This is a genomic window from Paraburkholderia sp. BL25I1N1 (assembly GCF_003002025.1).
In the GTDB taxonomy this organism is placed as follows: Bacteria; Pseudomonadota; Gammaproteobacteria; order Burkholderiales; family Burkholderiaceae; genus Paraburkholderia.
The window spans coordinates 113,192-170,862 of sequence record NZ_PVZB01000004.1; the positions used below are offsets into that span (position 1 = coordinate 113,192).

General features: G+C 63.5%; 45 protein-coding genes and 2 tRNA genes (2 of these 47 running past the window's edge). 31 read left to right on the forward strand and 16 right to left on the reverse strand.

Features of this window, described 5'->3' with window-relative positions; genetic code table 11:
* Both B0G73_RS07310 and B0G73_RS07315 read right to left on the reverse strand, forming a co-directional pair.
* Nucleotides 1-502: the beginning of an ABC transporter substrate-binding protein gene (locus tag B0G73_RS07310; protein WP_106279352.1), read on the reverse strand. The gene continues 587 nt to the left of window position 1, outside the view; 502 of the gene's 1,089 nt are visible here — the first part of the coding sequence; it begins with the start codon at nt 500-502; the stop codon falls past the left edge of the window.
* Nucleotides 503-654: 152 nt separating this feature from the next.
* Nucleotides 655-1,725 carry a LacI family DNA-binding transcriptional regulator gene (locus tag B0G73_RS07315; RefSeq protein ID WP_106279354.1) on the reverse strand — a complete coding sequence of 357 codons (1,071 nt, stop codon included), beginning with the start codon at nt 1,723-1,725 and terminating at the stop codon, nt 655-657.
* 183 nt (nt 1,726-1,908) lie between these two features.
* Between B0G73_RS07315 and B0G73_RS07320 the strand changes: the two genes are divergently transcribed.
* From B0G73_RS07320 to B0G73_RS07325, 3 genes are all read left to right on the forward strand, one after another.
* A tRNA-Leu gene (locus B0G73_RS07320) sits at nt 1,909-1,993 on the forward strand.
* A 277-nt stretch (nt 1,994-2,270) separates the two neighbouring features.
* Nucleotides 2,271-2,405: a hypothetical protein gene (locus tag B0G73_RS41135; RefSeq protein WP_258193215.1), complete on the forward strand. Its 135-nt coding sequence runs from the start codon at nt 2,271-2,273 to the stop codon at nt 2,403-2,405.
* Between the two features lie 330 nt (nt 2,406-2,735).
* Nucleotides 2,736-3,464: a DUF3800 domain-containing protein gene (locus B0G73_RS07325; RefSeq protein WP_181196507.1), complete on the forward strand. Its 729-nt coding sequence runs from the start codon at nt 2,736-2,738 to the stop codon at nt 3,462-3,464.
* Nucleotides 3,465-3,729: 265 nt separating this feature from the next.
* Here the strand turns inward: B0G73_RS07325 and B0G73_RS07330 are convergent, their stop codons facing one another.
* Together B0G73_RS07330 and B0G73_RS07340 are read right to left on the reverse strand one after the other, a co-directional pair.
* Nucleotides 3,730-4,002 (reverse strand): hypothetical protein, encoded by a 273-nt coding sequence (locus B0G73_RS07330; protein ID WP_106279356.1) that lies wholly within the window; start codon nt 4,000-4,002, stop codon nt 3,730-3,732.
* A 305-nt stretch (nt 4,003-4,307) separates the two neighbouring features.
* Entirely contained in the window at nt 4,308-7,907 is a 3,600-nt protein-coding gene (locus B0G73_RS07340; RefSeq protein ID WP_106279358.1) for an indolepyruvate ferredoxin oxidoreductase family protein, read from the reverse strand.
* Nucleotides 7,908-8,004: 97 nt separating this feature from the next.
* Between B0G73_RS07340 and B0G73_RS07345 the strand changes: the two genes are divergently transcribed.
* The 4 genes from B0G73_RS07345 (at nt 8,005) to B0G73_RS07360 (ending at nt 10,997) form a co-directional block, all read left to right on the forward strand.
* On the forward strand, nt 8,005-8,910 hold the full coding sequence (locus tag B0G73_RS07345) for a LysR family transcriptional regulator (protein ID WP_106279359.1): 906 nt from the start codon (nt 8,005-8,007) through the stop codon (nt 8,908-8,910).
* A gap of 431 nt (nt 8,911-9,341) precedes the next feature.
* On the forward strand, nt 9,342-9,650 hold the full coding sequence (locus tag B0G73_RS07350) for a hypothetical protein (protein ID WP_106279757.1): 309 nt from the start codon (nt 9,342-9,344) through the stop codon (nt 9,648-9,650).
* Between the two features lie 191 nt (nt 9,651-9,841).
* Nucleotides 9,842-10,474: a hypothetical protein gene (locus B0G73_RS07355; RefSeq protein WP_106279361.1), complete on the forward strand. Its 633-nt coding sequence runs from the start codon at nt 9,842-9,844 to the stop codon at nt 10,472-10,474.
* Nucleotides 10,475-10,493: 19 nt separating this feature from the next.
* Nucleotides 10,494-10,997 (forward strand): M48 family metallopeptidase, encoded by a 504-nt coding sequence (locus B0G73_RS07360; protein ID WP_106279363.1) that lies wholly within the window; start codon nt 10,494-10,496, stop codon nt 10,995-10,997.
* A gap of 3 nt (nt 10,998-11,000) precedes the next feature.
* On the opposite strand, the gene B0G73_RS07365 is transcribed toward B0G73_RS07360, so the two are convergent.
* Nucleotides 11,001-13,316 (reverse strand): FdhF/YdeP family oxidoreductase, encoded by a 2,316-nt coding sequence (locus B0G73_RS07365; protein ID WP_106279364.1) that lies wholly within the window; start codon nt 13,314-13,316, stop codon nt 11,001-11,003.
* Nucleotides 13,317-13,485: 169 nt separating this feature from the next.
* On the opposite strand from B0G73_RS07365, the gene B0G73_RS07370 reads away from it, so the two are divergent.
* Entirely contained in the window at nt 13,486-14,928 is a 1,443-nt protein-coding gene (locus B0G73_RS07370) for a PLP-dependent aminotransferase family protein (RefSeq protein ID WP_106279366.1), read from the forward strand.
* A gap of 19 nt (nt 14,929-14,947) precedes the next feature.
* Entirely contained in the window at nt 14,948-15,268 is a 321-nt protein-coding gene (locus B0G73_RS07375) for a helix-turn-helix domain-containing protein (RefSeq protein WP_106279368.1), read from the forward strand.
* A gap of 50 nt (nt 15,269-15,318) precedes the next feature.
* On the opposite strand, the gene B0G73_RS07380 is transcribed toward B0G73_RS07375, so the two are convergent.
* The gene (locus tag B0G73_RS07380; RefSeq protein WP_106279370.1) at nt 15,319-16,068 is read right to left on the reverse strand and encodes an SDR family oxidoreductase; all 750 of its coding nucleotides are present in this window, start codon (nt 16,066-16,068) and stop codon (nt 15,319-15,321) included.
* A 266-nt stretch (nt 16,069-16,334) separates the two neighbouring features.
* Between B0G73_RS07380 and B0G73_RS07385 the strand changes: the two genes are divergently transcribed.
* Together B0G73_RS07385 and B0G73_RS07390 are read left to right on the forward strand one after the other, a co-directional pair.
* Entirely contained in the window at nt 16,335-17,465 is a 1,131-nt protein-coding gene (locus B0G73_RS07385) for a BMP family ABC transporter substrate-binding protein (protein WP_106279372.1), read from the forward strand.
* Nucleotides 17,466-17,508: 43 nt separating this feature from the next.
* The gene (locus B0G73_RS07390) at nt 17,509-18,051 is read left to right on the forward strand and encodes a nucleoside deaminase (protein ID WP_181196508.1); all 543 of its coding nucleotides are present in this window, start codon (nt 17,509-17,511) and stop codon (nt 18,049-18,051) included.
* A 91-nt stretch (nt 18,052-18,142) separates the two neighbouring features.
* Here B0G73_RS07390 and B0G73_RS07395 read toward each other — a convergent pair whose 3' ends face one another.
* Nucleotides 18,143-18,721, reverse strand: a complete 579-nt coding sequence (locus B0G73_RS07395; RefSeq protein WP_106279374.1) for a lysozyme inhibitor LprI family protein — start codon at nt 18,719-18,721, stop codon at nt 18,143-18,145.
* A gap of 561 nt (nt 18,722-19,282) precedes the next feature.
* On the opposite strand from B0G73_RS07395, the gene B0G73_RS07400 reads away from it, so the two are divergent.
* The 7 genes from B0G73_RS07400 to B0G73_RS07430 all read left to right on the forward strand — a co-directional run bounded on the left by B0G73_RS07400 (nt 19,283) and on the right by B0G73_RS07430 (nt 26,117).
* Nucleotides 19,283-21,589: a bifunctional diguanylate cyclase/phosphodiesterase gene (locus B0G73_RS07400; protein WP_106279376.1), complete on the forward strand. Its 2,307-nt coding sequence runs from the start codon at nt 19,283-19,285 to the stop codon at nt 21,587-21,589.
* A gap of 222 nt (nt 21,590-21,811) precedes the next feature.
* Nucleotides 21,812-22,000 carry a hypothetical protein gene (locus B0G73_RS07405; protein ID WP_106279765.1) on the forward strand — a complete coding sequence of 63 codons (189 nt, stop codon included), beginning with the start codon at nt 21,812-21,814 and terminating at the stop codon, nt 21,998-22,000.
* A gap of 126 nt (nt 22,001-22,126) precedes the next feature.
* Nucleotides 22,127-23,527, forward strand: a complete 1,401-nt coding sequence (locus tag B0G73_RS07410) for an FAD-containing oxidoreductase (protein WP_106279378.1) — start codon at nt 22,127-22,129, stop codon at nt 23,525-23,527.
* A 27-nt stretch (nt 23,528-23,554) separates the two neighbouring features.
* Nucleotides 23,555-23,905, forward strand: coding sequence for a cupin domain-containing protein (locus tag B0G73_RS07415; RefSeq protein ID WP_106279380.1), 351 nt, complete (start codon nt 23,555-23,557; stop codon nt 23,903-23,905).
* Between the two features lie 136 nt (nt 23,906-24,041).
* Nucleotides 24,042-24,617: a TMEM175 family protein gene (locus tag B0G73_RS07420; RefSeq protein ID WP_106279382.1), complete on the forward strand. Its 576-nt coding sequence runs from the start codon at nt 24,042-24,044 to the stop codon at nt 24,615-24,617.
* Nucleotides 24,618-24,622: 5 nt separating this feature from the next.
* A complete protein-coding gene (locus B0G73_RS07425; RefSeq protein ID WP_106279767.1) occupies nt 24,623-25,429 on the forward strand; it encodes a hypothetical protein in 807 nt (268 codons plus the stop codon).
* A 199-nt stretch (nt 25,430-25,628) separates the two neighbouring features.
* Nucleotides 25,629-26,117, forward strand: coding sequence for a metallophosphoesterase family protein (locus B0G73_RS07430; protein ID WP_106279769.1), 489 nt, complete (start codon nt 25,629-25,631; stop codon nt 26,115-26,117).
* An 80-nt stretch (nt 26,118-26,197) separates the two neighbouring features.
* Here B0G73_RS07430 and proP read toward each other — a convergent pair whose 3' ends face one another.
* From proP to B0G73_RS41140, 4 genes are all read right to left on the reverse strand, one after another.
* A complete protein-coding gene (gene proP / locus B0G73_RS07435) occupies nt 26,198-27,700 on the reverse strand; it encodes a glycine betaine/L-proline transporter ProP (protein ID WP_258193235.1) in 1,503 nt (500 codons plus the stop codon).
* A gap of 702 nt (nt 27,701-28,402) precedes the next feature.
* The gene (locus B0G73_RS07440; protein WP_106279384.1) at nt 28,403-28,678 is read right to left on the reverse strand and encodes an oxidative damage protection protein; all 276 of its coding nucleotides are present in this window, start codon (nt 28,676-28,678) and stop codon (nt 28,403-28,405) included.
* 56 nt (nt 28,679-28,734) lie between these two features.
* Nucleotides 28,735-30,123, reverse strand: a complete 1,389-nt coding sequence (argA, locus tag B0G73_RS07445) for an amino-acid N-acetyltransferase (RefSeq protein ID WP_106279386.1) — start codon at nt 30,121-30,123, stop codon at nt 28,735-28,737.
* Between the two features lie 8 nt (nt 30,124-30,131).
* Nucleotides 30,132-30,770 carry a hypothetical protein gene (locus B0G73_RS41140; RefSeq protein WP_258193216.1) on the reverse strand — a complete coding sequence of 213 codons (639 nt, stop codon included), beginning with the start codon at nt 30,768-30,770 and terminating at the stop codon, nt 30,132-30,134.
* Nucleotides 30,771-30,818: 48 nt separating this feature from the next.
* Here B0G73_RS41140 and hrpA point away from each other — a divergent pair, with 48 nt between their 5' ends.
* Nucleotides 30,819-34,880 (forward strand): ATP-dependent RNA helicase HrpA, encoded by a 4,062-nt coding sequence (gene hrpA, locus B0G73_RS07450; RefSeq protein ID WP_258193217.1) that lies wholly within the window; start codon nt 30,819-30,821, stop codon nt 34,878-34,880.
* Nucleotides 34,881-35,116: 236 nt separating this feature from the next.
* Here hrpA and B0G73_RS07455 read toward each other — a convergent pair whose 3' ends face one another.
* Nucleotides 35,117-38,440 (reverse strand): YadA-like family protein, encoded by a 3,324-nt coding sequence (locus B0G73_RS07455; RefSeq protein ID WP_374957000.1) that lies wholly within the window; start codon nt 38,438-38,440, stop codon nt 35,117-35,119.
* Nucleotides 38,441-39,138: 698 nt separating this feature from the next.
* On the opposite strand from B0G73_RS07455, the gene B0G73_RS07460 reads away from it, so the two are divergent.
* From B0G73_RS07460 to B0G73_RS07475, 4 genes are all read left to right on the forward strand, one after another.
* Nucleotides 39,139-40,158, forward strand: a complete 1,020-nt coding sequence (locus B0G73_RS07460; RefSeq protein WP_106279391.1) for a beta-propeller fold lactonase family protein — start codon at nt 39,139-39,141, stop codon at nt 40,156-40,158.
* Between the two features lie 60 nt (nt 40,159-40,218).
* Complete coding sequence (locus B0G73_RS07465) at nt 40,219-41,217, forward strand: sterol desaturase family protein (protein WP_106279393.1); 999 nt, start codon at nt 40,219-40,221, stop codon at nt 41,215-41,217.
* A 147-nt stretch (nt 41,218-41,364) separates the two neighbouring features.
* Nucleotides 41,365-42,198 carry an EI24 domain-containing protein gene (locus B0G73_RS07470; RefSeq protein ID WP_106279395.1) on the forward strand — a complete coding sequence of 278 codons (834 nt, stop codon included), beginning with the start codon at nt 41,365-41,367 and terminating at the stop codon, nt 42,196-42,198.
* 32 nt (nt 42,199-42,230) lie between these two features.
* Nucleotides 42,231-43,067 (forward strand): molybdopterin-binding protein, encoded by an 837-nt coding sequence (locus B0G73_RS07475; RefSeq protein ID WP_106279397.1) that lies wholly within the window; start codon nt 42,231-42,233, stop codon nt 43,065-43,067.
* Nucleotides 43,068-43,365: 298 nt separating this feature from the next.
* Here the strand turns inward: B0G73_RS07475 and B0G73_RS07480 are convergent, their stop codons facing one another.
* A complete protein-coding gene (locus tag B0G73_RS07480) occupies nt 43,366-43,830 on the reverse strand; it encodes a rhodanese-like domain-containing protein (RefSeq protein ID WP_106279399.1) in 465 nt (154 codons plus the stop codon).
* Between the two features lie 439 nt (nt 43,831-44,269).
* On the opposite strand from B0G73_RS07480, the gene glnA reads away from it, so the two are divergent.
* The 4 genes from glnA to B0G73_RS07500 all read left to right on the forward strand — a co-directional run bounded on the left by glnA (nt 44,270) and on the right by B0G73_RS07500 (nt 50,808).
* Nucleotides 44,270-45,685: a type I glutamate--ammonia ligase gene (glnA, locus tag B0G73_RS07485; RefSeq protein ID WP_073427532.1), complete on the forward strand. Its 1,416-nt coding sequence runs from the start codon at nt 44,270-44,272 to the stop codon at nt 45,683-45,685.
* A 199-nt stretch (nt 45,686-45,884) separates the two neighbouring features.
* Nucleotides 45,885-47,027 (forward strand): nitrogen regulation protein NR(II), encoded by a 1,143-nt coding sequence (gene glnL / locus B0G73_RS07490; protein WP_106279401.1) that lies wholly within the window; start codon nt 45,885-45,887, stop codon nt 47,025-47,027.
* Between the two features lie 44 nt (nt 47,028-47,071).
* Nucleotides 47,072-48,589 carry a nitrogen regulation protein NR(I) gene (gene ntrC / locus B0G73_RS07495; RefSeq protein ID WP_106279403.1) on the forward strand — a complete coding sequence of 506 codons (1,518 nt, stop codon included), beginning with the start codon at nt 47,072-47,074 and terminating at the stop codon, nt 48,587-48,589.
* A 113-nt stretch (nt 48,590-48,702) separates the two neighbouring features.
* On the forward strand, nt 48,703-50,808 hold the full coding sequence (locus tag B0G73_RS07500) for a prolyl oligopeptidase family protein (protein WP_106279404.1): 2,106 nt from the start codon (nt 48,703-48,705) through the stop codon (nt 50,806-50,808).
* A gap of 15 nt (nt 50,809-50,823) precedes the next feature.
* On the opposite strand, the gene xth is transcribed toward B0G73_RS07500, so the two are convergent.
* Nucleotides 50,824-51,600 carry an exodeoxyribonuclease III gene (gene xth, locus B0G73_RS07505; protein WP_106279406.1) on the reverse strand — a complete coding sequence of 259 codons (777 nt, stop codon included), beginning with the start codon at nt 51,598-51,600 and terminating at the stop codon, nt 50,824-50,826.
* A gap of 170 nt (nt 51,601-51,770) precedes the next feature.
* Between xth and B0G73_RS07510 the strand changes: the two genes are divergently transcribed.
* The gene (locus tag B0G73_RS07510; RefSeq protein WP_106279408.1) at nt 51,771-52,058 is read left to right on the forward strand and encodes a hypothetical protein; all 288 of its coding nucleotides are present in this window, start codon (nt 51,771-51,773) and stop codon (nt 52,056-52,058) included.
* A gap of 89 nt (nt 52,059-52,147) precedes the next feature.
* Nucleotides 52,148-52,221: transfer RNA gene (locus B0G73_RS07515), tRNA-Met, on the forward strand.
* Nucleotides 52,222-52,321: 100 nt separating this feature from the next.
* Here the strand turns inward: B0G73_RS07515 and B0G73_RS07520 are convergent.
* A complete protein-coding gene (locus tag B0G73_RS07520; protein WP_106279409.1) occupies nt 52,322-53,020 on the reverse strand; it encodes an aspartate/glutamate racemase family protein in 699 nt (232 codons plus the stop codon).
* A gap of 216 nt (nt 53,021-53,236) precedes the next feature.
* On the opposite strand from B0G73_RS07520, the gene B0G73_RS07525 reads away from it, so the two are divergent.
* Nucleotides 53,237-54,529, forward strand: coding sequence for an amidohydrolase family protein (locus B0G73_RS07525; protein ID WP_106279411.1), 1,293 nt, complete (start codon nt 53,237-53,239; stop codon nt 54,527-54,529).
* A gap of 110 nt (nt 54,530-54,639) precedes the next feature.
* On the opposite strand, the gene B0G73_RS07530 is transcribed toward B0G73_RS07525, so the two are convergent.
* Complete coding sequence (locus B0G73_RS07530; RefSeq protein WP_106279413.1) at nt 54,640-56,748, reverse strand: M3 family metallopeptidase; 2,109 nt, start codon at nt 56,746-56,748, stop codon at nt 54,640-54,642.
* Between the two features lie 324 nt (nt 56,749-57,072).
* On the opposite strand from B0G73_RS07530, the gene B0G73_RS07535 reads away from it, so the two are divergent.
* A protein-coding gene (locus B0G73_RS07535; RefSeq protein WP_106279415.1) for an acyltransferase crosses the window boundary here: on the forward strand, nt 57,073-57,671 show its 5' portion. 517 nt of this gene lie beyond the right edge of the window; 599 of the gene's 1,116 nt are visible here — the first part of the coding sequence; the start codon lies at nt 57,073-57,075; the stop codon falls past the right edge of the window.

Genomic DNA, 57,671 nt, shown 5'->3' on the forward strand with positions numbered 1-57,671 from the left:
GCACCGGCTTGCCTTCAAGTGCGTCCTTGTTGACGAAAAAGCCCAGCGTGCCCGAGTGAATCGAGAACCAGTAGCCCTGCGGGTCTTTCTGATTGGCGGGAATGTCGTCCCAATGCGCGGGCTTGTATGGCTGGATCAAGCCCTTGTCCTTCGCCTGGAAGGCCGACGAAACGCCTAGATACACAACGTCGGCGACCGGACTCTTCTGCTCGGCCATGAGTTGCGCGATCGACTGGCCGGAGTTCTTGTTGTCGAACGGCACGCGAATGCCGGTCTTTTGCTGGATCGCCTTGATCTGACTCGCCCAGTCGGCCCATTCAGGCGGGCAGTTGTAGCAGATGGCGGTTTCGTCGGCGTGCGCTGCTTGCGGTGCGAGCGCGACGAGCGCGGCGGCGACCACCGTGCCGGCCGACAGCACGGCGGCTATGCGGCGCGTGAGGCCGCGCCAGAGCGGTCTGAGCGGTTTGATGGGCGAAGCGAAATGGCTGGCAGAGCGGATCACTGCGGGTCTCCTGGAGAAGAAGGGAGCGGGTGGTTCGGGTTTTGGGGTGGATGACTCAAAGTCGTGTTGCAGGACAGCGGGTTAAACGTTTTCATACCGGCACGTGTGGATGCATTTCACGCGCGTTAGCCAATGGCGCTTTGCCTGGTGCTTCAGGCGATCGGTCGCTCGGCGGATAGGGATGTACGCGCAGGCGTTACGTCGTCACGGCTCGAAATCGCCGCGATCGTGGCGCCTTGGCGCAAGCTGTGCGGCAAGGTCAACCTGAGCGAGGTTTCGCTCAACGCTTTGTGAGTGCCGGTGACGCGCGCCAGCAAACGCCGCCAGGCCGCGCAGCCGATTTCGCGATTCGGCGCGCAGATGCTGGCGAGCGCGGGCGACAGCAGCTCGCCCATTGCGAGGCCGTCGAAGCCGAGAATCGACATGTCGTGCGGAATCTGCAGACGCGCGCGGCGCAGGCCGCGCATGACCACCATCGCCAGCAGATCGTTACTGCAGAAGAGGGCGCTCGGGCGGTTCGGGCCGCTCGTCAGATGGGCGAGCACCGAGGGCGCCAGTTCTTCCGCGTTGAAGTCGACTTCGAGCGCGGGCGCCGGCGTGAGGCCGGCTTGCTGCATGGCCTGCGAGTAGCCGAGATGCCGCTGACGGGCGCGATCCGAGGCGGCCAGCGTGCCGGCGAGCATGAGGATGCGGCGATGGCCGTGCGCGATCAGCATGCGCACGCCGTCGTAGGCGGCCAGACGATTGTCGACCGAGACCGACGGACGACGCACCGTGTCGTTATGCATCAGCACATAGAGCAGCCCCGCGCGGTCGAGTTCGTCGAGCAGCGGGTGCGTGTCGGCGTCGGCGACTGTCAGGATCAGGCCTTCGACGCGGTGTTCGCGCAGTGTTTCGATGGCGTGGCGTTCGCGGTCGGCGTCGTACTGCGTGGTCATCAGCATGAGCCGGTAGCCTTGCGCCGACGCCAGTTCGTCGATGCCTTGCAGGCACTCGGCGAACACGGGATTGGCGAGCGTCGGCAGGACCACGCCGATCAGGCGCGTGCGTTCGCCGCGCAATTGCCGGCCGAGCGGGCTCGGGCGGAAGTTCAGGGCGTCGATGGACCGGCGCACCTTGTCCAGCGTGACCGGGTTGACGGTGTGCGGCGCGTTGATCGCGCGCGACACGGTGGCGATGGAGAAGCCGGCGTGCGCAGCGACATCTTTGATCGTCGGGATCATGGGTTTCCGCTCGGGATGTAAACGTTTTCGTGAGCGGATTATCGGGAAGATTTGTGACTTGAGAATGACGCCGGTATTCGCGGTTGCGGCGTGTGGAACTTGAGACGGGCGAAGCGTCGGCGGGCGGTTTGGTACGCCCGGCGGGCAATGGTAGAATTCGCGTCCACACGCGTTTCGACGCCCGCCGGGGTGATGAAATTGGTAAACATAGCGGACTTAAAATCCGCCGCCTCACGGCTTGTCGGTTCGAGTCCGATCCCCGGCACCAAGTCATATCCCAAGACATCCTGAGGACTATCGAAAAACCCGTTGAGTCATGGGTTTGCGGGAAGTATCGAGGGATTCGCTTGCGCGCGCGGCACACCAGCGCGCCCAGTCAAAACGGGCACTATGTTGCGCGAAATGATTTTCTGCCGGAACGTCTTCACAATCGCGCGCAAGGAGTGGAAGTGGATCGACACGAACCCCTTCACGGATGTCTGCGAGCCACCGGACGGTTCTCCGCGTGAGCGGCGCCGGATCCTCGGAAAGAAACGCGACGAATCATGCGCTGGCTCGTCTATCGGACCGGGCGGGAGCCGGAAACCAAAAATCGGGAGGTCTCGCGCCTATATGGCGGCGTTGCGCGGCGGTACACGGCCAAGGAACTGCTTGGCTTGGGCAAAGAGACGCTCAATTGAAGACCGGTTTCGGCCAAGTCTATGTCTACTCTGTTCGGCAACGCGAAGATCGGTCTCGGTAATGCCGATCTGACTTGCTGCGATTGGAGCATGATCTCGACGTTGTTACTAACAATCAATGACTTATGGAGTATTTTTAGGACGCAAGTTTATCTTGCAACCGGTAGTTGTAGACCCCATAATTGCTTTGTAGCGGCGTTGCGGTTTAAATAGCTCCGCCCGGATCAACCTGCGACAAATCAGCGCCGACAATCGTAAGCGTACTTGTAAGTACGTCAGGCCCGGGTACCGCACTATTCCATAGCCTCCCAATTGGGAGGCTATTTTTATATGGCGAAAACAATTTATCTGGATGAGAGTGGGTGTTTGGGCTGGAAGCTGGAGGAAGCGTATGGGCGCGGAGGATCCAGCAGGCACTTCACGCTCGCCGCAGCGGTGCTTCCCGAGGGGGAGGATGCAGTCTTAAATCGCGTTGTCCGCGGCATTTATAAGCGTCGCGGCCGTCCCATCAAGAACGAAATAAAATCCGTTTCACTCTCGCCTGCTGAGCGTGACAATTTTGCGCGACAGTTGGCCGCCATCAAGCGGGACCGGGCCGGTTTTCAATTCGCAACCATAACGGTGAGGAAAGAGAACGTTTCGGCCGGTTTCCGGCGTCATCCGAATGGGCTCTACAACTACATGGTTGGGCTTCTGTTGCTCGAGATGATGGCGCAAGAGCAGTCCGTTGCTTTCATCCCGGACGCACGTAGCGTCCGCATCGAACTCAAGCATGCCATGCACGATTATCTGTGCACGAAGCTATCCGCATTGGGTGCTGATACCTTCCTTGAGACGACGCCTTGGGAGAGCAAGGACTCGCTGGGCCTTCAGTTCGTCGACATCTTGGCGGGCGTCGTTTGGGGAAACCATGAATTCAGGACCGGCAATGCCTACAGGATCGTCTCTCCTCATGTCAGGCAGAAGCGATTGTTCTTCGATCCGCCCCAAAAGGCAACTCTGATTGATGCCGAGCGGGCGACCTATCAAGCGCTCGACTTCGACCCAAACGTCGCCTGATTTAAAAGCCTAGCCCCGCGCTGGGCTTTTTTGCATCTGGGCAGTTGGCCAACATTCCGGGTGAGCGTTGCATCAGTACCGTGATTGACAGCAGTGCCCGTCCGCAGACGTGTCAGACTGACGCCGGATGAAGCGAAGCGGCGACGCGCCATCGCGACAAGCTCGGCGACGACGAGATAACAAGCAGCTTTTGCTTCCATAACGCTGACCGAGCTGAGCGTTCCGCATGCAAGTCATACAGACGCCTCACGCAGTCGAAGGCAGGTCAGACGCACGAAAATGTCAGCTCCGCCTCCTGAGGCGTCCAGCCACGGACGCCATGCGTCTGCATGTCCACCGAGTGCATTTGCTTGCCTTGCCGGCTGCAGTACTCGTCGGCACGTTTCAGGCTTGACGCCTTTACTTCGCCCCATGGTGTCATGCCGCCGCGGACTTGGGTCGTGACGGTGTAGTTACCGTCGCCGGCCGGTGTCACGTCAGTTATGGTTGTGCATGCGGCGAGCATGGTCAGTGCCGCCAAGGTTGCTTGCGTTTTCATGTGATTCCCGTTGTTTGCGGGATTGTGAGGCTATTGGGCTGGCGACCGCAAGCGGCGCGTCGCGAATCGTTTCAAAGCCGAAGGGCACGTTCATCTCGAAGATCTTTGCGGAATTGAAAAGTCTTTTCGTGCGTCGTCGAGCCGCATGATCCCGGGAAGAGCCGCGGTCCCGCATGTCCTGGCGGCTTCAACTACCGTCATACCATAGTGAAGCGAGTGGGTCAGGAAGTGAAACTATTCGTCGCGCCAGTCCACCAGTTCGCCATCCAGCCAGATCACGCCGTCACGGTCATGCACTGAAATTTTCATAGCGCCTGTTCGAAAAGTCGAGAAGACGAAACAGGCCGCGAGTCGCCCCCATCGGCCCGGTATTCCGCAAGCCACCGCTCGCGCTTCGCTGCCGCGGCAAGCACGTTGCGCTCCTTCACATGACCGAAGCCGCGAATCTCCTCGGGCAGATTGGCGAGTTTCATTGCCGTATCGAATCGGGCGGTATCGAGCGTTGCGCAGAGTTCGTCGATCAACGCGAAATACTGCACGATCAGCTCACGCTCATTGCGCCGTTCTGCCGTCTTGCCGAATACGTCGAACGTCGTGCCGCGCAGGAGCCTGAATTTTTCGAGCACGCGGAACAACGTGAGGGTCCATTGCCCGAAGCGTCGCTTCCTCAGGTGGCCGTGCTCGTCGCGTCTGGCGAGCAATGGCGGCGCGAGATGAAACGCGAGCTTGTAATCGCGGCCCGGCTCGCCTTCGAACTGGGCCCGCAGCTTGTCAATGTAAGCCGGATCCGCATAGAGACGGGCCACTTCGTACTCGTCCTTATAGGTCATCAGTTTCGCCAGATTGCGCGCCACCATCGGCGTAAGGCGAGGTTTTGCCGCGCCCATAACCGCCGTTTCCTTCGCGCGCAGCCGCTCGACCGCTTCGACATAACGAGCCGCATACCGAGGGTTCTGGTAGGCGCTCAACCGCTCGACGCTGCGCTCGATCAACCGGTCCAGCGACTCCGGCATCTGCACGACAATGGCCTGTTGTCTGGCGGGCTGCGGCGTAAAAGCATCCGCGGCGGCTTCACCGTGCTGCGCGACATAGCGGCCCCATTCGAACGCCAGGCGATTCTTTTCGACGGCCACGCCGTTCAGTTCGATCGCGCGATCGAGACTGTCGTAACCGAGCGGCAGCCAGCCGCGTTGCCAGACAAAGCCGAGCAGCATCGGGTTGGCATAGAGCGTGTCGCCCAGCAGAGCGAGCGCGAGACGATTGGCGTCAATGAAGTCGCAGTCGTCGCCGATGCTCGCGCGCAGATCCTGTTGCGTCTGAACGGCCGGGAAACTCCATTGGGGGTCTCGCACGAACTGCGCGGTCGGCGTGGCGCCGCTGTTGATCGCCGCTTTCGTGATGCCGCGTTGCGTGCGCGCCAGCACTTCAGCGGAAGCGGAGACGATCGCATCGCAGCCGAGAATCAGCCGCGCTTCACCGGCCGCAATCCGCGTGGCGTGCAGTTGCTCGGGTGCCGCCGCGATCTGCACATGACTGAGCACGGCGCCGCCTTTCTGTGCGAGCCCGGCCATGTCGAGCACGGTGACGCCTTTGTTTTCCAAGTGAGCCGCCATGCCCAGCAAGCCGCCGATCGTCACGACGCCGGTCCCGCCGACGCCTGTCACGAGCACGCCGTACGGCTTCGCGAGTGAAGCAATCGCGGGCCGGGGCAACGCCGCGAAGTCGGGCAACGCAGCCGTGGATGCGGGTTTGGCGGGCTTCTTCACCTGTGCGCCTTCCGCCGTGACGAAACTTGGGCAGAAGCCCTTCACGCACGAAAAATCCTTATTGCACGACGACTGGTTGATCTTGCGCTTGGTGCCGAGCGGCGTTTGCAGCGGCTCGACCGACAGACAGTTCGATTGCACCGAACAGTCGCCGCAACCTTCGCATACCGCATCGTTGATAAAGGCGCGCTTCGCGGGATCAGGATACGTGCCGCGTTTGCGGCGCCGGCGTTTTTCGGTTGCGCAGGTCTGGTCGTAGATCAGAATCGAGGTGCCCGTCATCTCGCGCAATTCGCGCTGCAAGCGGTCGAGTTCGTCCCGGTGATGGACCTTCACGCCGTCTGGAAGGCGAATGCTCGCGTCGTATTTTTCCGGCTCGTCGGTCACGATCAGCACGTGCTTCGCGCCTTCCGCAACGACCTGAAACGCGATCTGCGGGACGGTGAGCACGCCATCCACCGGCTGGCCGCCGGTCATCGCGACCGCGTCGTTGTAAAGCACCTTATAGGTGACGTTCGCGCCGGCCGCAATCGAAGCGCGGATCGCGAGCAGACCCGAATGGAAATAGGTGCCGTCGCCCAGATTGACGAACACGTGACGCTCATTCGTGAAGTGCATCTGGCCGGTCCACGCGACGCCTTCGCCGCCCATCTGACTGAAGGTCTCCGTGTTGCGGTCCATCCACATCGACATGTAGTGGCAGCCGATGCCGGCCAGTGCGCGCGAGCCTTCCGGCACACGTGTCGAGGTGTTGTGCGGACAGCCCGAACAGAACCACGGTTGGCGCTCCGTCACGGAACGCGGCGTGGCCGCCTCGCGTTCCTTGGCCTCGATCACCGCAACGCGCGCTTCGATGCGCGCCCGCAGTTCGGCGGGCAGATCGGCTTTGGCGAGGCGCCGGGCGATCGCTTTCGCGATCAGGGCGGGCGATAGTTCGTAGTGCGCGGGCAGCAGCGTCTGCCCACGCGGCACGGACCATTCACCGCCTTCGTCGTCGCGCTGACCGAACTTGCCGAATACCTTGGGACGCACGTCGTCGCGCCAGTTATACAGTTCCTCCTTGAGCGCATATTCGAGAATCTGGCGCTTTTCTTCCACCACCAGAATCTCGTCGAGCCCGGTTGCGAAGTCGCGCGCGTTCTGCGCATCGAGCGGCCATACGCAACCTACTTTCAGCACGCGGATGCCGATGCGGGCGCAGGTTTCGTCGTCGAGCGAGAGGTCGGCGAGCGCCTGCCGCACGTCGAGATAGGCCTTGCCCGCGGTCATGATGCCAAGGCGTGGGTTGGGGCTGTCGATCACCACGCGGTTCAGCCTGTTCGCGCGAATGTAGGCGAGCGCCGCGTACCACTTGTAATTCAGCAGACGCGCTTCCTGCGCGAGCGGCGGGTCGGGCCAGCGGATATTGAGGCCGCCTTCGGGCATGTCGAAATCTTCCGGCAGGACGATATGCAAACGGTCCGGATCGATGTCGATCGACGCGCTCGATTCGACCACGTCGGTGACGCATTTCATCGCCACCCACAAACCCGCGTAGCGGCTCATGGCCCAGCCGTGCAGACCATAGTCGAGATACTCCTGCACGCTTGCCGGATATAGCACGGGAATGCCGCTTGCCACGAACATATGCTCCGACTGATGCGCGACCGACGACGACTTCGCCGCATGGTCGTCGCCCGCCAGCACCAGCACGCCGCCGTTCGGATCGGTGCCGGCCGCATTCGCGTGCTTGAAGACGTCGCCGGTGCGATCGACGCCCGGCCCCTTGCCGTACCACATGCCGAATACACCGTCGACCTGCGCGCCCGGCCAGAGATTGAGCTGCTGCGTGCCCCACACCGCAGTCGCGGCGAGATCCTCGTTAACCCCTGGTTGGAACACGACATCATGTTCCTTCAGATGCTGCTTCGCTTTCCAGAGACCCTGATCGAGCGCGCCGAGCGGCGAGCCGCGATAGCCGGACACGTAGCCCGCGGTGTTGAGGCCGGCGCGGCGGTCGCGCGCCTTCTGCAGCATCGGCAGCCGCACCAGCGCCTGAGTGCCGCTCATATAGACGCGGCCCTTTTCCAGCGTGTATTTGTCGTCGAGCGATACGGAGGCAAGCGCGTCACGTAGCGGGGGCGTCAGCGGGGCGTTCATGGGGAAGTCTCCGGGGGCTTTTATTAGAGGCGGAGTATAGGAAGCGGAATTTCCAACGTAAAATCACGAATACCGAATCCTGCTATTCGAAAAACACATGTCAAAAGACGTTACCTTGCGGCAGATGCGCTACTTCGTGGCGGCAGCCCAGAACGGGCAGTTTTCGATGGCGGCGACGGCCGAGCATGTGTCGCAATCGGCGATTACGAATGCCGTGCTCGCACTGGAGGAAACCCTGGGTACGCGCCTCTTCGAACGCCTGCCTCAGGGCGTCACGTTGACGCCGGACGGGCATGATTTTCTGAATCACGCGAGACACATACTCGATTCGGTGCGCGACGCGGTCTACAAGGCGCCGTTTCGCTCGCACGATCTGAAGGGGACCGTGCGCATTGCGGCGTCGTATACGGTGCTGGGCTATTTTCTGCCCGAGTTGATGGCGCGTTTTCGCGCGACGTATCCCGACATCGCGATTGATCTGCACGACCTGGATCGCGAATCGATCGAACAGGCCGTACTCGCCGGCGACATCGATCTTGGTATCGTTCTGCTCTCCAACGTCGAAAATCTCAGGCGTTTCCGGCACCATGTGCTGATCCGCTCGCGCCGGCAGTTGTGGACCTCGCCCACGCATCCTCTCGCGCAACTCAATGCGCCTTCGCTCGCGGATATCGCGAGTTATCCGTACATTTTGATTACCGTGGACGAAGGCGAGCAGTCGACGCTGCGCTACTGGAAGCAGAACGACGTCGAGCCGAATATCGCGTTTCGCACGAGTTCGATGGAAGCGTTGCGCGGTCTGGTCGCGCATGGTTTCGGCGTGACGATTCTGTCCGATATGGTGTTTCGCCCGTGGTCGCTGGAAGGCAAGCGGATCGACGCGCGGCCCATTCTCAACGCGATTCCGCAGATGGACGCGGGCATGTTGTGGCGCAAAGGCGCAACGCTGGATACGGCTGCAATTGCGTTTCAGCAGTTCCTCATTCATGCATGCGGGAGTTGAAAGCAGGGCGTGAGTGGGTCGGCGAGACTGACACTGCATTGCGGGAATTGAAGCTGGCGGGTGACGCGTATCTGTTTTTCGCATAGCCTCACCATTGTTTTCTTCCTGCACGATTGACTGTCGGTTCACGCCCAACACCGCGCCTGCATTGGCCTGAGCCAGGCCCCGATGCATCGATTCATTGAGAATCGATCGACGACCTTTTTTGCCTGCCGTCATGCCCAAAGAGAGGGCCAGCAAACCCGTCCAGTCTGCGTCGCGCAGCCGCAAATCTCCGCGGGGCTCGCCCGCCGTGCAGGACGTGGGGCGTCTTGCGAATGTGGCGGTCGGCTCCAACGCGGTGTGCGTGTCTGGGCCACGTCAACCTGATCGCCCGCAGATTAAGCGGCGCATAATGCTGGAATCCATTTATCAGGATGACGGAGGTCGACGTGACTACCTTTGCTATTGACGCCGTTCGCATCAACCCGACGAGCGACCGGATCACGCACGTGCGTTGGGCTCCCGTCGACCCGTCGACGCGTGACTGGCTGTCCCCCACGGCGATTGTCGAAGTGCCCGAAGTCGTCGCCGCGATCCGTCGCGGAGATGCTGTTTGGTCCCTTTTTACGCTCGGCGGCACACGCTTTCTGGGGCCCAAAATCGTCTCTGTCTCGCACACGGACGGCCACGACGGGATTGACACCGACGTCCCCGGCGCCCACGTCGAAAAATGCATTGACGACCTGCCGCGCGTTTGATCGCTCCGCCTCGGCGCCATCGACGATCGTCCGCTGGAAAAACTACAATAGCGGTTTCTGCATGGCTTGAACCCAAGGCGCCGATTCGGCATCTCGGGTTCAAGCCGTCGGCTCGGCTCAAGCAATCTGCATGTCGATCTGCATAACAAGTGTTTCCCACCAGGCCAACCCAGCCCCAACCGAGAAAATCAATGGCCAACGAAAAATCAAAGCGCGCACGCCGCGCTGCCGAAAGCCTCTTCGGGGATTTGCCGACCAGCAGCAACACCACCGCCAGCCGGCCCTCGAATCCTTTCGACAACGACCCATTCGCCAGTCCCGCCAGCGTGACGCCGAGCGGGGACGAACTTGTCGTCCTGCCGGGCCAATTCGAACTACCGCCCGGCTATGCGGACGCGGCGGCCATGCGCGATGCGCTCGCGCGCACCTGGCGCATGGACTGGATCAAGGTAGGCAAAGGCGAATGCGTGGTCAGGCTGCCGGTTGGATGGCGCGCGGACAAATCGGTGGATGGTGTTTTGCGAATCGAATCCGCCGGCGTCGTTCGGGCGCAAGGCCGCATCGTGGAGGGCGCCGCATTGCAGATCCTTCCGCGCTACTACCTGAAGGCGGAATTCCATGAATCGAACGACCATTGCCGGATCGTCGTGCGGGATCGCGGCCGTAACAACAGCGTCCTGAAGGATTCGTTCTGGGACACGCGCAGCGGCCCGAACCATCCGCAATGGAAAATTCTGTCCGACTGGCTGGACAAGGAATATCCCGATCACCGCGATCCGCTTCGGTACTGGGACGATTGCGAAGACAATCGCCGCGGCGTTTGAGCGAGTGCCGAGCGGAACCATGTCCCACCTGAAATACCTGACCGGCTACTCGCCCACGCTTCAAGACAAAGTCAAACAGCTGATCGCCGACGACCAACTCGGCCAGTACCTCGCCACGCGCTATCCGAACACCCACGACGTGCAAACGGACCGGGCGCTGTACGCCTACTGCGCCGACCTGAAGCGCGAACACTTGCGCAGCGCGGACCAGATCGACAAGGTCGCCTACGACAGCAAACTCGACGTCGTGCGTCACGCACTCGGTCTGCACACCAGCATTTCCCGAGTGCAAGGCGGCAAGCTCAAGGCGAAGAAAGAAATCCGCATCGCGTCGCTGTTCAAAGCGGCCGCGCCGGAATTTCTGAAGATGATCGTGGTGCACGAACTCGCTCATCTGAAGGAAAGCGACCACAACAAGGCGTTTTACCGCCTCTGCGAGTTCATGCAACCGGGTTATCACCAGATCGAGTTCGATCTGCGTCTCTATCTGACGCAGCGTGAGTTGGCAAAAAAGCCCGTCTAACGATCAAGCCGCGATCGCCTCGACTTCGGAAGCTTTCAACAAAACCGGAATCGACTTCGACGTCGGCGTTCCCGCGCCGTCGGCAACAGACGACAGCGGCACGAGCGGATTCGTCTCCGGATAATAAGCGCCGAGACAGCCGCGCGGAATGTCGTACTCCACCAGCAGAAAACCATCCGCGTGACGCTCGATACCGTCGGCCCACACGCTCGTGATGTCCACGCGTTGTCCCGCCGCAAAACCGAGCATCGCGAGATCGTCCTTGTTGGCGAACAGCACGCGGCGCTGTCCGTACACGCCGCGATAACGGTCGTCGAGACCGTAAATCGTCGTGTTGTACTGATCGTGCGAGCGGGTCGTCATCAACGTCATTAGCCGCTCGCCATGCTCCTTGCGCGCCTGGTGGATCGGCGTCGCCATATCGATCGCGTGCACCAGAAACTGCGCCTTGCCGCTCGGTGTCTTCCAGATCCGTTCGCGCGACGCCACGCCGAGGTGGAAGCCGCCAGGATTTTTCAAGCGCTCGTTGTAGTCGGTGAATCCTTCGATCACTTGCGCGATGCCGTCGCGGATCAGCGAGTAGTCCGCGGCCTGCGCGAGCCAATCCACTTTCCCGCTGCCGAGCGTCGCATGCGCCATGCGCGCGACGATCGCGATTTCCGACAACAGATTCTCCGAGGCCGGTTTGTTCATGCCGTACGAGATATGCACCATGCTCATCGAGTCCTCGACGCTCACGCCTTGCGCCACACCGTTCTGCATGTCGATTTCGGTGCGGCCGAGCGTCGGCAGAATCAGCGCGTCGCGCCCATGCACGAGGTGGCTGCGGTTCAGCTTGGTCGTGATGTGCACGGTGAGATCGCACGAACGCATCGCTTCCCACGTGCGCGGCGTGTCGGGCGTCGCGATCGAGAAATTGCCGCCCAGACCAATGAACACCTTCACCTTGCCGTCGAGCATCGCCTGAATCGTATTGACGACGTCGAGTCCGTGCTCGCGCGGCGGCTCGAAATCGTAGACCTCGCCGAGGCGGTCGAGAAACGCCTCAGTCGGTCTTTCCTCGATGCCGACCGTGCGGTCGCCTTGCACGTTCGAATGGCCGCGCACCGGGCACAGGCCCGCGCCGCGCCGGCCGATATTGCCGCGCATCATCATCAGGTTCGACAGGATCTGCACCGTCGGCACTGAGTTCTTGTGCTGCGTAAGGCCCATGCCCCACGTCGAAATCACGGCGCGACCCTTCACGTAGATGTCGGCGAGTTGCAGCACGTCTTCGAACGGCACGCCGGCTTCAGCGACGATCGTGTCCCAGTTCTCGGCGCGCAAGTCATCGGCGAACGCGTCGAAGCCGACGGTATGTTCGGCGATGAACGCGACATCCAGAACGCGCTCCAGGCCCGACGCCAAGGCTTCGTCGTCGAGTTCGATCACGCGCTTGGCGACGCCCTTGATCAGCGCGAAATCGCCACCGACTTTCGGGCGAATGAACACGGAGCTGATCTTCGTGCTGCCCATCGTCAGCATTTCCACCGGATGCTGCGGGCTCGCAAAGCGTTCGAGCCCGCGCTCCTTCAGCGGATTGATCGACACGATGGTCGCGCCGCGCTTGGCGCACTCGCGCAGTTCGCCGAGCATCCGCGGATGGTTGGTGGCCGGATTCTGGCCGAAGATCAGCAGCGTGTCGGCGTGTTCGAAGTCGTCGAGCGTGACTGTGCCTTTGCCGATGCCGACCGTGTGCGGCAAGCCGCGGCTGGTCGCCTCGTGGCACATGTTCGAGCAGTCGGGGAAGTTGTTGGTGCCGTACATGCGCACGAACAACTGGTACAGGAACGCGGCTTCGTTGCTCGCGCGGCCCGAGGTGTAGAAGGCGGCGCGGTCCGGATTGTCAAGGCGCTTCAGGTGGTCGGCGATCAGGTCGAACGCTTCGTCCCAGCCGATCGGCACGTAGCGGTCGCTCACGGCGTCGTAGACGAGCGGGTCGGTCAGGCGGCCGTGCTGTTCGAGTTCGAAGTCCGACTGCGTCATCAATTCGGCGATCGTATGTTTTTCGAAGAACGCCGGCGTCACGCGTTTGCTGGTTGCCTCGGCGGCCACGGCCTTCACGCCGTTTTCGCAGAACTCGAAGGTGGACGCATGCTCGCGATCCGGCCACGCGCAGCCGGGGCAGTCGAAGCCGTCCGGTTGATTCTGCTTGAACAGCATGCGGTAGTCGCCGCCCGTCACCTTCTCCTTGATCAGGTTGATGGCGACGTATTTGAGCGCGCCCCAGCCAGCGGCGGGGTGCGTATAGGGTTCGATGCGAGCTTCGGGTTTCTTCATGATGGTGCCGCCGGATCGGGCTTGGACGTGGCTGTTGAGCCGATAAGTGCAAGCCTACTGTGTTCCAAAAATGGTGCAGCATACAGAAAATTGGAAAGGAAAGGGATACAGTTGACGGGTTTTGTCATAGACTGGCGCTTCAGCTTAGGCTCCCGTGTGACTCAAGTCCTTGAAACTTTACGAAAAACTCGCCGATGAAATGACCGAAGCCGTGCGCCGTGGTGTGTTCGCGGCGGGCGAGCGGATTCCGTCGGTGCGGCAGGCGAGCCAGCAACACGGCGTAAGTATCAAGACGGTGTTGCACGCGTACGCGTTGCTGGAAAGCCGTGGGATTGTCGAAACGCGCCCGCAGTCGGGCTATTTCGTGCGCGATGCGGCGGCGCGGGCGCTCGCACTCGACGAGTTGCGGCCCGGCCGTCCGCATATCCCGCATATGCCGCCAACGCCGCCGGTGGCTGCCGCCGTGGACGTGAGCCGCCTCGTGCTGTCGACTTTGCGCAGCATCCGCGCTCACGACGCCGTGCCGTTCGGCTCGCCGTATCCGGATCCGTCGTTGTTCCCGTGGCGGCGCATCAACCAGTACGCGAACGCGATCGCGCGACGTCACGCGAGCTGGAATCTGATCGACGACCTGCCGCCCGGCAACCCCGAACTGATCCGGCAGATCGCCCGGCGTTATGCCGAGAACGGCGTGCCGGTCGATCCGGACGAAATCGTCATCACGCTCGGCGCGACGGAAGCGATCAACCTGAGCCTGCAGGCGGTCGCCAAACCCGGCGACACGGTGGCCGTCGAGTCGCCGACCTACTACGCAATGCTGCACGCCATCGAACGTCTGGGCATGCGCGCGATCGAGGTGGCGACGCATCCGGTGCACGGTATCGATATCGAGGCGTTGGCTCAGGTGATTGGGGAACAGAAGGTCGCGGCATGTATGGTGATGCCGAACTTTCAGAACCCGCTCGGTTTCCAGATGCCCGACGCGCGCAAACGGCAACTAGTCGAACTGCTCGCGGCGCACGAGATCCCCGTGATCGAGAACGACGTCTATCAGGAACTGTACTTCGGCGAGACGCGGCCATCGACGTTGAAGAACTTCGACACCAAAGGGCTGGTGCTGCACTGCGCGTCGTTTTCAAAGAGTTTGACCGCGTCGTACCGGATCGGCTGGGCGCTGCCGGGACGCTATCGCGCGCAGGTCGAGAAGCTGAAGTTTCTCAATACGCTGACCACGCCGTCGGTGCCGCAAGTCGCGGTCGCCGATTATTTGCGGCTGGACGGCTACGATCGGCATCTGCGGCACGTGCGCAAGGTGTATCGGCAGCAGGCCAGCATCATGACGGCGATGGTGCAGCGGTTTTTTCCGGCCGGCACGCGCATGTCGACGCCTCAGGGCGGCTACGTGCTGTGGGTCGAACTGCCCGAGCGCGTCGATTCGATGCGGCTCTACCAGGCGGCGCTCGCGCGCAGCATCACGGTCGGGCCGGGCATGATGTTTTCAATGCGCGACGATTTTCGCCACTTCATCCGGCTCAACTACAGCTATCCGTGGACCGCGCAGACCGAAGCGGCTTTGAAGACGCTCGGCGAACTGGTCACGCGGATGGCATAAAAATGGAGGAGACATTGACATGGAAGACGACGAACTCGATCCGGTGCTGGCGGCCATCCTGACGCAGTTGTGGCGCGCGCATCGGGAAACGCCGGGCGGCGCGTGGTCGCTCGCCAAACTGTCGAAGCAGGCGGGCGTGCCGATGAGCGGCTTGCGGCGTCAGTTGACGGCGCTCGTCGACGGCGGCCTGGTGGACACCACCTTCAACGAGGAAGGCACGGGCGCGGCGCGCCTGAGCGAACTGGGCCAAAGTCTGTGCGGCGAGTTGTTCGGTGACGGTAACGGCGACGGCGAGCCGCCCGACGAGGATCAGGCGGACGGGTCGCCGAAACTTCACTGAATCGCGTGGCGCGCAGCGCGAGCCGCGTGCGCGGCTCGCCTGAGCATGGCTTAAAGCTGGCTCATCCCGCCATCGGCGATGATTTCCGTGCCGACGATAAACGCCGACTCCGGCGCGGACAGATGCAGCACGGTCGAGGCGATTTCTTCCGGCGTGCCGAAGCGGCCGACCGGCACCTGGCCGAGAATCTGCGCGGCGGTGGCTTCGAGCGCGGCGGCGTCGAGGCCGAGCTTGCCGTACAGCGGCGTTTGCACCGGGCCGGGGCTGACCACGTTGACGCGCACGCCTTGCGGCAGCAGTTCCGACGAGAGCGTCTTCGCCAGCGAAATCACCGCGGCCTTGCTCGCCGCATACACGGATGACGCCGGCATGCCGATATGCGCATTGATCGACCCGTTGATCACGATCGACGCGCCGCGATTGAGCAACGGCAGCAGTGCCTGAATCTGGAAGTAGGCGCCCTTGACGTTGGTGTTGAACATCGCGTCCCAGAAGGCTTCGTCTACATCCGGAAACGCTGCGAATTTCGCCATGCCGGCGTTGACGAACACCGCGTCGAGCCGGATACCGGCGGCGCTGATCGCAGCCGCCAGTTCACGCGCCGACGCTACCGAGCCGGCGTCGTTGCGCACCGCGACGGCATTCGCGCCGAGCGCCTTTCTTGCCGTTTCGAGTGCGTCGGCATCGCGGCCGGTGATGACCACACGGGCGCCTTCACTGGCGAATGCCTGGGCGGCCGCGAAGCCGATGCCGCTGCTGCCGCCGGTGACGAGAACCGACTTACCTTGGAAGCGAGTCATTTTGAATCTCCGAAAGAGTGTTGCGGGTTGGTGAGAGTGATAATGCGCCTGTGCGGAGCGCTTGCCGTACCACTATTCCGATGCACTCGTTCGAAATCATCGAACATGTTTCATGCTACCCAGAATACTGGATTCGTTATGGGTGAGATAACGAATAATAATTTTTCCGCGGAAATTGGCCTTCGAATATGGCCCCCTATGCTGGAGCCTTGCCCGGGTTATCCCGAGCGCTGGGGCAGGCACCTTCAACCATCTTCGGAGAATCCATGAAAACAACGCTGGCGCGAGCGCTGCATCAATCACTGCGCATCAAAACTGTCCGAACCGTTCTCGCCGCGACGCTCGGCGCGACCTTGGCATTCAGTGCCGCAGGGGCGGCCGCGGCCACCACGCAGCCAATCGGCATCGCCTTCGTCTACCTCGGCAATCCGGGCGACGCCGGCTGGACCTACGCGCACGAACAGGGCGTGAAGGCGCTCGAGGCGAAATTCGGCGACAAGATCAAGGTGACGCGCGTGGAGAACGTGCCGGAGTCGGCCGATTCGGAGCGCGTGTTCCGCGATCTGGCGTCGAAGGGCAACAAGATCGTGGTGGGTTCGAGCTTCGGCTTTCAGGATTTCGAGCTGAAGGTCGCCAAGGACTTCCCCGATGCCGTGTTCGAACACGCTACCGGCTACAAGAAGGCCGCCAACTTCGCGACTTATGACGTGCGCACCTATCAGAGCGCTTACCTGGCGGGCCTGGTCGCGGGTTATACGACCAAGTCGAACACGCTCGGCTTCGTCGGCTCGGTGCCGGTGCCGGAAGTGGTGCGCAACATCAACGCGTTCACGATGGGCGCTCGCTCGGTCAATCCGAATGCGCGCGTGAAGGTGGTATGGATCAATAGCTGGTTCGATCCGGGCCGCGAAAAGCAGGCCGCCGAAACGCTGATCGGCCAAGGCGCCGACGTGCTGATCCAGAACACCGATTCGACGGCCACGATGCAGACCGCCGAGCAGAAGAAAGTGCATGCGTTCGGCTGGGATTCGGATATGAAGAAGTTCGGGCCGAATGCGCAACTCGGCGCCTGCGTGAGCAACTGGGGTGTGTACTACACGCATCTGGTGGATCAGGTGATGGCGGGCACATGGAACAATTCGCCGGTGTGGTGGGGGCTGAAAGAGAAAGCGATCGATCTCGCCGACATCAACACCGACGCCGTTTCGCCGGCCGCGCAAAAGGCCTTGAGCCAGAAGCGCGATGACATCATCTCCGGCAAGTTCAATCCGTTTGCCGGTCCGATCATGGATCAATCCGGTGCGGTGAAGGTCGCTGCCGGCAAGTCGCTGAGCGATCCGGAACTGCTGCGTTTGAACTGGTTCGTGCAGGGCGTGGACGGCTCGCTGCCGAAGTAAAAATTTGCTTCGCTAATCTAACTATTATTCAGGGAGATCGCCCGTGAGTCTGACGGTTTCGACGGCGGCCGCCGCAACGGCCGCCAACTATCCGCCGCAGGGTTTGACGCCCACGCACGAGCAGATCGTGCGGCATCTGCGGCATTCGAGCCGGGTGGCCGAACGGGCGACGCTGCTGGGACATCATCCGTTCGGTGCGGTGCTGGTCGGACCCGACCAGGAGACGGTGCTGATGGAGCAGGGCAACGTCGACACGGTGAATCACGCCGAGTCGGTGCTGGCGCGCGTGGCGGCGTTGAACTTCACGCCTGAGTATTTGTGGAGTTGCACGCTGTACACGTCGGTCGAACCCTGCTGCATGTGTGCCGGGACGTTGTATTGGGCCAACATCGGCCGGGTCGTGTTCGGCATGACCGAGAAGCGCTTGCTGGAAGCGACCGGCGATCACGCCGAGAATCCGACCATGAGCGTGGACTGCCGGTACGTGTTCCATCACTGCCAGAAACCGGTCGAGGTGATCGGGCCGGTGCCCGAAGTGGAAGCCGAGGTCATGGCGGTGCAGCGCGGATTCTGGAACAGCCGCTAGCTGTGCTTGGTGCGCTTGCGCGAGAGAAACGCGACGCTGCATCCGTGTTTGCGCGCCCGGCACCGTTGCGCCGGCATGCGCGACGGACTGGTCATTGCGCGGCGTCCGCCTGCATTTCCGCCGGCGCCAGCATTGCGACGCCGCAGAACCAGTCGCGGCCGTGCGGCTGATGTTTCCACTGGCCGCTGGTTTCCTTGAGCACGGTGGAACACTGCTCGTTCACCACGATCCCAGGATTCGCCGCCGTGCACTGACGCATCGCCACCTCGGTGGGTTGCGCGGGCGCCATGAGCGGCCTGCGGCGCGTGTCCGGTTCATAAGGCGTGGAGGATGGCGGCGGCGTTGCGGTTTGCATCCCGTCGATCAGCGTTCGTAGTTCCTCGATACGCGTCGCGTACCACGTCCCCAGACACACCGCATCGCGGCAGTTCGCTTCACGCCACGCCCACTTGCTGTCGCTGTCGGTGAGAAAGGCGCGCCGGTCGCTGACTTGCCGGCGCGCTTTCCAGTACAGATGCCCCAGCGTGTCGTCGAGCTTCGACAGCGCGGGGTCGTTGCAAATCATCTTCTCGGTTAGCGAGCGTCCGCGGTTGCAGTCGAAGCTGGTGGCGTGGGCGACTGGATGCGCGAGCATCAGCGCGGCGATCAGAAGTGGGCGGATGAGGGTCATGGCGGTCCCGGCAGTGCATGGCTTTTTCATGCAATGGATGATCGACCGAGTTGCCAGAACACGGAGGCCCGAAAAACGCGTGACTTCGGGTGGGTCGTTACCAGATATTGCCTCACGGGGGCGGCGGGGATCGACGCGGGCGGATGACCTAACGATTTCGGACGTCTGCCGGGCAATTCGCTCGTGAGCGGACGCATCGCTCGGCAATACAGGGCAAGGCGGCGTTCCGTCCGGGGACCACAAGCACTCACCACACCAGCGGGACCGGCCGGCAGGTCACACGCGGACTCCCGGCAAGCCGCCGCGAAGCGTCCCGACATAATTTGGGGTCCGCCTGTGCAACAGGCGCCGGAACAACCGCGCCCGCGCTGCGTCCGTGCGGCCCGCGCCAAGGCGCCGTCACCCGTTCCAGCAAGGCCTTTGCGTCATTTCTTCGGCCCCTTAACCGGCCCCATTCGCCAAGCCGTCTCCCATCCGCGACGAATTAAATTCGCCGGCCTCGCGTAAACCCCGGTGTGCCGCGTACACTAAGTTGCCGATGTCGGGTTAGGGGGCGCACATATGACTTGCGAAGCGACATCAGAAAACAAGCTGGAAGCAGCGCCTGAAGGCCGCTATGGATCGAATCTCGCCGAGGCCGTGATGGCGTCGGAGCGTACGGTGTTGCGGTTGATCACCCGCAACACGCCGCTGCCGGAATTGCTCGACGAAGTATGCCGCCGCGCGGAAGCGCTGCTGGGGGAAGGCGCGTCCTGTTCGATCCTGTTGCTCGATCCGGACGGCGTGCACGCCAGAGTGGGCGGCGCGCCGTCGCTGCCGGCGCATTTCAGCGCCGCGATCGACGGCGCGGCGATCGGTTCACGGGCCGGCTCGTGCGGCACCGCGATGTACGAGCGGCGCCTCGTCGTCGTCGAGGATATCGAAACCGATCCGCTGTGGGCCGACTTCCGGCACCTCGCGTTGCCGCTCGGTCTGCGGGCCTGCTGGTCGGTGCCCTTTGAAAACGATTCCGGCGTGGTGCTCGGCGCCTTCGCGGTCTACTACCGCGCGCCGCGCCGTCCGAGCGCCGGCGAAGAAGCGATGCTGCGCGACATCGGCCACAGCGTCGGTCTCGCCGTGCATCAGGACACCATGGTCCAGCGCCTCGCGCACAGCGAGGAGCATCACCGGCTGGTGGTCGATCATCTGATCGAAGGGATCGTCGTGCAGTCGCGTGACGGCATCGTGCTTGCCTGCAATCCGAGCGCGCAGCGCATTTTGCGCACGACCCCGCAGATCGTCGGCCGCAGTATACATACGGTGATGGTGCGCGCCTATCACGAGGACGGCTCGCTCGTCGCCGAGACGGCCCGCCCGACCGCCCAGGTGCTGAGCACCGGCAAACCCGTGCTCGGCGTCACGATCGGCGTGGAACTGATCGGCGGCGACATCGTCTGGATCACCGAAAACGTCGTGCCGATCATCAAGCCGGGCGAGAGCGAACCGGGTTCGGTGCTGATTTCGTTTACCGACATTGGACCAGTGCGCGAGGCGCAGCGCCAACTCAAGTTCCTCGCCACCCGCGATTCCCTCACCGGCCTCTACAACCGCGCCTATCTCACCGAGCGGATGCGCGACCTGTTCACGCCGGACATGTCGTCCGGCATGGGTGAACTGGCGAGCGTCGCCGTGCTGTTCGTCGACCTGGACGGCTTCAAGAAGGTCAACGACACGGCGGGCCACGAGGCCGGCGACACCCTGCTCTGCAGCGTGGCGGAGCGACTCTCGGCGTGCATCTCGCCCGAGGACACGCTCGCGCGCGTGGGCGGCGACGAATTCGTGATCGTGGTCAGCGCGTATGAAAACACCGCGCGTCTGATCGGCCTCGCGCGCCGCATTCTCGACATGATCGCGGTGCCGTTCGCGGTGGCGGACAACGAGTACTACCTGGGCGCGTCGATCGGCATCAGCCGTTTTCCGGAAGACGGCCAGGACGTCGCCACGCTCATGCGCAACGCCGATTCGGCGATGTACCACGCCAAGCAGCGCGGCCGCAACAACTTCCAGTTCTTTACCGCCGAGCTGAATCAGCATCTGCAACGCCGTTTCACGATCGAGCAGTCGCTGCGGCGCGCGCTCGCCGCCAACGAACTGAGCCTCGTGTACCAGCCGATCGTCGACAGCCATGACGGCCGTACGATCGGGGCGGAGGCGCTCCTGCGCTGGTACAACAGCGAACTGGGCAACGTGTCGCCGGGGGAATTCATCCCCGTGGCCGAAGATGCCGGGCTGATCGTCGAGATTGGCGACTTCGTGCTGGCGCGGGCCTGCGAGCAGGTGGCGCAGTGGCGGCGCACGCTGGCACCGGAGCTGATCGTCGCGGTGAACCTGTCGCCGCGGCAGTTCAACGACGGCCTGGTGGAGCGGATCGAACGGTGTCTGGCGCAGTCGGGGCTCGAGCCGACGGCGCTGGAGCTGGAGATCACCGAACGGCTGCTGATGAGCGACAGCGAAACCGTCCTGCCGATGCTGAGCGCGCTGAATGCCATGGGCGTGCGCATTTCCGTCGACGATTTTGGCACCGGCTATTCGTCGCTGTCGTATCTGAAGCGCTTCCCGCTGCATAACCTGAAAATCGATCGCTCGTTCGTCGCGGGTCTGCCGGATCATCGCGACTCGATTGCGATTACCCAGGCCGTGGTGGCGATGGCGCACTCGCTCGGCATGAACGTCACCGCCGAAGGGGTGGAAACCGCCGAACAGGCGGCGTTCCTGCGCGCGATCGACTGCGACAAGCAGCAGGGCTATCTGTACAGCCGTCCGGTCGGGGCCAGTGCGTATGCCCGCGGTTTGTGGGACGCGCAGCTCAACGTGGCCGACGCCTCCTGAATGTGCCTGCCGCTCCGCACGCGAGCCCGGAAGCCTTGCCGGGCTTGCGAATGCGGGCTTGAACGGCGCGTGCCGCGCACATGCTGACGGGATTGTTCGGTTTGCCGGACAAGTGACTTCGCGTTCGCGGTATTTATCCGCGAGGCCGGTCTCCCTAAAATCCTCCCATCGAAAAGTAAATTGAGCGCGATGTCGAAGCGACATCGTGCGATGGGAGTTGTCATGCCAGATTTAATCAGAGACCAGCTCTACCGGCCGTCGGTGGTCTTACCGATGGTCGCCCTCATGCAGGTGATGGTGTCGCAGGACTTCAACCTCGGCCAGGTCGGCTGGGTGATGGCGTCCCGCGGCGCGCAGGCCGCGCTGCAGCGTTCGCGCGAGCTGATCTGCGCCGTGCATTGCCACGCCTGAGTCCAACGGACGGAAAACAGCAGTCATCCGCAACAATCCGCGGCAGTAGTGAGCGGCGCAGCATGGTGATTCCAGGGCCGAAGGGTAAGATGCTACGACCAGCAGCCCAGCCTCGGGAGAGTTGCCATGCCACAGCACTTCGACGCAGTTGTGATCGGTACGGGACAGGGCGGCTCACCGCTCGCCGTGCGTCTCGGTCAAAGCGGCCGCAAAACGGCGGTCATCGAACGGGCTGCCTTTGGCGGCACCTGCGTGAACGTCGGCTGCACGCCGACCAAATCCTATGTAGCGAGCGCCCGCGCCGCGCATGTCGCGCGTCATGCCGCGGAATTCGGCGTGCAGGTGGGCGGCGCGATTAACGTCGATCTGGCCGCGGTCAAGGCGCGCAAGGACAAGATCATCGGGCAGTCGCGCGACGGCGTTGAGAAATGGCTGCGCGGCACCCAGAACGTGAGCGTGTTCAACGGCCACGCGCGTTTTACAGGACCGCATGCCCTCGCTATCAGCGGCCCGGACGGCAATCTGCTCGACGAAATCAGCGCCGACGAAATCTTCATCAACACGGGCACGCGCGCGGTCGTGCCGCCGCTCGCCGGGCTCGAGCGGATTCGCTACTACACCAATTCCAACCTGCTCGACCTGACGGAATTGCCGAGTCATCTGGTGATTGTCGGCGCGAGTTATATCGCGCTCGAATTCGCGCAGATCTTTCGCCGCTTCGGCAGCCAGGTGACCGTGCTGGTGCGCGGTGAACGCCTGCTTACGCGTGAGGACGCCGATTTCGCCGATTCCGTGCAGAAGGTGCTCGCGCGCGAGGGCGTGGAGTTTCGCTTCAATGTGCAGCCTTCGCGGGTCGAGCCACATCCGCATCGCGAGAACGAAGCGTGCATCGGCTTCGAGCAGAACATTCCCGCGCTCGAAGCGTCGCACCTGCTGTTCGCGACCGGCCGTGAGCCGAATACCGACGACCTCGGCCTTGCCGCCGCCGGCATCACGCTGGACAAGCACGGCACGATTCCCGTCGACGGCCAGTTGCGCACCAGCGTGCCGGGCATCTGGGCGATCGGCGACGTCAACGGACGCGGCGCCTTCACTCACACCTCTTACGACGACTATCAGATCGTCGCGGCCAATCTGCTCGACGGCGGCGCGCGCAGCGTCGATACGCGGATCATGGCGTATGCCGTGTTCGTCGACCCGCCGCTCGCGCGCGTCGGTGCCTCGGAGGCCGAGGTGCGCAAATCGGGCCGCGACGCGCTGATCGCCACCATGCCGATGACGCGCGTGGGCCGCGCGCGCGAACGCGGCGAGACCGACGGCTTCATGAAGGTGATGGTCGACAAGGAGAGCAAGCGGATTCTCGGGGCGGCGATTCACGGTATCGAAGGCGACGAGGCGATTCACACGTTCATCGATATCATGACGGCGGGCGCGCCGTATCCGACCTTGCAGTACGCGATGCATATTCACCCGACCATCAGCGAACTGGTGCCGACCTTGCTCGATGGACTCAAGCCGATGAAGTGAGCGGCGCACGCGAACGGAGTACGTACGATGAAGCGCGCAATCCGAAGCGGCAATCTGTTCGACCACCACGCATCCGCGGACGCGGACGAGCAGATCGACGCGCTGGTCGAGCAGGGCGGCGTAAGCATCGAGCGGATCGTCTCCATGGGTCACGCCAGCCCGCCGGGCTTCTGGTACGACAGTCCGCGCGCCGAGTGGGTCGTGCTGCTGAGTGGCGCGGCGGCGCTCGAATTCGAAGGCGAGGCCGAGCCTCACCAGATGAAGGCCGGCGATCACGTGCTGATCGACGTGCATTGCCGGCATCGCGTGGCATGGACGAGCGATCAGGAGCCCAGCGTGTGGCTCGCCGTCTACTACCCGGACGACGCTTCAACCTGAACGCGGCAATCTGCCGATCGATCAGACGCATCGACAAAGCGTTGGGCCATCGCGGATAATCGGCAACGGCGTAGGTCGTCCGCGGAACGCGGGCGAACGGTGCGCGCAACCGCATTCATCATCAGGAATTCAACCGATGGGCAAGGGACGTGTCGAAGCCTTCAGCGATGGCGTGATCGCCATCATCATCACGATCATGGTGCTCGAGTTGAAGGTGCCGGAAGGCTTCGATCTCGCCGCGCTGCGGCCGGTGCTCCCCGTGTTCTGCGCATACGTGCTGAGCTTTATCTACGTCGGCATCTACTGGAACAATCATCATCACATGTTCCATGCCGTGCAGAAGGTCAACGGCGCGGTATTGTGGGCCAACCTCCACCTGCTGTTCTGGCTGTCGCTGTTGCCGGCCGTCACGCATTGGGCCGGCGAGAACCATCTGGCTTCCTGGCCGACCGCGATGTACGGCGTGGTGCTGTTCATGTCGTCGATCGCGTACTTCATTCTGATGGGCGTGCTGATCCGCGAGCACGGCAAGGACTCGACGCTTGCCAGGGCGGTCGGCAGCGACATCAAGGGCAAGGTTTCGGTCGTGATCTATCTGACGGGCATTGCGCTGGCGTTTGTCGTGCCGTGGGTTTCGGCTGCGCTTTATACGCTCGCTGCCGCGTGGTGGCTCGTGCCGGACCGGCGCATCGAACACGTGCTGGAATCATAAGCGCGCTGCTCGCGCTCAAGCTTGTGCTGGTGCCGGCGTTTCTCGCCGCACTGACCGTGGCGGGACGCGTGTGGGGGCCGTCGGTGGCGGGGTGGCTCGCGGGGCTGCCGGTGGTCGCCGGGCCGATCGTGTTGCTGCTCGCGTTGGAGCGCGGGCCGTCGTTCGCGGCGCAGGCGTCGGCGGCTTCGATCGCGGCGATTGCCGCGTCGGAAACCTTCAACTTTGCGTATGCGTGGACCTGCCGGCATGTCGCGTGGCCGCTCGCGTCGATGGCGGGCATGGTGGGCTGGGTTGGCGTGGCAATGGTGCTCACGCAGATTCCCGCCGGACTTGCATGGGCGATCGCGGCGGCGTGCGTGGCGGTGGCGGTGTCGCAAAGCGGCTTGCCGCGCGTGACCGGTCACGTGCCGGCGGCGCGCCTCGGACTCGGCGATCTCGTCGTGCGCATGCTCGCCGGCGCGTTGCTGACGGTCGCGGTGACTACGCTGTCCGCGTCGATGGGCGCGACGTGGAGCGGACTGCTGTCGGTCTTTCCGTTGCTCGGCATCGTGCTCGCGGTCTCGGCGCAGCGCGCGCACGGCGCGGACTTCGTCGCCTTGCTGATGCGCGGCATGGTGATCGGCCGCGCCTCGTTCGCGGCGTTCTTTGCCGTGACGGCGACGATGCTGCCGCGGTGCGGCGTGTGGCTCAGCTTTGCGTGCGCGTCGGTGGCTTCGGTGATCGTGCAGGGCGCGACTAAACGGATGCTCGGCGCGAAACGGCCGGTTCAGGCTGTGTCGCGTGAACTCGCGGAGCGGCAGTCGGCGGATTGAGCGGGGTGAGTTTGAAGTGCTTATTGCGGCTCATTGCGGTTCGCAGCGTGTCGACGCCATTGGCTGCGGCACGAAGCGGCTGAAGTGGCTCAAGCACCTCAATGCGACGCATCGTGTTGCGAGAGACTCGAAACGCGGAGATGCCCACTCAGCGAAACCACCGCGCACGCAGTCCGCTCATTTGCCCGATACTTCCAACATGACTTCGCGCCCTCGACAACCCACACGCACACGAATCGGCCTGATCTCCGACACGCACAACCTCGTGCGCCCGGAGGCGTTGCACTATCTGGCCGGTTGCGACGCGATCATCCACGCGGGCGATATCTGCAACGAAGCCGTACTCGATGCACTCACGCAGATCGCGCCGGTCACAGCGGTGCGCGGCAACAACGACACCGGCGACTGGGCGGCGTCATTGCCGACGCACACCACGCTAATCATGCAGCAAGTGACGATTCTCGTCGTGCACGATATTGCCGACGTGGTCGCCGATCCGCGCAGCCACGGCATCAACGTGGTGGTAACCGGCCATTCGCACAAACCATTGATCAGCGAACGCGACGGCGTGCTGTTCGTCAATCCAGGCAGCGCCGGACCACGCCGTTTCAAGCTGCCGATTTCAGCCGGGATACTGGTCGTCGAAGGCGCGCACGCAAGCGCGAGCTTCGATTCGCTGGTGCCATAAAAAACGGGCCGGCAAAAAATTGCCGACCCGTTCTCAGACTGCTCGCGGACTGGCCGCGTCAACCGTCAGACAACCCACGCTCAGGCACGCGCCGTCGCGGCTGCCGCAAAGCGTTCGTCCATCTCTTCGGCTTCACGCTCACCGCGCAACACCGCATGCGCTTCCGCACGCGTCGCCACGCACGGGCCCGAGCCGAGCAGCGGCTTGCGGGCGGTTTCGCGCAGCGCCATCACCGAGACGATACCGATCAGCGACGCGCCCATCAGGTAGTACGCGGGCATCATCAGATTACCGGTGCTGTTCACCAGCCATGCGGTCACGAGCGGCGTCGTACCACCGAACAGCGACACCGAAACATTGAAGCCGATCGCCAGCGCGCCGTAGCGGATTTTGGTCGGGAACAGCGCCGGCAGCGCCGACGGCATCACACCGGTAAAGCACGACAGCAGCACGCCGAGAATCATCAGGCCGCCGAACACCGGCAGCACCGTGCCCATGCGGATCAGCAGCAGGGCGGGAATCGACAGCGCGAACAGGCCCACGCAACCGAACAGCATCACCGGCTTGCGGCCGATCGTGTCGGACAGACGGCCGGCGGCGAGCGTCATCGGCATCATCAGCACCATGACCAGCAGCACGAGGAACAGGCCGTGCGTCTCGTTGAAGTGCAGCGTGGCCGACAGATAGCTCGGCAGATACGAGAGCGCCATGTAGTCGGTGACGTTGAAGATCAGCACGAGGCCGACGCACAGCAGCAGCGGCTTCCATTGCTGCGTGAGCAACTGACCGAGCGACTGCTTCGGCACCGCCTTGTCTTCCGCTTCACGTTGCTCGGCCTGCTTCTTGAACGCGGGCGTTTCTTCGAGCTTCATGCGGATGTACAGACCCACCAGACCCAGCGGCCCGGCGATCAGGAACGGCACACGCCAGCCCCACGAGAGCAGCGCGTCGTTCGAGAGAGTCGCGGTCAGCACGGCAACGGTGCCCGCGCCGAGCACGTAGCCGATCAGCGTGCCGAACTCGAGGAAGCTGCCCATGAAGCCGCGGCGCTTGTCCGTCGAGAATTCGGCGATGAAGGTGGCCGCGCCGCCGTACTCGCCGCCGGTCGAGAAACCTTGCACCAGACGCGCAACCAGCAGCAGCACCGGCGCGAAAATGCCGATCGTCGTGTAGCTGGGGATCAGACCGATCGCGAAGGTGCCGAGCGCCATCATGATCATGGTCATGGCGAGCACACGCTGCCGGCCGATGCGGTCGCCGAGCGGCCCGAACACCATGCCGCCCACCGGCCGCACGAGGAACGCCGCGGCGAACGTGCCGAACGTGGCGATCAACTGCGCAGCCGGACTGGCCGACGGGAAGAACACTTTGCCGAGCGTGACTGCGATGTAGCTGTACACGCCGAAATCGAACCATTCCATGGCGTTGCCGAGCGCCATGGCGCCGACGGCCCGCTTGAGGAGAGATTTGTCGACGACGGTGATGTCGTCCAGAGAGAGGCGTTGTTCTTCTTTGTGGTGTCGCCAGAAGCCGTTGCTGGAAGCGGTCAAGGTGAAAACTCCAATGACTGCGACGAAACTCATGATGCGCATGAACGTTCCGCCACGGTTGCTGGGAAGTGCAGTTTCGCGAGCAAGGCGAAAGCATCTCCGTCGCCGTTGAAGGGCGATGGAGCGGGGCGCGATAGAAAACACAACGCCCGTGCCTCGCGAGACAGGTCGCGAAAGAACACTCGTCTAGATTGTGCTGACGTTGCACCTGCGTGGCCGTGGAAGGGGGGCAGGTGCATGAGGACGCTGGGTGGCTGAAAGCTGGCCCAAGCGCCGCTGGAAGGCTTGAAACGAAAAAGGCCGGTGCTTTATTCGCCGCTCACGTGTGACGCGAAACGGGGAAACGACCGACAAGCCTTCTTGTATAAAAACTGTTCAATTCGGGATGGCACACGCACTGCGCGCCAGATTGAAGAGAACGTGAATGAAGGTGAAATGCTGTTGGAACGAGGCATATGATAGCACGATAACAGAGGATCGTGCAAACCCAGTGTCCGCCAGGGGCCTTGGCGGGCACGCTCAATCCCTTGCCGGGCGGGGGATCGAGCGGATCCTGGCGGTCTGAAAAAGGGGCTTAAAACGACGCGCAAATGTACCGTTTGGGGAATTTTCACGGCGAGGTTGAAGCAGCGATCTGGCGGTCTCGATTCGGCGAATCCGGCGGCGCGTGCGGACGAAAAAAATCCGCGCACGCGGCGCGGATTTCGGTCATGCAGCTCAAAAGCGCGAAAGCCTTTACTCAGCCGACGGCGGCACATAACCCTGCGCCGTATCCGCGCCTTCGCCGAAGAAGAACTTTTCGGTCTGCTTCATCAGGTATTGGCGCGCGCGCGGATCAGCCATGTTCAGGCGGTTTTCGTTGATCAGCATGGTTTGCTGCTTCAACCAGGCCTGCCAGGCTTCCTTCGAAATACTTTCGTAGATCCGCTTGCCGAGTTCGCCGGGCAGCGGCGGGAAATCGAGGCCTTCGGCTTCTTTGCCGAGCTTCGCGCATTGAACCATACGAGACATGCTGTGCTTCTCCTAGAATCGGTGTGGGGGCGGACAGTCGCTATATATAGGGCCGCTCAGAGCTGTTTCATCAGCACGAGCGACTTGCGCTGCCAGTTATAGAGTCTGCGGCGGTCTTCCGGCAGGTCGTCGACCGTGACCTTGACGAAGCCGCGCTTGAGGAACCAGTGTTCGGTACGCGTGGTGAGCACGAAAATGCGCGTCAGGCCGCGCGCCCGCGCGCGCTGCTCGATGCGCTTCAACAGCCGTTCGCCGTCGCCGGTGCCTTGCGCTTCGGGCGCGACCGTCAGGCAGGCCATTTCGCCGATGCGCTCCTGCGTGTACGGATACAGCGCCGCGCAGCCGAACAGCACGCCATCGTGCTCGATCACCGAGAAATGATCGATGTCGCGTTCGATCTGGTGACGCCCGCGCCGCACCAGCGTGCCGTCCGATTCGAGCGGCTCGATCAGCGCGAGAATGCCGCCGACGTCGTCCGGCGTGGCTTCGCGCAGGCTTTCGAGGTTCTCGTACGAGATCATCGTGCCCACGCCGTCGTGCAGGAACAGTTCGAGCAGCAGGCTGCCGTCGAGCGCGTAGGGGATGATGTGCGCCCGCGCCACGCCGCCACGGCAGGCGCGAATCGAGTGCTTCAGATAGAAGCCCGCGTCGCCGGTGACTTCACCGCTTTCGTGCAGTTTGTAGGCGTCGTCGAGCGACAGTTCGCGCACCAGTTCGGGGCCTTCTTCGCCGGCTTGCATCAGCCCCGGCGTTTCGGTCAGGAACACGATCTTGTCGGCGCGCAGCGCGATCGCCGCGGCGGACGCCACGTCTTCCATGGCCAGATTGAAGGCTTCTCCGGTGGGCGAGAAGCCGAGCGGCGAGAGCAGCACCAGCTTGCGGCTCGCGAGCGAGTGGCGGATCGAGTCGGCGTCGATCTTGCGCACCACGCCCGTGTGCGCGAAATCGACCCCGTCGAGAATGCCGACCGGCCGCGCCGTCACGAAGTTGCCCGACACCACGCTGATGTGCGCGTGCGCCATTGGCGTATTCGGCAAACCCTGGCTGATCGCGGCCTCGATATCCAGACGCACTTCGCCGGCCGCCTCTTTCGCGGATTCGAGCGCGCGCGCGTCCGTAATGCGCATGCCGTGCGAAAACTCGGACTCGACGCCGTGCAGGCTCATCTGTTCTTCGACCTGCGGGCGCGAGCCGTGCACCAGCACGATCTGGATGCCCATGGCCTGCAGCAGCGCGATATCGGACACGAGCGCGTTCAGGAGCCCCTGATGCACCACCTCGCCGCCGAACCCGACGACGAACGTCTTGTTACGGAACGCATGGATGTAAGGGGCGACTGAGCGCATCCAGTCGACGAATTGCGCGTGCTGGGCGAGATCTTCCGTTGCGCCGGCGGGGGCCGGAGCGCTCGCGGGCGCGGGGACGAGGTCGGTTTGGGAATTCATGCCGGGGATTATAATGCGCCCCCATGTCGAATGTACCCAAAAGTCCCGCTGCGGCGAACGAGAATCCGGCGCCGGCCGCCGATCAACCGAAGGCCGGCGACGCGAAGCGCCGCGATGCGCAGGACGCCGAACGCAACACGCCGCACACGGCGCGCGAGCCGCGGCGCGCCGCGGAAAATGCGCAAGCGCACGAGCATGATTCGGACCGCGACGTGCGCGGTCCTGGAAAAGACGCGGCGCCGAAACACGCTGCAAGCGATGAATCGCGGCGGGCGTCCGAGCGTGCGCAGTCGCCGGCGCAGAAAAATAATCCGAGCCGCGAGGCGCACCGCCGGGGAAGCGGCGAGGAAGCGAAGCACGCCGGAAGCGGCGGGTCGCAGGCGCCGCGCGGCAAGGAAGCTGGGCGTTCCGGCCAGCACCTGAATCGTGGACAGAATGCGCCGCAGGACGGGCAGTTGCAGCGTGGCGGCGAGCGTGGTGCCCAGCCCGCGGACTCGCTGGGCGAGAAGCAACGGGAAGAGGGCGGTCGTGCCGATCGACCGCGCCACGCTTCTGGAGAAAGCGGAGAGCCGCGGCGCCACACGGCGTCGCAAAGCGGACAGCAACCGCGTCAGTCGGGCGCGCAAGGCGGACAGCAGCCGCGTCATACATCCGGGCCAGGTGGGACATCGCGCCGCGAGTCGGGCGGCGCACCCATGCAAAAATCACCGGCGACAAACGACGCCGAGCGCAGCGCCAACCGCCGCGAAGCGGAGCAGCCACGTGAGCCACGCGCGCCACGCGCACCGCGTGTCGTCGAGCCCAACCCGATTCCGCCGATTACCTACCCCGAAGCGCTGCCGGTTTCCGGCCGTCGCGAGGAAATCGCCAAAGCCATCGCCGGGAATCAGGTCGTGATCGTCTGCGGCGAAACCGGCTCCGGTAAAACCACCCAACTGCCGAAAATCTGTCTCGAACTTGGACGCGGGCTCGGTGCGGGCGGCTCCGGTCTGATCGGCCACACGCAGCCACGCCGGATCGCCGCGTCGGCGACCGGCCGCCGCATCGCCGAAGAACTCGGTACGCCGTTCGGCGAAGTGGTCGGCTACAAAGTGCGCTTCACCGACAATCTGTCGCCGGGCGCCTCGGTCAAGTTGATGACAGACGGCATTCTGCTCGCCGAAACGCAAACCGATCCGCTGCTGAAGGCGTACGACACGCTGATCATCGACGAGGCGCACGAGCGCAGCCTGAACATCGATTTTCTGCTCGGCTATCTGAAGGAAATCCTCGTCAAGCGTCCCGATCTGAAACTGATCGTGACTTCGGCGACGATCGACGCGGACCGTTTCGCGCGCCACTTCGGCAGCGAAGAAAAGCCCGCTCCGGTGATCGAGGTGAGCGGGCGGCTGTATCCGGTCGAGGTGCGCTATCGCCCGGTCGCGGAAGACAGTCCGGCCGTGAAGGCCGCGCAAGGTGATGCGCCTGCTGCGCAACGCGGCGGCGACCGGCCGAAAACCCAGCGCGAAACCGATCGCGATCTGATGGACGCGATCGTCGATGCCGTCGACGAACTGTGCCGCGAAGGCCCGGGCGATGTGCTGGTGTTCCTGCCCGGCGAGCGCGAAATCCGCGACGCAGCGGAGGCGCTGCGCAAGCATCATCCGCCGCATACGGAAATTCTGCCGCTGTTCGCGCGGCTTTCCGCAGCCGAACAGGAGCGTGTATTCCGCACCTCGAACGCGCGCCGCATCGTGCTGGCCACCAACGTCGCCGAAACCTCGCTGACGGTGCCGGGCATTCGCTATGTGGTCGATACCGGCCTAGCGCGCGTGAAGCGCTACTCGTATCGCAACAAGGTCGAGCAGTTGCAGGTGGAATCGATTTCGCAGGCCGCCGCCAATCAGCGGGCCGGGCGTTGCGGTCGCGTGGCCGATGGCATTTGCATTCGTCTCTACGAGGAAAGCGACTATCAGGGCCGCGTGCGCTTCACTGATCCGGAGATTTTGCGTTCGTCGCTGGCGTCGGTGATTCTGCGCATGAAGTCGTTGCATCTGACGGCGATCGAGACGTTCCCGTTCATCGAGCCGCCGCCGGGCCGCGCCATCGCCGACGGCTATCAGCTGCTTAACGAACTCGGCGCCGTCGACGACGACAACCAGCTCACGCCGCTCGGCCGCGAACTCGCGCGCCTGCCGCTCGACCCGCGCGTCGGCCGGATGATTCTGGCCGCGCGCGACCAGCAGGCATTGAAGGAAGTGCTAATCATCGCGAGCGCGTTGTCCGTGCAGGATCCGCGCGACCGGCCGATCGAAGCGCAGGAGCAGGCCGATCAGGCGCATCGCCGTTTCGCCGACGAGCGCTCCGAATTTTTGCAATGGCTGAAAATCTGGAGCTGGTTCGAAGAAGCGATCGCGCACAAGAAGTCGAACAAGCAACTGCACGAAGAGTGCCGCAAGAACTTCCTGTCGCAACTGCGCCTGCGCGAATGGCGCGACGTGCATTCGCAACTGCTGACGGTGGTGCGCGAGCACGGCTGGCGTCTGAACGAAGCGGAAGCGACTTTCGAGCAGATCCATCTCGCGCTGCTGACGGGCCTGCTCGGCAACATCGGCCTCAAAGCCGACGACGAACCGTATTACCTCGGCGCACGCGGCATCAAGTTCTATCTGTGGCCGGGCTCGGCGCTGGTGAAGAAAGCCGGCAAGTGGGCGATGGCCGCCGAACTGGTCGAGACGAGCCGGCTGTACGCGCGCTGCATCGCGAAGATCGAGCCGGAGTGGATCGAGAAGATCGGCGCGCATCTGTTAAAGAAGTCGCTCTCGGAGCCGCATTGGGAGAAGCGCGCGGCGCAGGTCTCGGCGTTCGAACGCGCGGTGCTGTACGGCCTGCCGATCTATCGCCGGCGGCGCGTGAGCTTTGGCAAACAGGACCCGGAGCGCGCCCGCGAACTGTTCATTCGCGGCGCGCTGGTGGAGGGCGAGTTCGACACGAAGCTTGCGTTCTTCGCGCACAACCGCAAACTGCTCGCCGATATCGAGCAGCTCGAACACAAGTCGCGCCGCCAGGACGTGCTGGTGGACGACGAGTTGATCTTCGCCTACTACGATCAGGCGCTACCGAAGGGCATTTACACCGGCGCGTCGTTCGAGCGCTGGTATCGCGACGAGGTGAAAAAGAGCGGTCTGCCGGAGGACAAGCTACGCCTCTTGTATCTGTCGCGTGACGACTTGATGCGGCACGAAGCCGCCGGCGTGACCACCGACCTGTTCCCGAAGCGCATGACGATGGCGGGCGTCGAGATGGCGCTCACCTATCATTTCGAGCCGGGTTCGCCGCGTGACGGCGTGACGCTCGCCGTGCCGCTGTATGCACTGAATCAGGTCGACGCGCGGCGCTGCGAATGGCTCGTGCCCGGCATGCTGAAAGAGAAGACGCAACTGCTGCTGAAGTCCTTGCCGCAGAAGCTGCGTCGTCATTGCGTGCCGCTGCCCGAGTACGCGGCGGGTTTCGTCGACCGGCACGGCGGTCCGCGCTTCGGTGCGGGCGGTTTGCTCGAGTCGTTGATCGCCGATGTTCGCGAGCAGACGCAAGTCGCGATGAAGCAGTCGGACTTCAAACTCGAGACCTTGCCGCCGCATCTGTTCATGAACTTCAAGGTCGTCGACGAGCATGGTCGTCAGCTCGCGATGGGCCGCAACATGTCGCAACTGCGCGCCGAACTCGGCGGCCAGGCGCAGCAGCATTTTCAGAAGATCGCATCGAGCGCGGCCGGGGTGGCGTTGGCGGACGCGGGCGGCGGCGGTGTCGCGACGCCGTCGCAAGCATCCGGTGGTGCGGCCGGCGCGGGTGCGCAGCGAGGCAAGGGCGGTGCTGCCGTGTCAAGCCCGCAGACCGCGCCGCAAGCCGGCGCGCAGGGTACCGCCTTGTATGAAAAGCTGACGACATGGAATTTCGGCAAGCTTCCCGAGTTGCTCGAAATCCGTCGCGGCGGGCAGACGCTGTTCGGTTATCCGGCGCTGGTGGATCGCGGCACGCATTGCGACGTCGAAGTGTTCGATTCGCCCGACGAAGCCGCGCGGATTCATCGCGCGGGATTGCGTCGACTGTTCGCGTTGCAGTTGAAGGAGCCGATCAAGTATCTGGAAAAGAATCTGCCGGGTTTGCGCGAAATGGCGATGCAGTTCATGCCGCGCGGCACGCAGGAAGAGTTGCGAGATCAACTGATCGACACCGCGTTGGACCGCGCCTGCCTGCAAGATCCGTTGCCCGATGACGACGTCAGTTTCCACACGCGCCGCGACGAAGGCCGCAGCCGCCTGACCTTGCTCGCTCAGGAAATTGCCCGGCTGGTCGGACAGATTCTGAGCGAATACGCGACCGTGGCGAAGAAGCTGGTGCAGGCAAGGTCGTTCACGGCGGCGCATGCCGATTTGCAGAACCAGCTCGACGGACTGATCGGCAAGCGCTTCGTGGTCGACACGCCGTACGCGCAACTGGCGCATTTCCCGCGCTATCTGAAGGGGATCGCGCTACGCATCGACAAGCTGAAGGCGGACCCCGCGCGCGACGCGCGGCAGTTCGCCGAATTCCAGCCGCTGCTGCAGAACTACCAGCGCGCGGTGGCGCAACGCGGCGGCGTGCTGGATCCGCGCCTGTCGGAGTTCCGCTGGTTGCTGGAAGAGTTACGGATCTCGCTGTTTGCGCAGGAGTTGCGTACGCCGATGCCGATTTCGGTGAAGCGGCTGTATAAGGTATGGGAGTCGATGCAGCGCTGATCGGGGCGAGCAGGGGACGCCTCGCGCGGGTCGGTTCGGCAACAGATCGGCGTGATAGGCCCACGGCCTTTCGCGGCGAGATAAAAGGGCGCGCGCCGCCATGCCTTGTGGGCGTGGCGGCGCGGGCAAAAACGGGCGCGGGGCTTGGGTCTAGCCCGCGCTCGTCGTATATGAAAAGTCGATCGACCGGGCTCCTGCTGCGACTCGCGTTGGCCCGGCCTGTCCTGCCAGTTCCGTTACCAGTGCATGCCGGCGCCGATCGCCGCGCCGAACTGTCCGCGCGAATCCGTGGTGCCTTGCAGCTTGTAGACCCACTTCCCCGTCTCCGAGATTTGCGATACGCCAATGGCCAATGCCGACTGACCCGCATACGTGCCGCCGGCCATTGCGACCATGCCGCGACCCGGCAGAATGGCCTGCGGCAAGCCGGCCATTGCCATGGCGGATGCCGTGCCGCCATAACCATCGCGACGGGCCGAGCGGATCTGGTCGTCGGTATAGCTGTTCGCCTGGCTGACCGCTCCGCTCACGCTTTGCTGCAACTGGTTGACGTTGACCGCGTCGGTGCCTTGCACACCGGCTGCGACATTGGTGATCTGGCGTTCCTGGCCTGCCGCGCCGACCGAGACCGTATTTGCGCGGTCCGCGATCGAGCCTTGGCCCAATGCGACGGAGTTGTCAGCGCTGGCGTTAGCAGCTGCGCCGAGCGCGGTGGCATTCGCGCCGCTCGCCAGCGAGTTCGCGCCGATTGCGACCGCGTTGGTGCCGGTTGCCCGAGCGTTGGCGCCCGCGGCGACGGACTGCGCGCCGGATGACACGGCGCCCTGGGTGTCGCGATTGCCTTCCGCGCTGAAGAACGGATTGCCCGAGTTGACCACGACGTTGTTGACCGCGCCCGCGATGGCGGCGTTCAGCTGATTGACGTTGACCGCGTCGGTGCCGTCCACCCCCGCCGCGACGTTGTGGATCGCCGTGCCGCCGTTCGCGGCGTCGCCACCGAGCGTGACGCTGTTCTTGTTGACGCTGCCGTCGGCGTTCTGGTCATACGTGAGCGCACCGTCGAGTTTCGCGGCGTTGGCGGCGCCCTGGTCGCTCACGGCTTTCAACTGCGCGACGTTGACGGCGTCGGTGTCCGCCGTGCCGGCTGCGACGTTCGTGATCTGGCGTTCGTTGCCGGCGGAGCCGACCGAAACCGTGTTCGCCCGCGTCGCGGTCGAGCCTTGGCCGAGTGCGACCGAGTTGGCGGCCGAGGCGCTGGCCTGATAACCGAGCGCGGTCGAATTCGCGCCGCTTGCGCCGGCCTGATATCCGAGCGCGGTGGAACCGTCGCCCTGAGCGATCGCGGCGCCACCGACCGCGGTGCTGAACGCGCCGCTCGCCTGTGAGTTCGCGCCAGCGGCGAGGCCGGCTTGCCCGGCGGCGAGCGCGGAACTTCCGATGGCGACCGCGTTGCTGCCGGTGGCCGAGGCGTCGTCGGTGCCGTCGTTCAGGCCATTTGCCTTGAAGTAGCGCGAGGCGCTCGCGCTGGCGGCCTGCAATTGCCTCAGGTTGACGGCGTCAGTCGCGCTGGTGCCGTCGGCGACGTTGGTGATCTGACGTTCGTTGCCGGCGGAGCCGACGGAGACGCTGTTCGCCCGATCGGCCACCGAACCTTGGCCCAAGGCGACCGAACCGTCGGCCGACGCGTTCGCGTCATGGCCGATCGCAATTGAATCGACGTTGCCGGCGACGGCGTTGTAACCGATCGCGACGCTGCCGGCCGAGGTGGCGGACGCATACGCACCGAGCGCGGCGGCGCCGGTTGCGGCGGCCGCGGAATTGGCGCCGAGCGCGGTGGCGTTGTCGCCCGATGCGCTCGCCAGCACCCCTGCCGCGACCGCGTGCGTACCGGCGGCGACGGCGTCGTCCGTGCCGTCGGCGACGCCCTCGGCCTTGAAGTAGTGCTGGGTGCCGCTTTGCGCGATAGCGACGATCTTGCCGTCGACCGCGCTCAACTGGCTGACGTTGACGGCATCGGTTGCCGCCGCGCCGGCTGCCACGTTAGTCAGGCGGCGCTCGTTGCCTGTCGAGCCGACGGACACCTCGCCGAAAGCGGTGGTCGCAGCGACAACGCCGCTCGTGCCAAATTCCGCGCCGGGTTGGCCGAGATTCGCGGTGGTGGTCGAGTTCGCCCCGACGCCGACACTGTTCGCGGCGGTGACACTGGCGTTGTAGCCAAGCGCCACGCTGTTGGTCCCGGAGACCTTCGCATTGGCGCCGAGCGCTGTCGAGCCGTCGGCGTAGGCGAGCGAGCCGTAGCCGAGCGCGGACGCGCTGGCGCCATACGCGGTGGCGAGCCGGCCGAGCGCAGTGCCATTTTGCCAGGCGCGGGCGCCGGCGCCGAGCGCCACGGCATTAGTGCCGTTCGCCAGCGCCGCATTGCCGATGGCGACGCCGTTCAGGCTGCTCGCCGATGCGGCATAGCCAACCGCGATTGCGTTCGCTGCGGATGCGCTTGCCTGATTGCCCGTGGCGACGGCGCCGGTCGCCGTCGCGTCGGAGTTGTAGCCGATTGCAACGGCCCCGGCGGCGGCAATTTCCGAGCGAGCGTTGCGGCCGAGCGCGACCGAGTTATCGCCGTCTGCCTGGGCCTTGTAGCCGATCGCCGAAGCGCCGGTGGCGGTTGCGTGAGCGTCGTCCGGCGTCAGCGAGTTGTCGTTGGTCCGGACGTATTTGACGCCGTTGCCGTTCTGACTGATGTAGGCCGCGCTGGTGTCGCCGGCGACGGCGTAGAGTTGGGCGCCGTTCACGGCGTCGGTGCTGCTGGCAGATACTGCGCCCTGATGCACGTTGGTGATCGTCGTACCGCCCGTGACGCCGCCGTCCGTGGAGGTGGGACCCGCGAGCGTGACGCTGTTCGTGTTGACGGTGCCGTCCGCATTAGTGCCGTATGAGACAGCGTTGGCCGTCGCAGCAGTAATGGCGCCCTTGAGCTGGCTCACGTTGACGGCATCGGTGTCGGCCGCGCCGGCGGCGACGCCGCTAACGGAGCGGTTGCCGACGTTGACTTCGCCGGCCGAAGATTGTGGTGCGGTGAGGCCGTAAGCGGTGTACCCGGCTTGGGCGCCGACGGTCGTGGCTGAACCCGCGCCAAGCGCGACACTGTTGGCGTGCGTGGCTGACGCCGCATTACCGATGGCGACCGAATTAAGGCCGCTAGCCTGCGCGGCTTTGCCGAACGCCATGGCCCCCACTCCGCTGACGAAAGCCAGATTGCCGATTGCGATTCCGTAGAGCGCGGTGGGTGCGGTTGTTGCCTGCACGCCCATTGCCATCGAATTGACGCTATTCGCGTTGGCCTGAACGCCGGTTGCGATCGACATCGTGCCCCGCGCACTGGCCTGGAAGCCCGTCGCCATCGCGTAGGGGCCCGCCGCGGTTGCGCCGATGCCGATCGCAATCGCGCCCGGGCCCCCCGCATAAGGGGCGATATCGTTTCCCGGCGAATCGACGCTCGTGTCTATGAAGAGGGCGGCATGCGCCGCCGGCGCGCCCCCCGCCAGCGCAGCCAGAATCAGCACTGCACGCGCGATGGCCTTCTTGCGCTTCGTCTTTGATCTTGCCGTTATCGGCGCCGCCGGCGACGTTGCCGTCGCTTCACACCAAACCAATGGGTTATTGCTATGCATTGTTTTAGAAACTCCGCGGTAGTGCGCGAATGCGCGGCACATGAGAGCGGGTGTTCGTGTATGGATTCATCGCCCGGATAAATCACGCAAAAATAAATCCGCGAGCTTTGGCTTTGCCAGAGCAGGCCGATCGTTATCTCGTACGTGCAAGACACCCGCGTCACGCCCATGCATCCAGGGAATGAGTGGATAGGGATGAGGCGGGAGGATTTTCAGGTTCGGCGGCGGCGCGGGAGATCAGTTAAATCTGCAGCAGGTGCGGAAAAATCACATTATGTCGGCGTGTCTCAATTGATCAGTATGTAAGAGGCATTGAATAAGGAATGTTCTAAATATATTCTGGTAATTGTTTGGTTAATCTAAGCATTCTCCTGCGTTTATACGTCTTCAATGAGATTCCACTTTTCAGGCCCGATACTCGCCACCGGCGCTTTCAGAACGACGCGATTCGCGTGCGTGTCCGAACCGCCCGCCCATCCGGCAGCCGGGTCATCCCGCCCCTGATTTCTCCTGGCCATACACCGACCTGCGTCAACCGCCGGCCGCGGCAAACGTTCTACAATGATGGTTGTTCTCCGAAGTGAGTTTTCATGCGTAAATTTTTTCTTCCCGGCTTGACTGCCACGGTCGCCGCGGGCGCGGTGCTGGTCGCCGCTACAGGCTTTTTTTCTCCGGCGGCCCACGCCAACAACGTGATCGTGCTCAATTCCGGCGAGGCCACGCTGAGCCTGATCGACGAGGCGACCCGCCAGGTCGTCGGCACGGTGCCCACGGGTAAGGAACCGCATCACCTGATGGCCACGCCGGACAATTCGTCGTTGATCGTCGCGAATTCGGTGTCGAACAACCTGATGTTCGTGGATCCGAAATCCGGCCAGGTGCAGCGCTGGGTCGAAAATATCGAAGATCCGTATCAGATCGGTTTTTCGCCTGATCGCAAATGGCTGGTCACCACCGGCCTGCGTCTGGACCGTCTGGACATCTATCACTACGACGGCCAGAAGAACCAGATGACGCTGGCCTCGCGCCTGCCGCTCGCGGTCATGCCGAGCCACATGGCGTTCACGACTGACAGCAAGACGGTATTCGTCACGCTGCAGGTGTCGGGCGAACTGGCCGCGATCGACCTGGCCACGCAAACCGTCAAGTGGAAAATGAAGGTCGGCAAGGTGCCGGCGGGGCTGTGGATGACGCCGGGCGAGAAATATCTGCTGATCGGCATGACCGGCTCGGATTACGTCGCGGTAGTGGATTGGCGCAACCAGAAGATCGTCAAGACGATCCACACCGGCAACGGCGCGCACAACTTCCGTTCCCTGGCCGACGGCAAGCACGTCGCGGTGTCGAACCGCGTGGCAAGCACCATCAGCATCATCGACGAGGACACGCTCACCAACGTCGGCGATATCACCGGCTTGATGCCTGGACCGGACGACATGGAACTTTCCGCCGACAAACGCTATCTGTGGGTTACGTTCCGCTTCGCGAAGCACGTCGGCATCATCGACCTGAACACGCGTAAGCTGATCCAGACGATCGCCGTCGGCCGTTCGCCGCATGGCATCTATTTCTTCAATCGCGCGCCGGTCACGGCGCCGAACGGCGCCTGATGCGAAAGGCTCATGCCGCACCACGCGAACCGTCACGGATGAAGTAACCAGACCAGCACCATGTTCCATCTGATTTTTTCTTCCCTCGACAACTTCGTCTCCGCCGTGCAGACGTTGCTGTACGTCGACGTGGTGCAGCCGCTGCTGTTCCGCTTCAATCTGATGGATTACGACGAAGACACCTACGACAGCCTGTATTGGGTGATCGTGGGCGTCATCGAAGTGCTGGCCATGTACGCGGTGCTGCGTCCGCTCGAAGCGCTGCGCCCGGTGGAGCAATGGCAGAGCCGCAAGGCGGTGCGCGTGGACGTGATCTATACGTGGATCGCGAAGCTCGGCATTCTCAACCTGTTCTTTTTCTTCGCGCTTCAACCCTTCTTCGACGCCGTGCAGGCGTGGCTGCGGCTGCATAACATTTCGAATATCGAGTTCGACAATCTCTGGCCCGGCGTGACCACGCAACCGCTCGTCACGTTCGTGATGTATCTGCTGGTGCTCGATTTCGCCGGCTACTGGTATCACCGCTGGGAACACCGGATCGGCGTGTGGTGGGAGTTGCACGCGGTGCATCACAGCCAGCAGCAAATGTCGCTGTGGGCCGACGACCGCAACCATCTTCTCGACGATCTGCTGCAAGCCTCGTTCTTCGCGGTCATCGCGCTGGTGATCGGCGTGCCGCCGTCGCAGTTCGTCGTGCTGGTCGCCATCACGAATCTGGCGCAGAGCGTGCAGCACGCGAACATCCGCATGTACTTCGGCTGGCTTGGCGAGCGGCTGCTGGTCAGCCCCACGTTTCATCGGCGCCACCATGCCATCGGTTACGGCCACGAAGGGCTGAAATACGGCTGCAACTTCGGCGTGCTGTTTCCGTGGTGGGACATGCTGTTTCGCAGCGTGTCATGGAGCCGCGAGATGGAGCCGACCGGCATCCGCGATCAACTCACAGGCCGCAGTTACGGTGACGGCTTCTGGGCGCAGCACTGGCTCGCCTTTGTGCGCATCGCCGGGCGTCTCTCGCCGAAGCGCCGCACCGAAAGCAACGACGCCGCCGCCGTTTGAGCGCGCTTCCTCCCACGCCGCCGGTTTCCCCGGCGGCGCGTCACGTGGTTTATCCTGTTCACTTTTGCGACCAAGCGCGGGGCTGCCCGGCGGATTCGTCGCGCGGTTCGCTCCATTCCATCGTTTTGTTCACCGGCACTGGCTCGCATGAATGATCTGTTGCGCTCGTTCGGACGTGCGCTCGCAAGCGCGCTCCACCCGCGCATGCTCTGGCTGACCTTCATGCCGTTTCTGGCGGCAACGGTCGGGTGGGGCGTGATCCTGTGGTTTTCCTGGCAGACGCTGATCGGCGCGACGCGTACCTGGCTCGAAGGCTGGTCGTTCACGATCACGCTTTATCACCTGTTCGACTGGCTCGGTTTTTCTGCGCTGCATGCAGCGATCGCGCCGTTTATCGTGATCGCGATGGCGATCCCGCTGATCGTTGTCACGGTGCTGCTGCTGATCGCCACGCTGTCGATGCCGGCGGTGATCCGCTTCCTGTCGGCGCGGCAATTCCCGAGCCTCGAAATGCGCCGTGGCGGAACGTGGTACGGTAGCCTCGGTCAGGCGCTGTGGACCACGCTGGTGTGTCTGGTGCTGCTGATCGTCACGCTGCCGCTCTGGCTCGTGCCACCGTTCTTCGCGTTGATTCCACCGCTCCTGTGGGGCTGGCTGACGTATCGTGTAATGAGCTACGACGCGCTCGCGCTGCATGCCACGCGTGACGAGCGGCGCGCGCTGGTGCGGCGCTTCCGCTTGCCGCTGCTGCTGATCGGCATTGCGAGCGGCTTGCTGGGTTCGCTGCCGACCTTGTTGTGGGTGTCGTCGGTCTGGCTGATCGTGCTGTTCCCGGTGGTCACGGCCGTGACGATCTGGATCTATGCGTTCATCCTCATATTTTCGGCGCTATGGTTCGGCTACTACTGTTTGCGCGCGCTGCAGCGCATGCGCGCGGAAGAGCACGGCGGCGTGCGGCACGCGGCGCCGGTTCCCTACTGATGCATTACTGACTAAGCGAAAAAGAGGCGGCAATGGCATTTGGCGTCATCATCATCGGCGATGAAATTCTGTCGGGCAGACGTATCGACAAGCATCTGCCGAAGGTCATCGAATTGCTGGGCGCGCGTGGGCTGTCGCTCGGCTGGGCGGAGTACATCGGCGACGATCCGGAGCGCATCACCGCGACGCTGCGGCGCACGTTCGCCTCGGGCGACATCGTGTTCTCCACGGGCGGCATCGGCGCCACTCCCGACGACCACACGCGCCAATGCGCGGCGGCCGCGCTCGGCGTGCCGCTCGAACTGCATCCGGAGGCCGCAAAGCTGATTCAGGAGCGTATCCGCGACATGTATCCGGCGAACGCGGCCGCGCCGCTCGATCTGGAGTCGCCGGAGAATCGGCATCGGCTGAATATGGGCACGTATCCGCAGGGCGCGTCGATCATTCCGAACGGCTACAACAAGATTCCGGGCTTTTCGATCAATCGGCATCACTTCGTGCCGGGCTTTCCGGTGATGGCGTGGCCGATGATCGAGTGGGTGCTGGATACGCAGTACGCCGATCTGCACCACGCCATGCCGCACGCGGAGAAGTCGCTGCTGGTGTTCGAGTTGCCGGAGTCACGCGTCACGCCGCTCATGGAAAAAATCGAACGCGATTTTCCGGGCGTGCGGGTCTTCAGCCTGCCGAGCGTCGGCGATGCGGAGCGTGGTGGCGTGTACGCGCGGCATCACATCGATCTGGGCGTGAAGGGTGAGCCCGAAGCGGTGGCGGCGGCGTTCGTCAAGCTGCGGGAAGGCGTGCATCTGCTGGGCGGCGATATCGTCGAGCCCGAGGCGGCGGCTGCGGCGGCGAAGCCGCGCGGCTGATCCGCGCGTTACACGTTTATTCTGGTTCGGGCGCTGCGGCGCCCGTTTTTCATCGCGCTCGTCGCCGATTCCGAGCGCGGCAGAGGCGGATCATCGGCCTGTCATATTCAGCGCCGACGATGTGGCTGTCCTTATCTGCGGCAGGCAAATGGCGGTGTTGCGGTTCTGAGAAGCCGCCGCGACTGCCAGCGAGCAATCAGGAAGCAGGCTGCGAGCGGGCAGCGCTAGCGTAAGCGCCTGAAAGTGCCGCGCAGCCGCTACGCAGCAGTCATCCAACCGCGGCACCCAACCACCGCACTCACGCGCCGATCCACGGCAATCCGCGAAAGCACCAGCCCGACACCGTCTTCCGATGCCCCTGGCCATCCTTGTCGCCTTCGAAGCCTTCCAGCAGGTCATACGCCTTGGTGAAGCCGGCCTGCGTGGCGGCGATCGCGGCGAGCTTCGAGCGCGCGGCGCTGCGGCACAGGAACAGCACGGGCGTATCGGGCGTGGCGACCTGTTTCAACTGCGCGAGAAATTCCTGGTTCGGCACGGCGCCCGGATAGCGCGTCCATTCCACGTGTGCGTACTGTCCGTCGCCGATCACCGGCCGGCCGACCCAGTCGAGTTCGGCGCGGGTGCGCACATCGACGAGGCGGGTGCGCGGGTCGAGTTGCAGCAGTTCGAACGCTTCGGCGGGCGATATCGCGCCCGCGTACGGCAACTGATTCTCGCTGCGGCGCTTGTCCGCGCTGGCGTACAACTGTTCGAGCGTGCTCATGAGCGCAAATCTCCTTCGGACCAAACAACCATTTTAGCGCGCGCCGTGCGGCGCGCGTGTCTTGCACGAACGGCGGAGATAGGCTCGCGTCGCAAGCGGACGAATGCGCAAATATGGTGCAAATTTCGTGAAATGCACCAAAATAAAGATGTCATCAGTTCCCAATCCGGTGAATGCACATATTTGGTGCTGAGTCGGACTCGAGGATTTGGGGGCTGCATGCGGTGCGGTGCGCCCATTCCCCGCAATCGCGCGCGGAGTGTGGCTCTGCGCCGGGTTGGCGCACGCATGGCACAGAAGCTGCTTTATTGGTGCCGATCGATTTGTCCAGGCAGACTTTTATGTTCCTCCTCAACGATTGAGGGTGGACGCGCCGGGACGGGTCAGCTAGATTGGGCGGCGGCTGAATCCGCCGAATTCGTTAATCAGGAGATAGGTTATGAGTAAATCCGTGGCCGACGTCGTACAACTCGTCAAAGACGAAGACGTCAAGTTTGTCGACTTTCGTTTCACCGACACGCGCGGCAAAGAGCAACACGTTTCGGTGCCGGTGTCGGCATTCGATGAAGACAAGTTCGAAAGCGGCCATGCGTTTGACGGTTCTTCGATTGCCGGCTGGAAGGGCATCGAAGCCTCGGACATGTTGCTGGTCCCCGATGCGAACACGGCTTTCATCGACCCGTTCTACGAAGAATCCACCCTCGTGCTGACCTGCGACGTCGTCGAACCGGCGGACGGCAAGGGCTACGAGCGCGACCCGCGCTCGCTGGCAAAGCGCGCTGAAGCCTACCTGAAGAGCACGGGCCTCGGCGACACGGCCTTCTTCGGCCCGGAGCCGGAATTCTTCATTTTCGACTCGGTCCAGTGGAACACGGACCAGTCGGGCTGCTTCATCAAGATCGGTTCGGAAGAAGCACCGTGGTCGTCGGCGAAGGAATTCGAAGGCGGCAACACCGGCCACCGTCCGGGCACCAAGGGCGGCTACTTCCCGGTCGCTCCGGTCGACACGTTCCAGGACATCCGTTCGGAAATGTGTCTGCTGCTCGAACAGATCGGCATTCCGGTCGAAGTGCATCACCACGAAGTCGCGGGCCAAGGCCAGAACGAAATCGGCACCAAGTTCTCGACGCTGGTGCAACGCGCCGACTGGCTGCAGCAAATGAAGTACATCATCCACAACGTCGCGCACACGTACGGCAAGACGGCAACGTTCATGCCGAAGCCGGTGGTCGGCGATAACGGTTCGGGCATGCACGTTCACCAGTCGATCTGGAAAGACGGCACGAACCTGTTCGCGGGCAACGGTTACGCAGGTCTGTCGGAATTCGCGCTGTTCTACATCGGCGGCATCATCAAGCATGCTCGCGCGCTGAACGCGATCACGAACCCGTCGACGAACTCGTACAAGCGCCTCGTGCCGCACTTCGAAGCGCCGGTCAAGCTGGCTTACTCGGCTCGCAACCGTTCGGCATCGATCCGCATTCCGCACGTGTCGAACCCGAAGGGCCGCCGTATCGAAACGCGTTTCCCGGATCCGATGGCGAATCCGTACCTGTGCTTCTCCGCGCTGATGATGGCGGGTCTGGACGGCGTGCAGAACAAGATTCACCCGGGCGAAGCTGCCGACAAGAACCTGTACGACCTGCCGCCGGAAGAGGATGCAAAGATCCCGACCGTGTGCGCCGGCCTCGACCAGGCTCTGGACGCGCTGGACGCGGACCGCGAATTCCTGACGCGCGGTGGCGTGTTCACGGATTCGATGCTCGACGCGTACATCGAACTGAAGACGGGCGAGCTGCAACGCTATCGTCAGTCGGTGCACCCGATCGAGTTCGAAATGTACTACTCGCTGTAAGCGGCCATGGCGCTTCGCCCTTCACACGGCGAAGCGCTTTGCCCGACGCTCGCGATCGGTCACGAAGGGACGGCGGCGCCGTCCCTTTTTCGTTAGGCCGCGCACAACGTTTGCGGCGTATGGGCGTTGTTGAGGTATTGAGCAAAACAGCAGGCGGACTACCTGATTTATCACCATCTCCTATCGGCCGGACTGCAAGATGGTTCTTAAGAATCTGATCAAGGCAAGGAAAGGACACGAGCAGGCGCTCTCGGACGACGCTCAACTCGTCAGCTCCGGTTTGCTGCCGGGCTTCGAGGCGTTGCCGACAGTGGTGCTGGTGCTCGAAAAGCGCACGCTGCGCGTCGCGTTTGCGAATCCGTCGGCGGAGTCGATGCTGGAGCTCTCGCGCCGGCAACTGACGCAAATGGCGTGGCCGGACATCTTCTCGAATGCCGACGAACTGGTCGCGACCATCTCCGCGATCGCCGCCCACCGCTTTCACGCGACGCATCTCGACGCCGTGCTCGAGCGGCCGGCCCACGAGCCGCTGCATGTGCATGCGATCGTCGGCTTCCTGGAAAGCGCGCAAGACTACGTGCTGCTCGAACTGTTCGAAAACGAGCGGCATTTACGCACCGACCGCGAGGAGCGCATCAACGACCTCACGGCGGTCAACAAGCAACTGATCCGCAACCTCGCGCATGAGATCAAGAATCCGCTCGGCGGCATTCGCGGCGCGGCGCAACTGCTGGAGTTCGAACTCGGCGAGCGTCAACGCGACGAGTTGCGCGAGTACACGCAGGTCATCATCAAGGAATCGGACCGGCTGCAAACGCTGGTCGACCGGTTGCTCGAACCGCACCGTCATCCGCATATCGTCGGCGACGTGAATATTCACGAGGTGTGCGAGCGCGTGCGTCAGGTGATTCTCGCGGAGTTTCCGCGCGGCCTCACCATCGAGCGCGATTACGACGTGAGCGTGCCGGACCTGCGCGGCGACAAGGAGCAACTGATCCAGGCGCTGCTAAACATCGTGCGCAACGCGGCTGAAGCGCTGCGCGAACGTATTTCGCAAGGCGATGCGCGAATCGAATTGCGCACCCGCATTGCCCGCAAGATTACGGTGTCGAAACGCTTATGTAAGCTGGCACTGGACTTGCATATCACTGACAACGGCCCAGGCATTCCCGAAGAAATCCGTGACCGCATTTTCTATCCGCTCGTGTCGGGGCGCGAGGACGGCAGCGGTCTTGGACTGACGCTCGCGCAGACCTTCGTGCAACAGCATGACGGTTTGATCGAAGTGGATAGCCGCCCGGGCCACACCGAGTTTCAGATTCTGCTGCCGCTCGACTGCTAACACCATATGTACTCAAACGTACTCAAGACTTCTGACCGACCCATATGAAGCCGATCTGGATAGTAGACGACGATCAATCGATTCGCTGGGTGCTCGAAAAAGCACTGGCCCGCGAAAACTTCGCGACTCGCAGCTTCGCGAACGTGCGCGAGGCGTCGGCCGCGCTCGAACATGAGAGTCCGCAAGTGCTGGTGTCCGACATCCGGATGCCTGGCGGCTCCGGCCTCGAATTGCTGCAAACCGTGCGCGACAAGGTGCCGGGCTTGCCTGTCATCATCATGACGGCGTTCTCGGATCTGGATAGCGCCGTCGCCGCGTTCCAGGGCGGCGCGTTCGAATACCTCGCCAAGCCGTTCGACGTCGACAAGGCGGTCGAACTGATCCGCCGTGCCGTCGACGAAAGCATGCGCGGCGAACAGACGTGGGATGAACGCGTTACCGAAGCACCGGAAATGCTCGGCCAGGCACCAGCGATGCAGGATATGTTCCGCGCCATCGGCCGCTTGTCCCATTCTGCGGCAACCGTGCTCATTACCGGCGAATCAGGCACCGGGAAGGAACTGGTCGCGCGTGCGTTGCACCGACATAGCCCACGCGCGAATGGTCCCTTCATTGCACTGAACACTGCCGCGATTCCAAAAGATCTGTTGGAATCCGAATTATTCGGCCACGAGCGCGGCGCCTTTACCGGCGCGCAGGCCATGCGCCAAGGCCGTTTCGAACAGGCCGAGAACGGCACATTGTTTCTCGATGAAATCGGCGATATGCCGTTCGATCTGCAAACGCGTCTATTGCGGGTGTTGTCGGACGGGCAGTTTTATCGCGTGGGCGGCCACAATCCGTTGCGCGCCAATGTGCGCGTGATCGCGGCGACGCACCAGAATCTCGAATCGCGCGTGCGTCAGGGCCTGTTCCGCGAGGACTTGTATCACCGCCTCAATGTGATCCGCTTGCGCTTGCCGGCTTTGCGCGAACGTAGCGAGGACATTCCGCTGCTCACACGGCACTTTCTGCAAAAGAGCGCGCGCGATCTCGGCGTCGAGCCCAAGCGCGTGTCCGAAGAGGCGCTGGCTTATCTCGCGTCGCTGCCGTTTCCCGGCAACGTGCGTCAATTGGAGAATCTCGCCAACTGGCTCACGGTGATGGCGCCGGCGCAGACCATCGAGATCAAGGACCTGCCGCCTGATCTCGGCCCCGCGCAAGCGGGCGTAAGCGATCTGACCGGCGGTGGCGGCGGGGCGATCGGCGCGGGTGATGCAACTCTCGCGGGCGGCGTGCCGGTCAACGGCGCAAGCGCGGCAACGCATCCGGCCGCGGCGGGCGGCATGCCGGTCGCGACTACCGTGAGCGCCTGGGAAGGCGGCTTACGCACCGAAGTCGCGCGAATGTTGCGCGAGAATGCCGCGGACGTCATGGACGAACTCGCGCGCCGTTTCGAAGCGGCGGTGATTCGCGAAGCGCTCGACTTCACGCGTGGCCGCAAGGTCGAAGCGGCGGAGCGTCTCGGCATTGGCCGCAATACGATTACGCGCAAGATTCAGGAACTCAATCTCGAGCCCTGAGTGTCTGATTGCAGAGCGGGGCGGCGCGGGAGCCGCGCCGCTCATTCGCTTGTCGAACGAGTCACGCGCTCCCACAAGGCATAATCAACGCTGTTTTCATTCGACAGCCGACGATGCCCGCACCTCGCTCTCTCACCGCTCCTTTCTCCTGGCCGCTTTCCCCCGATCCCTTCCTGTCGCTCGAAGCGCTCGACGACCCTGACGCACTCGCGTGGGTTGAACAGCAGAACGCGCGCACGCGCGCCGCGTGGTGCAGCAGCGCGGAATTCGCCTCGCTCAGGCAGCGTCTTGCCGACGCCTATCTGCCGCGCGAACGTCCGGTGATTCCCGATCGCTGGAAAGAGTGGGCTTACGACCTGTGGCAGGACGAGCGCAATCCCAAGGGCATCTGGCGGCGTACGACGTGGGCGGCATGGCGTGGCGGCAAACCGGAGTGGCAGAACCTGCTCGACTTCGACGCGCTCGGCGCCGCTGAAGGCACGCCCTGGGTGTGCGCGGAACTGGATATCCTCTATCCCGATGGCGACCGCGCGCTGATCACGCTGTCGCCGGGCGGCTCGGACGCGCTCGTGGTGCGCGAGTTCGACATCGACGCGCGGCGCTTCGTCGACGACGGTTTTGTGATCGCGAAGGCCGGCAAGCACACAGCGTCGTGGATCGACCGGGACACGCTTTACATCGGCTGGGATAACGGCCGCAAGAGCCTGACGCGCTCCGGTTATCCGCGCGAAGTGCGGCGCTGGACGCGCGGCACGGCGCTCGCCGACGCGCCCGTGGTCTTCAAGGGCGCGTTCGGTGATATCGGCGTGGAAGCGCACTACGATCCGGTCGAACAGCGGCATACGGTGGTGAGTAGCGTCGACTTCTTCGATTCGCACACGTACTACCTCGATGGCGCCCACGGGGCCGCCGACGCATGGCGTCGCTACGAGGTGCCGTCGCATGTCGCGGTGAGCGGCTGGCAAGGTTGGCTGTTGCTCGAGCCGCGGCTCGATTGGGATTGCAACGGCGTGCACTATCCGGGCGGCGCGTTGTTGGCGATCCGCGAAGATGCGTTCCTGCGCGGCGAGCGCGACGTACTGCCGCTATTCACGCCGACACCGCAAACGTCGGCCTGCGAGTGGACGCATACGCTCAACCACCTGATCGTGTCGTATCTGGAAGATGTGCGGAACAAGACCTTGCTATTGACGCCGTCGCAAACCGACAACCAGGCGTGGCATTGGCAGCAACGCGTCTTCCCAACGCGCGACGACGCGCAAGCCGACGTGTCGCCCGTCGAGCCGACGCTCGACGACGAGGTGTTCGTCGACACCGACGATTATCTTCAGCCGCCTGCTTACTGGCTCGCCGACCTCGCGCGCGACGATCTGAGCGAATGGGAATTGCTCGACCGCTGGCCGACGCAATTCGACGCCACGCAGTTCGCCGTCACGCGCGGTCACGCTGTTTCCGCGGACGGCACGCGCGTGCCGTACACCGTTGTCGGCCCGCGCGATGCGCAACAGCACGCGCGCCCGTGCCTGCTCAACGGCTACGGCGGCTTTGCGATTCCGTTGCTGCCGAGCTATCTCACCGGGCAAGGTATCGGCTGGCTGGCACGCGGCGGCGTGTACGTGGTCGCGCATATTCGCGGCGGCGGCGAGTTCGGCACGCGCTGGCATACGGCTGCGCAAGGCGAGCATCGCCAGCGTGCGTTCGACGATTTCATCGCGGTGGCCGAGGCGTTGATCGACACGGGCGTGACGAGTGCCGCGCAACTCGGCATTCAGGGTGGCAGCAACGGCGGCCTGCTGGTGGCGGCGTGCATGGTGCAGCGCCCCGAGCTGTTCGGCGCCGTGGTGTGCGAGGTACCCTTGCTCGACATGCGCCGCTACCATCTGCTGCATGCGGGGGCGTCATGGATCGACGAATATGGCGACCCCGACGAGCCCGACGAAGCAGGCATGCTGGCCGCTTACTCGCCGTATCACCGTGTGGCGGCGAACGTCGCGTATCCGCCTGTGCTGTTCACCACATCGACGGCCGACGACCGTGTGCATCCCGGTCATGCGCGCAAGATGGCCGCGCATATGCAGGCGTTGGGCGCGCAGCACGTGTGGTATCGGGAGAATACCGAGGGCGGGCACGGCGGCTCCGATGAACTGGAGCAGGCCGAGCACGATGCGATGGTGTTCGAATTCCTGTGGCGTACGTTGAACCCGTCGACGCAGGCCTGACGCTGTGAGGAAAGATCAGCCGAGCTGCGCGACGACCGGCGCGTGGTCCGACGGCTGATCCCACTTGCGCGGCACCTTGTCGATGTCGCACGACGAACACACGTCGGCCAGCGCCTTCGACAGCAGGATGTGGTCGATGCGCAGCCCCGCGTTGCGGCGGAACGCCATCATCCGGTAGTCCCACCACGAGTAGAGCTTCTCCGGCTGCTCGAACTGGCGGAATGCGTCGAGAAGACCGAGTTCGATGAGCCGCACGAACGCGGCGCGTTCTTCGGGCGACACCAGGTTCTGGCCTTCCCACGCTTTCGGGTCGTGCACGTCGCGATCTTCCGGCGCGATGTTGTAGTCGCCGAGCAGCGCGAGCTTCGGATGCAGTGCCATCTCACTCGCGATCCAGTCGTGCAGCGCAGCAAGCCAGCGCAGTTTGTACGCGAACTTGTCGGTGCCCGGCGCCTGGCCGTTGGGAAAATACGCGGAGATAATGCGCACGCCTTCGATGGTCGCGGCAATCACACGTTGCTGCGGATCTTCAAAGCCCGGAATATTCCGCACGATGCTAGCTTCGTCGACCGTCAGGCCGCCGCGCACCAGAATGCCGACGCCGTTATAGGTCTTCTGGCCGGCGAACCAGCTGCGGTAGCCCTTCTCTTCGAGTTCGGCGCGCGGGAATTTTTCGTCGGGCAGCTTCAGTTCCTGAAGGCACAGCACGTCGGTGCCGCTGGTTTCGAGCCAGTCGATCACATGCTGCTGGCGGACTTTGAGGGAGTTGACGTTCCAGGTGGCGATTTTCATGACATTCTCTTTTTCTTGCGTAATTCCGATAGTTCCGCATCTTATCGCGCGAACGAGGCGGCAGTGAAAATGGTCCTGTCGCGGCATCGAAAATAAAAGCGCGAGGCGCTCATGCCGCGGCGTATAGTGAGACGACTCACACTCGCGCTTTTGCGCATCGGGGAGGCATCATGGCCGAACTTTACCCAGCTCTTTATAAGGACTTCGAAGTGCACCCGCTGGTGTTTTCGCGAGCATTCGACAAGTTCGACGGACACAAGCGCCACTCCGAAGGCTATGACGTCGCGGTGCGCGTCTGCCGGCCGGGCGCGATCAGCGGTTCGAAGGCGAGCCGCGTATTTCGTCTCGTGCTGCCGCTCACGTTCTCCGATTTCGGCGTGGCTAAACGCAGCGCGAGCCAGTACGGCGCGGACATCATCGACGGCAAGGTGGAAGGCGCGACGGTCCAGGATCTGTGAGCCGCGTGTGCGTCATTTCACGAGCATGAAATAATTCGCGCGATTGTTTGACGTCTTGCGAACATCTCTATACAATCCGTTTTCTCTGACGCGGGGTGGAGCAGTCTGGCAGCTCGTCGGGCTCATAACCCGAAGGTCGTAGGTTCAAATCCTACCCCCGCAACCGAGCATTGTTGAAAGCCCGCTGGCGCAAGCCATGCGGGCTTTTTAACTTGTGCGGCGTGCGCGTGCGCATGCGTTGAAGCACGCGCGCCCATCCACCTTCACTCCGCATCAATCGCCCATTCCACCGCCGCTTGCGCATGCAACGCAGTCGTATCGAACACGGGCAACGCAGAATCTTCCGCCTTGATCAGCAACGTGATCTCGGTACAGCCGAGAATCACCGCCTGCGCGCCACGCGCCGCCAGCGCTTCGATCACACGCAGATACACCGCGCGCGAAGCGTCGTTCACTTTGCCGTGGCATAGCTCGTCGTAAATGATGCGATGCACGTCCGCGCGTTCGGCTTCGTCGGGAATCACGGTCTCGAGGCCGTAGCGCTCGCGCAGCCGCCCCGTGTAGAAAGTTTGCTCCATCGTATAGCGCGTGCCCAGCAAGCCTACCCGCTCGACGCCTGCCGCGCGCAGCGCGCTGCCGGTCGGATCGGCGATATGCAGGAAGGGCACGTCGATCGCCGCTTCGATCGATTCATACACGCGATGCATCGTATTGGTCGCCAGCATCACCAGATCGGCGCCGCCGCGTTCGAGCTGGCGCGCGGCGTCGGCCATCTGCTGGCCGAGCGCGGTCCAGTCGCCCGCGCGCTGGTTCGCTTCGATCGGCGCGAAGTCGACGGTGAGCATCAGGCTGCGGGCGTTGTGGTGGCCGCCCAGGCGCGCTTTGGCGTGGCGGTTGAGGAGCTTGTAATACTCGGTGGACGATTCCCAACTCATCCCGCCGATCACGCCGATCGTTTTCATATGACTGCTCCGTAAGTGGATGACGGCGCGGCATCGACCGTCTGTCCGGCGAGTATAGGCGGGCGGCGCCATGCACTGCCGGTACGGATCGTGCGCCGCTCGCCGGTACGCCCAGACAAAAACCTCGAACGAAAACGTCGAACGAAATCGCCGCCACGCGCTTTCTGACGCCGATAGAATCGTAATCAATCAGGACGGGATCAAAGGGAGCGATAGATGGATCTGATCATCCGCCGCGCGATGCTGCCGCCGGGCGCCGCGCCGCAACATAAAGAGCCGGTTGACATCGGCATTGAAGCGGGCCGTATCGTTGCGGTCGAACCGAATCTGGCCGCTACCGCGCGAGAAGAAATCGACGCCGCGGGCTCGCTCGTCACACCGCCGTTCGTCGATCCGCATTTTCATATGGACGCAACGCTCTCGTACGGCCTGCCGCGCGTGAACGCGTCGGGCACGCTGCTCGAAGGCATCGCGTTGTGGGGCGAACTGAAGCCGGATTTGACGCAGGAGGCGTTGATCGAGCGCGCGCTGCAGTATTGCGACTGGGCCGTCGCGCGCGGATTGCTGGCCATCCGCAGCCATGTGGATGTGTGCGACCCGCGCCTGCTCGCGGTCGAGGCGCTGGTCGAAGTGAAACGCCGAGTCGCGCCGTATCTCGACCTGCAACTGGTGGCCTTTCCGCAAGACGGCGTGCTGCGCAGCCCGGGCGCTTTCGAGAACCTCAAGCGCTCGATCGCGATGGGTGTGGACGTGGTCGGCGGCATCCCGCATTTCGAGCGCACCATGGCAGACGGCGCGCAGTCCGTGCGCCTCTTGTGCGAGTACGCGGCGGAGCAGGGCTTGCGCGTCGACATGCATTGCGATGAATCGGACGATCCGATGTCGCGGCACATCGAGACGCTCGCGGCCGAAACGCACCGGCTCGGTTTGCACGGGCGCGTCACCGGTTCGCATCTGACCTCGATGCATTCCATGGACAACTACTATGTCAGCAAGCTGCTGCCGCTGATGCGCGAGTCGGGCGTCGCGGCAATCGCGAATCCGCTGATCAACATCACGCTGCAAGGCCGCAGCGACACGTATCCGAAACGGCGCGGCATGACGCGCGTACCGGAGATGATGGCGGCCGGCATCAACGTCGCATTCGGCCACGATTGCGTGATGGACCCCTGGTATAGCCTCGGTTCGGGCGACATGCTCGAAGTCGCGCACATGGGCTTGCATGTGGCGCAGATGACGGACGTCGACGGTATGCGCGCCTGTTTCGACGCGGTGACGGTGAACGCCGCGCGCATTCTCGGTCTGGAAGACTACGGTATCGCGCCGGGATGCGCGGCCAATCTGGTGCTGCTCGACGCGCGCGATCCGGTGGAAGCAATCCGCTTGCGCGCCGCGCGCCTCGCGGTGGTGAGCCGCGGCAAGGTGGTGAGCCGCGCGCCGGCTGCGCGCGCGGCGCTGTCGCTCGAAGGCCGGCCCGCGCAAGTGGATTTCAAACTGCATCGCGGCTGATCGCAGCGAGGCTCGGAGCTTCGCGCGAAACAAAAAAACCGGTGCCTGCATAACGCAGGTCACCGGTCTTTTATCGGCGCATGCAGAGCGCCGACGCTTGCATCAACCGATCAATGCGCCGCGCCCGGCGACATGCCGTTGTGACGCAGCAAAGCGTCGATATTCGGCTCGCGGCCGCGGAACGCCTTGAACGATTCCATCGCCGGGCGGCTGCCGCCCACTTCCAGAATCTCCTTGCGGTAACGCATGCCGGTCGCCTGATCGAGCACGCTGCCGCTCGCCGTTTGCGCCGCTTCTTCGAATGCCGCGTAGGCGTCGGCGGAAAGCACTTCAGCCCACTTGTAGCTGTAGTAGCCGGCCGCATAACCGCCCGCGAAAATATGGCTGAACGTGTTCGGCCAACGCGAGAACGGTGCCTGCGGCACGACATGGAAGCGCTCGTTGATTTCGCTCGCGAGCTCGGTGGCGTTCTTCGTGCCGGACGCGTCGAAGCCGGTATGCAACTGCATGTCGAACATCGAGAACACGATCTGGCGCAGCGTGCCCAGACCGCTCTGGAAGTTCTTCGCGGCGAGCATCTTGTCGAACAGATCGCGCGGCAACGGCCTGGCCGTTTCGACGTGCGAGGTCATGTCGCTCAGCACGTCCCACTCCCAGCAGAAGTTCTCCATGAATTGCGAGGGCAGTTCGACCGCGTCCCACTCGACGCCGTTGATGCCCGACACGCCCAGCTCATCGACGCGCGTCAGCATGTGATGCAAACCGTGGCCGAACTCATGGAACAGCGTGATGACTTCGTCGTGCGTGAAGCAGGCGGGCTTGCCGCCGACCGGCGCCGAGAAGTTGCAGGTCAGATACGCGACCGGCGTTTGCACGCTGCCATGCGTGTGCTTGTGACGGCCGCGCGCGTCGTCCATCCAGGCGCCGCCGCGTTTGCCTTCGCGCGCATACAGATCGAGGTAGAACTGCGCAACGAGGCCGCCGTCCTGATTCTCGACGCGGAAAAAGCGCACGTCCGGATGCCACACGGCCGCTTCGTCGCGACGGATACGCACGCCGAAGAGTGTCTCCGTGACCTTGAAAAGACCCTTGAATACGGCGTCTTCCGGGAAGTACTGTTTGACTTCGTTCTCCGAGAACGAATAGCGCTTCTGACGCAGACGCTCGGCGGCGAACGTCATGTCCCACGGTTGCAGCTCGGTCATGCCCAGTTCGTTGGCGGCGAACTCGCGCAGTTCTTTCCAGTCCTGCTCGGCATGCGGACGCGCACGCGTGGCGAGATCTTCGAGGAAGCTCATGACCTGGGCGGGCGACTCGGCCATTTTCGGCGCGAGCGAGACTTCGGCGAAATTGTTGAAGCCGAGCATATGCGCTTCTTCGGCGCGTAGTTTCAGCTGGTCCGCGAGCACGGCGGTGTTGTCCCACTCGGGCTTGCCGTTGCCGTATTGCGGGCCGAGCTCGGAGGCGCGCGTGACATAGGCGCGATACATCGCTTCGCGCATCGGACGATTTTCCGAGTACTGCATGACCGGGAAATACGACGGGAAGTGCAGCGTGAACTTGTAGCCGGTTTTGCCTTCGCGTTCGGCCGCTTCCTTCGCGCCTTCGATCACGTCTTCGGGCAGGCCGGCCAGTTCGGCTTCATTGCCGGCTTCGACGATATACGCGTAAGCGTTGGTCGCGTCGAGCACGTGATCGGAAAACGCTTTCGAGAGCGCCGCCTGGCGTTCCTGCAATTCGGCGAAATGGGGCTTCTGGTCTTCCGGCAATTCCGCGCCGGACAGGCGGAAATCGCGCAGCGCATTGCCGAGGATCTTCTTGCGCTCGCCGGTCAGCAATTCGAACTCGACGCTGGCATTCAACGCCTTGTACTTCTCGTATAGCGCGAGATTCTGCCCGACGCTCGACCAGAACTCGGTCACGCGCGGCAGATTCTCGCCGTACACGGCGCGCAATTCGGGCGTGTCGGCAACCGCGTTCAGATGGCCGACCACGCTCCACGCGCGCGACAACGGTTCGGTGGCGCGCTCGACCGGCTCGACCACGTCGGCCCACGAGGCGGGCGTGATGGGCTGGGCAGCGCGCTCGACGGCGGCGGCCGCGTCGGCGAGCAGCACATCGAGGGCGGGCGTGACGTGTTCGGGGCGGATTTCGCCAAAGCGCGGCAGGTCGGAGAAATCGAGGAGCGGATTGTCGTGATTCGAGGCGGTAGTGGACATGAGGCTTCCTGTCTGACGCGGGTGAACGGGTAATCGGTGCATCGACGGGCGGCCCCCGAGGGGACTGCCTTCGGGGCGCGCGCTATCACGCCCCATAACAGCCGATACAGACATTATTGGGGCAGGGCGCGTTGATTCCAATCCGTCGGCAGACAAATTATCCGATGTCGCGGCCCTGTGCGCGAGCGCGACATCGCAGCCGAGCGCCCCGCGCGCCGAAATTCGCCGTTGTGCTCTGTGCGAAAGCGCACGGTTTCGATTGCTGCTATGCGGCAATGTGGAGCGTCGCATTCGGTCGGCGGCGTTTTTTGCAAAGAGGTACAGATGAATCCGCTTTCGGACGCTCTCGCGCACAAGGGCAATAATTTCGATCTGGTGCGGCTGTTTGCCGCCATTGCCGTCGTGTATGGCCATTCGTATGTGCTTCAGGCGCCCGACGGCAGCACGGACTGGGTCCAGAACGCGCTGGGTTTCGACGGTTTCGGCGCGCTGGGCGTCTACGCCTTCTTTCTGCTGAGCGGCATGCTGGTGACCGCCAGCTTCGACCGGCAGCGGTCCGTGCCGCGCTTCGCCGTGTTGCGCATCGCGCGGATCTGGCCGGCGGTGGCGGCCGGGTCGCTGGTGACGGTGTTCATCGTCGGTCCGCTTTTCACGACGCTGCCGCTGCGTGAGTATTTCGCTTCCGGTATGACGTGGGCCAATCTGGACAACTTCTCGACCATCGTGCGCTCGGCCGGCTGGGCGCTGCCCGGCGTGTTCGAGCACAACCGCTATCCGATCGACATCTGCGGACCGCTCTGGACGCTGCCAGTCGAAGTGCGCTGCTATCTGCTCGTGCTCCTGACCGGCATGGTGGGTTTGCTGTCCAGCTCGCGCGGTGTGGTGGTCGCGGCCGCGCTCGGCTGCGCCTTCTTCATGCTGCA

Excerpts from the sequence above, each read along its gene's own strand:
- B0G73_RS07395 (WP_106279374.1), bottom strand. The coding sequence starts at position 18,721 with ATGACCCTCATCCGCCCACTTCTGATCGCCGCGCTGATGCTCGCGCAT.
- B0G73_RS07440 (WP_106279384.1), bottom strand. The coding sequence starts at position 28,678 with ATGTCTCGTATGGTTCAATGCGCGAAGCTCGGCAAAGAAGCCGAAGGC.
- hrpA (WP_258193217.1), top strand. The coding sequence starts at position 30,819 with ATGCAAAAATCACCGGCGACAAACGACGCCGAGCGCAGCGCCAACCGC.
- B0G73_RS07315 (WP_106279354.1), bottom strand. The coding sequence starts at position 1,725 with ATGATCCCGACGATCAAAGATGTCGCTGCGCACGCCGGCTTCTCCATC.
- B0G73_RS07465 (WP_106279393.1), top strand. The coding sequence starts at position 40,219 with ATGTTCCATCTGATTTTTTCTTCCCTCGACAACTTCGTCTCCGCCGTG.
- B0G73_RS07500 (WP_106279404.1), top strand. The coding sequence starts at position 48,703 with ATGCCCGCACCTCGCTCTCTCACCGCTCCTTTCTCCTGGCCGCTTTCC.
- xth (WP_106279406.1), bottom strand. The coding sequence starts at position 51,600 with ATGAAAATCGCCACCTGGAACGTCAACTCCCTCAAAGTCCGCCAGCAG.
- B0G73_RS07480 (WP_106279399.1), bottom strand. The coding sequence starts at position 43,830 with ATGAGCACGCTCGAACAGTTGTACGCCAGCGCGGACAAGCGCCGCAGC.
- B0G73_RS07420 (WP_106279382.1), top strand. The coding sequence starts at position 24,042 with ATGGGCAAGGGACGTGTCGAAGCCTTCAGCGATGGCGTGATCGCCATC.
- B0G73_RS07325 (WP_181196507.1), top strand. The coding sequence starts at position 2,736 with ATGGCGAAAACAATTTATCTGGATGAGAGTGGGTGTTTGGGCTGGAAG.
- B0G73_RS07525 (WP_106279411.1), top strand. The coding sequence starts at position 53,237 with ATGGATCTGATCATCCGCCGCGCGATGCTGCCGCCGGGCGCCGCGCCG.
- B0G73_RS07475 (WP_106279397.1), top strand. The coding sequence starts at position 42,231 with ATGGCATTTGGCGTCATCATCATCGGCGATGAAATTCTGTCGGGCAGA.
- proP (WP_258193235.1), bottom strand. The coding sequence starts at position 27,700 with ATGAGTTTCGTCGCAGTCATTGGAGTTTTCACCTTGACCGCTTCCAGC.
- B0G73_RS07345 (WP_106279359.1), top strand. The coding sequence starts at position 8,005 with ATGTCAAAAGACGTTACCTTGCGGCAGATGCGCTACTTCGTGGCGGCA.
- B0G73_RS07510 (WP_106279408.1), top strand. The coding sequence starts at position 51,771 with ATGGCCGAACTTTACCCAGCTCTTTATAAGGACTTCGAAGTGCACCCG.
- B0G73_RS07530 (WP_106279413.1), bottom strand. The coding sequence starts at position 56,748 with ATGTCCACTACCGCCTCGAATCACGACAATCCGCTCCTCGATTTCTCC.
- B0G73_RS07375 (WP_106279368.1), top strand. The coding sequence starts at position 14,948 with ATGGAAGACGACGAACTCGATCCGGTGCTGGCGGCCATCCTGACGCAG.
- B0G73_RS07460 (WP_106279391.1), top strand. The coding sequence starts at position 39,139 with ATGCGTAAATTTTTTCTTCCCGGCTTGACTGCCACGGTCGCCGCGGGC.
- B0G73_RS07365 (WP_106279364.1), bottom strand. The coding sequence starts at position 13,316 with ATGAAGAAACCCGAAGCTCGCATCGAACCCTATACGCACCCCGCCGCT.
- B0G73_RS07405 (WP_106279765.1), top strand. The coding sequence starts at position 21,812 with ATGCCAGATTTAATCAGAGACCAGCTCTACCGGCCGTCGGTGGTCTTA.
- glnL (WP_106279401.1), top strand. The coding sequence starts at position 45,885 with ATGGTTCTTAAGAATCTGATCAAGGCAAGGAAAGGACACGAGCAGGCG.
- B0G73_RS07430 (WP_106279769.1), top strand. The coding sequence starts at position 25,629 with ATGACTTCGCGCCCTCGACAACCCACACGCACACGAATCGGCCTGATC.
- B0G73_RS07470 (WP_106279395.1), top strand. The coding sequence starts at position 41,365 with ATGAATGATCTGTTGCGCTCGTTCGGACGTGCGCTCGCAAGCGCGCTC.
- B0G73_RS41140 (WP_258193216.1), bottom strand. The coding sequence starts at position 30,770 with ATGACGCGGCTGCTGTCCGCCTTGCGCGCCCGACTGACGCGGTTGCTG.
- B0G73_RS07415 (WP_106279380.1), top strand. The coding sequence starts at position 23,555 with ATGAAGCGCGCAATCCGAAGCGGCAATCTGTTCGACCACCACGCATCC.
- glnA (WP_073427532.1), top strand. The coding sequence starts at position 44,270 with ATGAGTAAATCCGTGGCCGACGTCGTACAACTCGTCAAAGACGAAGAC.
- argA (WP_106279386.1), bottom strand. The coding sequence starts at position 30,123 with ATGAATTCCCAAACCGACCTCGTCCCCGCGCCCGCGAGCGCTCCGGCC.
- B0G73_RS07330 (WP_106279356.1), bottom strand. The coding sequence starts at position 4,002 with ATGAAAACGCAAGCAACCTTGGCGGCACTGACCATGCTCGCCGCATGC.
- B0G73_RS07385 (WP_106279372.1), top strand. The coding sequence starts at position 16,335 with ATGAAAACAACGCTGGCGCGAGCGCTGCATCAATCACTGCGCATCAAA.
- B0G73_RS41135 (WP_258193215.1), top strand. The coding sequence starts at position 2,271 with ATGCGCTGGCTCGTCTATCGGACCGGGCGGGAGCCGGAAACCAAAAAT.
- B0G73_RS07520 (WP_106279409.1), bottom strand. The coding sequence starts at position 53,020 with ATGAAAACGATCGGCGTGATCGGCGGGATGAGTTGGGAATCGTCCACC.
- B0G73_RS07355 (WP_106279361.1), top strand. The coding sequence starts at position 9,842 with ATGGCCAACGAAAAATCAAAGCGCGCACGCCGCGCTGCCGAAAGCCTC.
- B0G73_RS07360 (WP_106279363.1), top strand. The coding sequence starts at position 10,494 with ATGTCCCACCTGAAATACCTGACCGGCTACTCGCCCACGCTTCAAGAC.
- B0G73_RS07340 (WP_106279358.1), bottom strand. The coding sequence starts at position 7,907 with ATGAACGCCCCGCTGACGCCCCCGCTACGTGACGCGCTTGCCTCCGTA.
- B0G73_RS07380 (WP_106279370.1), bottom strand. The coding sequence starts at position 16,068 with ATGACTCGCTTCCAAGGTAAGTCGGTTCTCGTCACCGGCGGCAGCAGC.
- B0G73_RS07410 (WP_106279378.1), top strand. The coding sequence starts at position 22,127 with ATGCCACAGCACTTCGACGCAGTTGTGATCGGTACGGGACAGGGCGGC.
- B0G73_RS07400 (WP_106279376.1), top strand. The coding sequence starts at position 19,283 with ATGACTTGCGAAGCGACATCAGAAAACAAGCTGGAAGCAGCGCCTGAA.
- ntrC (WP_106279403.1), top strand. The coding sequence starts at position 47,072 with ATGAAGCCGATCTGGATAGTAGACGACGATCAATCGATTCGCTGGGTG.